Source organism: Mesorhizobium sp. M0768, from assembly GCF_040320195.1.
Taxonomy (GTDB): Bacteria; Pseudomonadota; Alphaproteobacteria; order Rhizobiales; family Rhizobiaceae; genus Mesorhizobium.
Genome location: NZ_JAMYPD010000013.1, coordinates 1 through 57,671 on the forward strand (window position 1 = coordinate 1; position 57,671 = coordinate 57,671).

At 59.9% G+C, this 57,671-nt stretch carries 45 protein-coding genes (1 of these 45 running past the window's edge); 24 read left to right on the forward strand and 21 right to left on the reverse strand.

The window, feature by feature from the left end:
- Positions 1-294: 294 nt before the first annotated feature.
- Entirely contained in the window at positions 295-1,395 is a 1,101-nt protein-coding gene (locus NKI08_RS17820; protein ID WP_352771194.1) for a calcium-binding protein, read from the reverse strand.
- A 954-nt stretch (positions 1,396-2,349) separates the two neighbouring features.
- On the opposite strand from NKI08_RS17820, the gene NKI08_RS17825 reads away from it, so the two are divergent.
- From NKI08_RS17825 to NKI08_RS17840, 4 genes are read left to right on the forward strand one after another with little or no spacing between them, the layout of a single operon-like run.
- Positions 2,350-3,570, forward strand: coding sequence for a glycosyltransferase (locus tag NKI08_RS17825; RefSeq protein WP_352472459.1), 1,221 nt, complete (start codon positions 2,350-2,352; stop codon positions 3,568-3,570).
- The gene (locus NKI08_RS17830) at positions 3,567-4,823 is read left to right on the forward strand and encodes an O-antigen ligase family protein (RefSeq protein WP_352771196.1); all 1,257 of its coding nucleotides are present in this window, start codon (positions 3,567-3,569) and stop codon (positions 4,821-4,823) included. Before NKI08_RS17825 ends, NKI08_RS17830 begins: the two co-directional genes overlap by 4 nt.
- 4 nt (positions 4,824-4,827) lie before the next feature.
- A complete protein-coding gene (asnB, locus tag NKI08_RS17835; protein WP_352771317.1) occupies positions 4,828-6,822 on the forward strand; it encodes an asparagine synthase (glutamine-hydrolyzing) in 1,995 nt (664 codons plus the stop codon).
- 1 nt (position 6,823) lies between these two features.
- Positions 6,824-9,040, forward strand: coding sequence for a GumC family protein (locus tag NKI08_RS17840; RefSeq protein ID WP_352771198.1), 2,217 nt, complete (start codon positions 6,824-6,826; stop codon positions 9,038-9,040).
- 295 nt (positions 9,041-9,335) lie between these two features.
- Here the strand turns inward: NKI08_RS17840 and NKI08_RS17845 are convergent, their stop codons facing one another.
- The 5 genes from NKI08_RS17845 to NKI08_RS17865 all read right to left on the reverse strand — a co-directional run bounded on the left by NKI08_RS17845 (position 9,336) and on the right by NKI08_RS17865 (position 15,335).
- Entirely contained in the window at positions 9,336-10,385 is a 1,050-nt protein-coding gene (locus tag NKI08_RS17845; RefSeq protein ID WP_352472463.1) for a class I SAM-dependent methyltransferase, read from the reverse strand.
- Between the two features lie 99 nt (positions 10,386-10,484).
- On the reverse strand, positions 10,485-11,534 hold the full coding sequence (locus NKI08_RS17850; RefSeq protein ID WP_352771201.1) for a glycosyltransferase family 2 protein: 1,050 nt from the start codon (positions 11,532-11,534) through the stop codon (positions 10,485-10,487).
- Positions 11,531-12,781 carry an oligosaccharide flippase family protein gene (locus NKI08_RS17855; protein ID WP_352472465.1) on the reverse strand — a complete coding sequence of 417 codons (1,251 nt, stop codon included), beginning with the start codon at positions 12,779-12,781 and terminating at the stop codon, positions 11,531-11,533. The genes NKI08_RS17850 and NKI08_RS17855 overlap by 4 nt, the downstream gene beginning before the upstream one ends.
- A 460-nt stretch (positions 12,782-13,241) precedes the next feature.
- Positions 13,242-14,345, reverse strand: coding sequence for an NAD-dependent epimerase (locus NKI08_RS17860; RefSeq protein WP_352541735.1), 1,104 nt, complete (start codon positions 14,343-14,345; stop codon positions 13,242-13,244).
- A 279-nt stretch (positions 14,346-14,624) separates the two neighbouring features.
- Positions 14,625-15,335, reverse strand: coding sequence for a helix-turn-helix transcriptional regulator (locus NKI08_RS17865; protein ID WP_352472466.1), 711 nt, complete (start codon positions 15,333-15,335; stop codon positions 14,625-14,627).
- 286 nt (positions 15,336-15,621) lie between these two features.
- Between NKI08_RS17865 and NKI08_RS17870 the strand changes: the two genes are divergently transcribed.
- A complete protein-coding gene (locus NKI08_RS17870) occupies positions 15,622-17,361 on the forward strand; it encodes a PAS domain S-box protein (RefSeq protein WP_352472467.1) in 1,740 nt (579 codons plus the stop codon).
- 183 nt (positions 17,362-17,544) lie between these two features.
- Here NKI08_RS17870 and NKI08_RS17875 read toward each other — a convergent pair whose 3' ends face one another.
- Positions 17,545-18,222 (reverse strand): LuxR C-terminal-related transcriptional regulator, encoded by a 678-nt coding sequence (locus NKI08_RS17875; RefSeq protein ID WP_023675618.1) that lies wholly within the window; start codon positions 18,220-18,222, stop codon positions 17,545-17,547.
- 511 nt (positions 18,223-18,733) lie between these two features.
- On the opposite strand from NKI08_RS17875, the gene NKI08_RS17880 reads away from it, so the two are divergent.
- The 6 genes from NKI08_RS17880 (at position 18,734) to NKI08_RS17905 (ending at position 24,913) form a co-directional block, all read left to right on the forward strand.
- Positions 18,734-19,456, forward strand: a complete 723-nt coding sequence (locus NKI08_RS17880) for a nucleotidyltransferase family protein (protein ID WP_023675619.1) — start codon at positions 18,734-18,736, stop codon at positions 19,454-19,456.
- Positions 19,457-19,509: 53 nt separating this feature from the next.
- Positions 19,510-20,646, forward strand: coding sequence for a DegT/DnrJ/EryC1/StrS family aminotransferase (locus tag NKI08_RS17885; RefSeq protein ID WP_352472522.1), 1,137 nt, complete (start codon positions 19,510-19,512; stop codon positions 20,644-20,646).
- Entirely contained in the window at positions 20,643-21,317 is a 675-nt protein-coding gene (locus NKI08_RS17890) for a sugar transferase (RefSeq protein WP_352472468.1), read from the forward strand. Before NKI08_RS17885 ends, NKI08_RS17890 begins: the two co-directional genes overlap by 4 nt.
- 74 nt (positions 21,318-21,391) lie before the next feature.
- Complete coding sequence (locus NKI08_RS17895; protein WP_352472469.1) at positions 21,392-22,396, forward strand: SDR family NAD(P)-dependent oxidoreductase; 1,005 nt, start codon at positions 21,392-21,394, stop codon at positions 22,394-22,396.
- The gene (locus NKI08_RS17900) at positions 22,393-23,664 is read left to right on the forward strand and encodes a hypothetical protein (protein WP_352771205.1); all 1,272 of its coding nucleotides are present in this window, start codon (positions 22,393-22,395) and stop codon (positions 23,662-23,664) included. Before NKI08_RS17895 ends, NKI08_RS17900 begins: the two co-directional genes overlap by 4 nt.
- Complete coding sequence (locus NKI08_RS17905; RefSeq protein WP_352541721.1) at positions 23,651-24,913, forward strand: polysaccharide biosynthesis/export family protein; 1,263 nt, start codon at positions 23,651-23,653, stop codon at positions 24,911-24,913. The genes NKI08_RS17900 and NKI08_RS17905 overlap by 14 nt, the downstream gene beginning before the upstream one ends.
- 58 nt (positions 24,914-24,971) lie before the next feature.
- Here the strand turns inward: NKI08_RS17905 and NKI08_RS17910 are convergent, their stop codons facing one another.
- Together NKI08_RS17910 and NKI08_RS17915 are read right to left on the reverse strand one after the other, a co-directional pair.
- Positions 24,972-26,270, reverse strand: a complete 1,299-nt coding sequence (locus tag NKI08_RS17910; RefSeq protein WP_352472472.1) for an HlyD family type I secretion periplasmic adaptor subunit — start codon at positions 26,268-26,270, stop codon at positions 24,972-24,974.
- A gap of 239 nt (positions 26,271-26,509) precedes the next feature.
- Complete coding sequence (locus NKI08_RS17915; protein ID WP_352472473.1) at positions 26,510-28,261, reverse strand: type I secretion system permease/ATPase; 1,752 nt, start codon at positions 28,259-28,261, stop codon at positions 26,510-26,512.
- Between the two features lie 399 nt (positions 28,262-28,660).
- On the opposite strand from NKI08_RS17915, the gene NKI08_RS17920 reads away from it, so the two are divergent.
- Positions 28,661-29,353 carry a N5-glutamine methyltransferase family protein gene (locus NKI08_RS17920; RefSeq protein WP_352771208.1) on the forward strand — a complete coding sequence of 231 codons (693 nt, stop codon included), beginning with the start codon at positions 28,661-28,663 and terminating at the stop codon, positions 29,351-29,353.
- 99 nt (positions 29,354-29,452) lie between these two features.
- Here the strand turns inward: NKI08_RS17920 and NKI08_RS17925 are convergent, their stop codons facing one another.
- The 8 genes from NKI08_RS17925 to NKI08_RS17960 all read right to left on the reverse strand — a co-directional run bounded on the left by NKI08_RS17925 (position 29,453) and on the right by NKI08_RS17960 (position 39,877).
- Entirely contained in the window at positions 29,453-29,719 is a 267-nt protein-coding gene (locus NKI08_RS17925; protein ID WP_023675628.1) for an acyl carrier protein, read from the reverse strand.
- A gap of 56 nt (positions 29,720-29,775) precedes the next feature.
- Positions 29,776-31,332, reverse strand: coding sequence for a class I adenylate-forming enzyme family protein (locus tag NKI08_RS17930; RefSeq protein ID WP_352771210.1), 1,557 nt, complete (start codon positions 31,330-31,332; stop codon positions 29,776-29,778).
- Entirely contained in the window at positions 31,329-33,350 is a 2,022-nt protein-coding gene (asnB, locus tag NKI08_RS17935; RefSeq protein WP_352541719.1) for an asparagine synthase (glutamine-hydrolyzing), read from the reverse strand. The genes NKI08_RS17930 and asnB (NKI08_RS17935) overlap by 4 nt, the downstream gene beginning before the upstream one ends.
- 4 nt (positions 33,351-33,354) lie before the next feature.
- Entirely contained in the window at positions 33,355-34,338 is a 984-nt protein-coding gene (nadE, locus tag NKI08_RS17940) for an NAD(+) synthase (protein WP_352541734.1), read from the reverse strand.
- Positions 34,335-37,073: an AMP-binding protein gene (locus tag NKI08_RS17945; protein ID WP_502899640.1), complete on the reverse strand. Its 2,739-nt coding sequence runs from the start codon at positions 37,071-37,073 to the stop codon at positions 34,335-34,337. Before NKI08_RS17945 ends, nadE begins: the two co-directional genes overlap by 4 nt.
- A gap of 252 nt (positions 37,074-37,325) precedes the next feature.
- On the reverse strand, positions 37,326-37,574 hold the full coding sequence (locus tag NKI08_RS17950) for a hypothetical protein (RefSeq protein WP_352501378.1): 249 nt from the start codon (positions 37,572-37,574) through the stop codon (positions 37,326-37,328).
- A 504-nt stretch (positions 37,575-38,078) separates the two neighbouring features.
- On the reverse strand, positions 38,079-38,978 hold the full coding sequence (locus tag NKI08_RS17955; protein WP_352771215.1) for a proline iminopeptidase-family hydrolase: 900 nt from the start codon (positions 38,976-38,978) through the stop codon (positions 38,079-38,081).
- Between the two features lie 173 nt (positions 38,979-39,151).
- Positions 39,152-39,877 (reverse strand): LuxR family transcriptional regulator, encoded by a 726-nt coding sequence (locus NKI08_RS17960; protein WP_245274646.1) that lies wholly within the window; start codon positions 39,875-39,877, stop codon positions 39,152-39,154.
- A 299-nt stretch (positions 39,878-40,176) separates the two neighbouring features.
- Between NKI08_RS17960 and NKI08_RS17965 the strand changes: the two genes are divergently transcribed.
- From NKI08_RS17965 to NKI08_RS18010, 10 genes are all read left to right on the forward strand, one after another.
- Positions 40,177-41,850: an ABC transporter substrate-binding protein gene (locus NKI08_RS17965; RefSeq protein WP_352771217.1), complete on the forward strand. Its 1,674-nt coding sequence runs from the start codon at positions 40,177-40,179 to the stop codon at positions 41,848-41,850.
- A 107-nt stretch (positions 41,851-41,957) separates the two neighbouring features.
- Positions 41,958-42,986, forward strand: a complete 1,029-nt coding sequence (locus NKI08_RS17970) for an ABC transporter permease (protein ID WP_352501374.1) — start codon at positions 41,958-41,960, stop codon at positions 42,984-42,986.
- On the forward strand, positions 42,986-43,960 hold the full coding sequence (locus NKI08_RS17975; protein WP_352771220.1) for an ABC transporter permease: 975 nt from the start codon (positions 42,986-42,988) through the stop codon (positions 43,958-43,960). The genes NKI08_RS17970 and NKI08_RS17975 overlap by 1 nt, the downstream gene beginning before the upstream one ends.
- On the forward strand, positions 43,950-44,975 hold the full coding sequence (locus NKI08_RS17980; RefSeq protein WP_352472482.1) for an ABC transporter ATP-binding protein: 1,026 nt from the start codon (positions 43,950-43,952) through the stop codon (positions 44,973-44,975). Before NKI08_RS17975 ends, NKI08_RS17980 begins: the two co-directional genes overlap by 11 nt.
- Complete coding sequence (locus NKI08_RS17985; RefSeq protein ID WP_352771222.1) at positions 44,972-45,964, forward strand: ABC transporter ATP-binding protein; 993 nt, start codon at positions 44,972-44,974, stop codon at positions 45,962-45,964. The genes NKI08_RS17980 and NKI08_RS17985 overlap by 4 nt, the downstream gene beginning before the upstream one ends.
- A gap of 312 nt (positions 45,965-46,276) precedes the next feature.
- Positions 46,277-47,485 (forward strand): ABC transporter substrate-binding protein, encoded by a 1,209-nt coding sequence (locus NKI08_RS17990; protein ID WP_352771224.1) that lies wholly within the window; start codon positions 46,277-46,279, stop codon positions 47,483-47,485.
- Positions 47,486-47,496: 11 nt separating this feature from the next.
- A complete protein-coding gene (locus NKI08_RS17995; protein ID WP_352501371.1) occupies positions 47,497-48,270 on the forward strand; it encodes an ABC transporter ATP-binding protein in 774 nt (257 codons plus the stop codon).
- Positions 48,263-48,973: an ABC transporter ATP-binding protein gene (locus NKI08_RS18000; RefSeq protein WP_352472486.1), complete on the forward strand. Its 711-nt coding sequence runs from the start codon at positions 48,263-48,265 to the stop codon at positions 48,971-48,973. The genes NKI08_RS17995 and NKI08_RS18000 overlap by 8 nt, the downstream gene beginning before the upstream one ends.
- 7 nt (positions 48,974-48,980) lie before the next feature.
- Entirely contained in the window at positions 48,981-49,868 is an 888-nt protein-coding gene (locus NKI08_RS18005; RefSeq protein WP_352472487.1) for a branched-chain amino acid ABC transporter permease, read from the forward strand.
- A gap of 1 nt (position 49,869) precedes the next feature.
- Entirely contained in the window at positions 49,870-50,847 is a 978-nt protein-coding gene (locus tag NKI08_RS18010) for a branched-chain amino acid ABC transporter permease (protein WP_352771227.1), read from the forward strand.
- Between the two features lie 19 nt (positions 50,848-50,866).
- Here the strand turns inward: NKI08_RS18010 and NKI08_RS18015 are convergent, their stop codons facing one another.
- From NKI08_RS18015 to NKI08_RS18030, 4 genes are read right to left on the reverse strand one after another with little or no spacing between them, the layout of a single operon-like run.
- Positions 50,867-52,042, reverse strand: coding sequence for an ABC transporter ATP-binding protein (locus tag NKI08_RS18015; RefSeq protein ID WP_352769403.1), 1,176 nt, complete (start codon positions 52,040-52,042; stop codon positions 50,867-50,869).
- Positions 52,035-53,177 carry an extracellular solute-binding protein gene (locus tag NKI08_RS18020; RefSeq protein ID WP_352501366.1) on the reverse strand — a complete coding sequence of 381 codons (1,143 nt, stop codon included), beginning with the start codon at positions 53,175-53,177 and terminating at the stop codon, positions 52,035-52,037. The genes NKI08_RS18015 and NKI08_RS18020 overlap by 8 nt, the downstream gene beginning before the upstream one ends.
- 22 nt (positions 53,178-53,199) lie before the next feature.
- The gene (locus tag NKI08_RS18025; protein WP_352472491.1) at positions 53,200-54,021 is read right to left on the reverse strand and encodes an ABC transporter permease; all 822 of its coding nucleotides are present in this window, start codon (positions 54,019-54,021) and stop codon (positions 53,200-53,202) included.
- Positions 54,018-54,896 (reverse strand): ABC transporter permease, encoded by an 879-nt coding sequence (locus NKI08_RS18030; protein ID WP_352472492.1) that lies wholly within the window; start codon positions 54,894-54,896, stop codon positions 54,018-54,020. Before NKI08_RS18030 ends, NKI08_RS18025 begins: the two co-directional genes overlap by 4 nt.
- Before the next feature lie 246 nt (positions 54,897-55,142).
- Between NKI08_RS18030 and NKI08_RS18035 the strand changes: the two genes are divergently transcribed.
- Positions 55,143-56,069: an ArsR/SmtB family transcription factor gene (locus NKI08_RS18035; protein ID WP_352472493.1), complete on the forward strand. Its 927-nt coding sequence runs from the start codon at positions 55,143-55,145 to the stop codon at positions 56,067-56,069.
- 184 nt (positions 56,070-56,253) lie between these two features.
- Positions 56,254-57,671 carry the 5' portion of an arabinosylfuranosidase ArfA gene (gene arfA, locus NKI08_RS18040; protein WP_352472494.1) on the forward strand. The gene runs 94 nt beyond the window's last position, so 1,418 of the gene's 1,512 nt are visible here — the first part of the coding sequence; its start codon is at positions 56,254-56,256; its stop codon lies off the right edge, out of view.

Consider the following 57,671-nt stretch of genomic DNA (forward strand, 5'->3'; position numbering starts at 1 on the left):
CTACCAGCGTTCTCATCTGCGCGAGCACAAGAAGGAGAGCCTGAGGGCCTTGGCCGCCTGAGCACCGTCATGTGTCCGCCGCTCCGCTAAACAGGGGGGCTGCGCGGCGGACACGCCGACGTCAACGCAATGCCACGCCATTTTGCTGAACTTGACGCACACAACTCGAACCCGCTGGGTGACGAAGGTTGAGCATCAGCCAGAAATGGGCATCCCGCTTTGGAAAAATCCGGTGCTTGAACAAAGACGGAGCGGCGGACCGTCTCGAATTGAAGGTCCGCCGTTCCGGGCCGTTCAGATCACAAGGAACGAACCTGCCGTAAGCGACAGACCTGGAGAGAGAGTGGCGAACTGTATTTGAGCTGCGCCGCCGATACCGTCGGTGTCGAAAGAGAGCGCTCCGGTTGAACTGTTGTAGATGATATGGTCGGAGCTATCATGCGCAGCCGTGCCAGCAAAGAAAGCATGGGATGAGAGGCCTCCAAGCTTAAGCCCGGCAAAAACGGCGTCGTCGAGCTGGATCTTGTCCTGGAGCTTGTTGAAGTCGGTGATCTTGTCGATATTGCCGGCTCCAAGAGCGCTGTTGAACACGAATGCATCATTGCCTCCGTTACCGGTCAAGATGTCAGCACCGCCGCCACCATTGATGACATTGGCGCCGGCATTGCCTTGGATGGTCTGGGCAAAGGCGTTGCCGGTCAGGTTGATTGCAGACGTACCGGACGCATTGGTGGTGGCGAGGAGCTCGATCTGCGAGCCGGCCAACAGGGCGTGGCTCACCGAGGCGAGCACTTTGTCGTTGCCGCCGCCCACCGCCTCGTAAACCCTGTCGCCGGCATTGTCGACATAGTAGGTGTCGTTGCCGCCATAGCCGGTCATCGTGTCGGCGCCACCGCCGCCGTTGATGATGTTGGCACCGGCATTGCCCTGGATGCTCTGGGCGAACTCGTTGCCGGTGAGGTTGATGGCCGTCGTGCCGGACGGGTTGCTGGTGGCGAGAAGCTCGATCTGCGAGCCGGCCAACAGGGCATGGCTTACCGAGGCGAGCACTTTGTCGTTGCCGCCGCCCACCGCCTCGTAAACCCTGTCGCCGGCATTGTCGACATAGTAGGTGTCGTTGCCGCCATAGCCGGTCATCGTGTCGGCGCCACCGCCGCCGTTGATGATGTTGGCACCGGCATTGCCCTGGATGCTCTGGGCGAACTCGTTGCCTGTAAGATTAATGGCCGTCGTGCCGGACGCGTTGGTGGTGGCGAGAAGCTCGATCTGCGAGCCGGCCAAGAGGGCATGGCTTACCGAGGCGAGCACTTTGTCGTTGCCGCCGCCCACCGCCTCGTAAACTCTGTCGCCGGCATTGTCGACATAGTAGGTGTCGTTGCCGCCATAGCCGGTCATCGTGTCGGCGCCGCCGCCAATCCCTCATTTTGATTCGATAGCGCCCCGCGGATGTCTGCCTACTAGAGGGTGTATATTAGCGCCAAATCACATACCTGCAGGCTCTGATAGAATGGTTGATCGCCAATAGGAATGCTGCACGGAAGGAGTAACTTCCATGGACATAATAAATAAGTAACAAGAATATGATCCCATCAAAGGGCCGTGTTTTATCCAGCCCATCTGGTTAGATTGAAAGACAGATAGTTAATATCTAGAGCGTATCTTGCAGATCGCTGAAATAAACTTGTGAATTATGTTTCTATCTAACTGTTCACCCGCGCATTGAGAGATCAGACAGACGTTCACCTAAGAGCCAGACCCCTCCACAGTCTCAATCCCGCAACCAATTAGTTGTGGATAATTCGTAGGTGTCCGCGCGTTCGTCGCGTGAAATCGGTCGGCAGATCAGGTCGCCGGCGTCGGAACGGTCCGAATCGGCTTATCCGCTGGTCGCAAGGAGGCAGGTTGCGCCAGGAGTTGTGGCTGAGGGGTCGACTATCATGCCTGGTAGCACAAGCGGGACAAGCTGAGGCGCGAACCCGGACCGGGAGCTTAGGAATCCGACGCGCCCAGCGTAGAGCAGCCGTACAACGCACGACTGTCGGAAGCGCTTTCTTCGGTTGCCTTATCAGTTGCAAGTCCGGCTTGGCCGAACCCCTAGAGTTCGAGGCGCAATTCATCACCGTACCCGTTCCTATGCACCACCAGATGCCGTCGAGGCGGTTCGCGATACCCGTAAGGCCGTGATCCCCATGCAGTTTGCCTCATTCAAACAGACGAGGACAGTATGCAAGCCTCCTCCTACCGTATCCTTTCACGCGCACAGAAGTAACGAAGCAAAACCATGAAAGCAGATGCGAAAGGCAGTTACTTCACGCGACCGGAACACGGCGCACGGACGGGAGCTTCGCGATGAATCCGCATCTCGTTTGTGTGGGAGGCGAAGATCACGCCCTGAGAATTCCGTTCCTAATGTCGCTGCGCGAAAGCGGCTTCCGGGTCACGGCAGTTTCAACCGGCGATGAGGCTGCGTTTTTGCGGCATGGCATTCCGCATCGCCGCTACGGTTTCGACCGATTTGCCAGCGGCACTGGCGAGTGGACCGCTGTAAGAGCGATTCGGAAATTGCTTGCGGAACTTCGGCCTGACATCGTCCAAAGCTTCGATACCAAGCCTAACCTGCTGACACCCATTTCGGTGCGCGGAACGGTCCCGGTCGTGCGCACGATCAACGGCCTGGGCTGGACATTCTCATCGTTGGAACCGCGTGCTCTGGCCTTACGTCCAATTTTTTGCGGACTACAATGGCTTGCCTCCTTCTGGACGGCAGCGACGGTATTTCAGAATCGGGACGATGAGGCTTTCTTCAAGCGCTTTCGATTGATTGAACCTGGCAGCGGAAGAGTGATCCGCAGTTCTGGCATCGATGTCGATGCGTTCGCTATGGCGAGGCATCTTGCTCCGCCGGCGGCGAAAATGCGCCAGGAACTCGGGCTCCAGTCAGCAGAGATCGTAATTTTTGTGGGCCGGCTAACCCGCCAGAAGGGCATCCCGACGCTGCTCCAAGCAGTCCCCCGCGTCCTTTCTAAAAGGCCTAATGCGCGTTTCGTGCTTGTCGGCCCTTGGGAGTCCGAAGGTCCATTTGCATTCGACAAGTCGGAAATCGATAGACACGCTCCTCATATCATCGCGCTAGGCCCACGACGCGATGTTCCAGCCCTTCTTGGCATGGCCGACGTGTTCGCCTTCCCCACACAATATCGAGAAGGAATCCCGCGCGTCCTGCTCGAGGCAGGGCTGGCGGGATTGCCCATGGTCGCCTCAAAGATGCCCGGCTGCAATGAGGTGGTCGAGGATGGATGGAACGGCTACCTAGTCCAACCCTACGACGCCGATGGCCTTGCATCTCGAATAGTCGACATCCTGTCCGACCGCAGTCACGGAAAAATCATGGGCGGTCGTTCTGTCGAACTCGTCCGTGAGCAGTTCGCGCTGCCGCGGGTGGTCGCTCAGTATTGCGATCTGTACGAAAATATCCTTGGCGCCAAATCCCACGGTGGCCTCGCCCGACCGGCGTATCCGGTCTTAATTAGAGACGATGCTGTCAGCGGTAGATTGGATGTGCGCCGATGATCCGGGACGCGATCCTGGCCTGCGGGCTCGCAACGACCTATGCGGAGCAACTCGACATTCCCGGGTCGCCCTTGGGGATTGGCGAACTGTTCCTCGTGCTTTGGATCATGCTGTCGATCGCGCGCGTCCTTGCCGGCGGTCGCCTGGAGACCAGGCCGGCGCTGACACTCCTTGCAAGTTACTGGACGATCATGGCGCTGGCTCTGGGGGTCGGCACCGTTGTCGGCTATCTGACCACAGTTCTATACCTGACGGGCCTGATGCACGATACGATGGCCTACCTGCTGTTGGTCAGCGTCACCTGCCTTGCCGCTGCAGAACCCGACGCCGACCGCCATCTCCGTCGTACTGGCTGGTGGGTCGTGGGTATCGCGAATATGGCCCTTGCCATTCAGCTGGGACAGGGCTGGGGCTGGATCCCCCGAGCTGGCGTCGATCCCTGGTACTGGGACCGCTTTCGCGGCTGGTCGCACAATCCAAATCAGCTCGCGCTCTACTGCGCAATCTTTGGCCTGCTAGCCTTGCATCTTGCGACCACCACCAGCAATCGATGGGGCAGGTTTCTTGGGATCGCCAGCTTGTTCCTAACCTTCTATGTCGGGAGGCTGACAAAGAGCGATACCTATTTGTATACCAGTATCCTGACCTGCCTGACGTTCCTCGGGCTGCGGATCAGGACATGGCTCAAGACCGGTGGCAACAGGGGCAGCTTTTCACGGCAAGCCGTCCTCCTGTTGCTCGTCGGTATCCTTCCGTTGGCGATCGCGATAACCCCCTACGCCGTGACGGAGGCGAGCGTCCTCGAAAACTTCGCCAAGGGCCTGACCAAGGACAAGGGCGGCGAGGCCACTGCCGAAACCGCCGCACTCCGCGTGCATCTCTGGGACGAAGCAATAGAGAAGGGCGCGGAATCCGGGTCGTTGGGCCTTGGTCCAGGTCCGCATCTCGAGCGCCCATCAGTGTTCGAATCGCAATTTCTGGAACGACCCTTCGAGGCTCACAACACGATCCTCGACCTGTACACTCAAGGTGGACTTACTGCGGTTCTGGCGCTGGTCTGGATCGTCAGCGCCGCCATCGTGTCGGTATGGCGTGCGAAGCTCGACGCGCTGTTAGCGCTCGTGGTGTCAATCGCTATTTTCGGAATGCCGCACCTGATCATCCGTCACCCGATCGTGTGGTTTGCGCTGACCATCTGCCTTGTCGCCGGTGCTCCGAAAGCAGTTTCTGCAATCTCCAACAATCCGGGTTAATGGCATGTGTGGTATTGCCGGAATTCTTCTTGCCCCCGATTCAGCCGACACGAAGCCGCTCAAGGCAATAGAGCAAATGACGGCCGCGCTTCGTCACCGCGGACCGGATGGCGAGGCATTCTGGATACATAGCGAAGCCGGGCTTGCCTTCGGTCACAGGCGTTTGGCCATTGTTGATCTGTCGGAGGCGGGCTGCCAGCCAATGCATTCCGAAAGCGGCAGATACGTCATTACGTTTAACGGCGAAATATACAATTTCCGCGATCTGCGCTGCGAGCTGGAAAGTACAGGTAGTCATTTCAGGGGCACCAGCGATACCGAGGTCATGCTTGCCGCCATTGAGAATTGGGGCCTCGAAAAAGCACTCACACGCTTCGCCGGAATGTTCGCGCTAGGACTATGGGATCTGAAGACGAGGACGCTCCATCTCGCCCGCGACCGAATGGGCAAAAAGCCGCTTTATGTCGCCTCAACACGTGATGCGCTTGTTTTTGCCTCTGAGTTGAAGGCGATCACCCGTTTTCCAGGTTTTTGTCAGGAGCTCGATATCAATGCGGCCGCGGCGATGCTTTCGAACGGATGGGTACCGGATGACAGCTGCATCTGGCGAGGCGTGTTCAAATTACCGCCGGGTTCGGTCCTGTCGGTGACGGCCGCTGACTTCGCCGCGTCGCGAAGTGCCGCCTCGCTAGCGCATCGTATTCGATACTGGTGGTCGCTAGCCGAAACCGCCGCCAAAGGGCGGGCGGAGCAGGTCGTCGGCAGTGACGAAGAACTTACCACTGAACTGGATGGCCTGCTTCGACTTGCCGTTCGGGAGCGCATGATCGCTGACGTTCCGCTCGGGGCCTTCCTGTCGGGCGGAATAGACAGCTCGACGGTTGTAGCCCTGATGCAGGCTCAATCGGACAAGCCGGTGCGCACGTTCACGATCGCTTTCGGAGAGGGCGGGTTCGATGAGGCTCCCCACGCGGCGGAAGTCGCGCGGCATCTGGGCACCGACCATACCGAACTCCACCTTTCGGCTGCCGTAGCGCGCGAAGTCATTCCAGAATTGCCGCAGATCTGGGACGAGCCTTTCGCTGACGAATCGCAGATACCAACTCTGCTGGTGGCGCGGCTCGCCCGCCGGCACGTTACGGTGGCTCTGTCGGGTGACGGTGGCGACGAATGCTTCGCCGGCTACGCCCGCCACTTCATGGCTGCCCGCCTGCGACGACAGCATACTCTGCCGTCGGCACTGCGTCGGGCGCTCGCGGCAGGCACTGGGTTACTGGCCCGTGCAGCCCGTCACGATCTCGTCGGGAAGCTGCCGCTTTCGGAGGGTGCACGGCATGCGCTGCGGGGCGACCGGCTGGATCGCCTCGCTCAGCTACTCGCTGCAGCCGATGAGGACGAGTTGTTTCGGCGACTGACGAGATCGTCGACCGAGAACCTCAGCCTGCACCAGCCCCCCTCATCAATCCACGTCGAGCACCGGCTTGATGGGCTGCTGTCCCGTCTTTTGTATGACGATATGGACGGCTACCTGCCCGGCGATATATTGGTGAAGCTGGACCGCGCCAGCATGGCCAACAGCCTCGAGGGGCGGTGCCCGCTACTCGATCATCGGGTTGTCGAATTCGCCTGGCGCCTGCCGACGAATACCAAGGTTCGTAATGGCAAAGGTAAGTGGATCCTTCGTCAGTTGTTGCGCCGGTACGTTCCGCAGCGACTGATCGAGCGGCCAAAGCAAGGTTTCGATGTTCCTATAGCAGTCTGGCTGAGGGGCCCGCTGCTCAGTTGGGCAAACGATCTTGTCGCCGATATGCGCATCTCCGGAGACGGAATTTTCGACCTTGCGAAGGTGGATGCGTGCTGGCGCGGTCACGTCGATGGCAGGCACGACCATTCTCGCGAATTGTGGCCGGCTTTGATGTTCCAGGCCTGGCACAACGAGGCAAGGCGGCCATCGCCGCTAGCAACGGGTTCTCGCGTGCCCGAACTTACAGGAGATTAAGATGGAAGGGTCCATAGTTAGCCGCATCCACCTTCCGCACGTTACCGAAATGCACTTGCCTGCGCGCGAAATCACTCCGCGCATGAAACGGCCGTTGCGTGAGCAGATGGACACGCAAACCCCGCTCCATCAGCTCCTCGTCACCCTCTCAAGAAAAAAGTGGTTCCTCCTGGCCATGGTCGTCGCAGGCGGTGTCTTGGCCGCGCTTGGAGGGCTTGCACGGCCTGCCCTATACGAGGCCACCACGCAGGTAATCGTCGACGCACCTAGTAGAGCAGCCCCTGCCGGCGGCTTGATCTCTGCTCAGGATCAGCTGGATTCCAGCATTGACGACCATATCACCATGCTCTCATCGCAAAGCCACCTGCGAAGCGTAGTGGCAGCGCTGCGCAAAACAGATGCTGCCAATGGGGCTAAACAGGCTGGTGCTCGAACCGGAAACCATCCTCCGAAGCCTGTTGGCGTCGAGCCGCTGAATTTGCGCTCGGTTCCAGCCGATTTGCTGGCCAAAATTTGGCCGCGAAGCACGCCGGCGGCGCCAGATGCGGCTGAACTCAAGGTGCTGCGTGAAGGTATGAGGATCGGCCAGGAGTTGCGATCGAGAGTTATCAGTGTCGGCTTCACCGATCACGATCCGGCGCGAGCCGCTCTGATCGCCAACACGTTCGTCGAAGTGTATATTGGCGATCTGGCAAGGAAAAGCCAAGCGTCGGACAGGCTGGAACTCGACTCGATAGTCTCCGGGCTGCCGACTATACAAAGCAGTCTGGCAGAAGCGACCGATCGTCTGGAGAGATATCGGTTGAGCCATGGCGCGGTCGATCAAGGTGCGGCGGACAATGCTGCCAAGGAGACAGCCGAACTCACTCAGCAAATTTCCTTGTCGAAAGCGGACCTCTCCGCAACGGAATCCCGACTCCAACAGATTCAGGACTTGCGAAAGGGGGGCGCGCCCGTTGCCTCGGTAGCCGAAGCCATCGGATCACCCTTGCTGGCCGATCTCTTGGCAGGCCAGGCCAACGGCACGGCAGATGAGAATGTCACAAATGCGATCGATCGTGAGATCGAACAAGAAATCGCCCGCGTCGCCGCTGAGGCAAACATCTATCGCTCCCAGATTGCGGCGCTGCAAAAGCGTAAGGATGTCCTAGATGCGGTTGTGGCCGATACAGCCGGCCGGCTTTCCGGACTGCGTGCTCTCGAGCCGCAGGTCAGCATCCTGACGCAGCGCTACAACGACCTTTTGACCCGGCAACAGGACTTGATGCGGCGTATTGCAAGTCCATCCCCCGGAGTCAGGCTTCTCTCAGCGGCGTGGCCCCCTACCAATCCAACGACTCTTTCACCAATTTTTCTTATTCCGCCTGGCATGGTCGTGTTTGGCCTGATTGGAGGGATTTTCATACTTGTCCGCCAACGCTTCGATCGCACATTGCGCGGAGAGGCCGAAGCTGAAGCAGCGCTCAAGGTTCCGTGCCTCGGGCTAATACCCCAGGCTCCCACAACGCACGCGAAGCGACTGCAGCAGCTGGTTTCAGGCCAGCAGGGGTGCAGATACAGCCGCGCCGTGACGTCCCTGCTTGTCGCCGCGGCGCCCCAACAGGCAAGGGATTACTCGAACATAATCTTGATAACATCCTGCGGTGAGGATGATGGCAAGACCGAGCTCGCATGGAGCATGGCCTTGGCGGCCACCAGACTTGGAGGGCGAGTACTCTTCATTGATCTGGACCGCACGGACCACCGCCTTACGGGCGAGTTTGTGAAGGAATTCAGCGCACGTAAGCCGCACAATTTTTTCGGAGACTATGTGAGTGACCGTTGTGCACTGCACGATGCGATAGCAGGAATGTCGGCGATCGGGATCGACTTCATGGCGCTCGCACCGTCGGAGGATCTGCTGCCCTTGCTGTCCAGTGTCGACGGCTCCCCTTTCAAAGATGAACTGCACTCGATCTATCGGGTCGTCATCATAAATGGACCGCTGGGGCTTGAGGGACCAGAGGCCAGGCTCCTGACAGGCTGGGGTGACGTGGTTCTTTTCGCCGTTCGCTGGGCGAAAACGCGACGCAGCATCGCGCGAGGCGTTCTGGACCTGCTTGCGGGCGATGCACCAGCTTCGGTCCCCGTCGCAAGCGTTCTCACGAAGGTTAATCTCAGGAAGCACGCTGGTTACCGGTTCGGGGACAGCGCTGACCTCTTGCTGGAGAGGACATGACGAGCGCGGCTCTTGTTGTTGCGCACTTCCCGCTTGGTTGAAAATCACCGCGCTAGGCGCTGCGCCGATCGGCTGCTGGGCGCGGGCCATCCGGCAGTAGCTGGGGTTGTCGCGGAGAGATCCATCCGGAGCGTGGGTCCGAAGTGTCACAACGGAACCTACGGCCAGGAGCCGCCGGACGGGCATTCATGAATTCCGGACCCCATCTGAGGCAACGCGCCTGACGCCGTCCTTCGTCTGCTTGGCGTTCACCGCGCGCCTAGTGGTGTCGAAATCACCCTTCACGCGGACCCGCTCATCGCTGCTTGGCTTGGCGATGAATCCGTAGCGCAGGTGACGAGACTTTGTCGATCTTTGCCCAGAGTGCGCTCCCCCCCATCGTCGATGCATTCCTGACCGCGTATGCCCATGCCGGCAACCGCGATGGTGAAATCGCAAGGGCAGTCAAACCTTGCGCAATCCGTTGCGCTTTGCTTCGCGGCAGGGCGCGCACGAACTCACTCACGCTACCTGGTTTCTCTCCCTTTCGGAAAAAGCTGTGGACGATGTCTTGTTTCAGGAATTTGGCGAGATTGAACGGCTCCCGCTCGCACTTGCTCAATTGCAAGCCGTGCCGCTGACATATGGCATCGAAGGCTTCTTTCGTCCATCGGCCGATGTGGTTTGGTGGCATGTCTATGAGCGAGCCATGGGACTCCATGTAGTAAGTTCTGTTTTCATTTGGCACGGCGATAAAGGCAGATCCTTGCGCCTTCAAAAGATATTTCAATCGAGCAAAAACGTCGTCCACTTGGTCCATATGCTCGAAGACTTGAAACATGAAAATAAAGTCGAAGGACTCTTTCATAGAATCGAAGCTGTCCATCCGAAAATCGCCTGAATAGGTCTTAAAGCCTTTCGACGCCAGTACAGACCTCGCCGTTTCGTTGTAGTCGACCGCAGAGATGTCGGAAACATGGAAGAATTTATTCTTGATGCGATCGAGAAAATATCCGAACCCAGACCCCACTTCGAGGGCAGTTTTTCCGCCAGTCTTCAGGCCCGCGAGCTCTTCGATAGTCCTTGAATATTCCCATTTCATGGTCGGATAGGAAGGGTACGCCCAGGCTAAGTTATAAAATTCAACGCCGCCAGCGACGAAGGGATCTGCAAAACCGAATCCGCAATCTGCGCATTTGCGGATATCGCATGTGTTGCTGCCCCAGAGATCCGACAGGTGGCTTGTTAATTTTCGAGAGCGATCGGGGTCCTGACGCGGATTGATGAAATGTCGAGAGGCCTCATCTGCTGTCACTTCGAACAATTTCGCGGTTGATACACTGGCACACGCCGGACAAATGGTCATCTCGCTTACCCCTAAAGGCCAGACCGAAGGAAAGCCGCCTTCGACGGTATATGATGCGCCCCAGCCCGCCCGCCGTCGCGCTCGACGATGCCGCCATGCTCAGAAGCTAAATCGTCTCAGGCTACGCGATCGACCCAGTCTCGGGCGGATCGCGAACACGTAAGTAAGAATGTGCTGGCTCGCTATTTTCATAACTGACGGGCGAAGAATTTGCATCGCATCTCGGATCGTCGCCCGCCAGGGTTGCTGGTGGAATCTGCTGGGAAGACGAGCAACCCGCAGCGCCCGTAACAGAGTCTCAGGGCAGGGAAGATGTTTACGATCCTCGATGAGGTTCCAGTTAAGCTCTTTGACGGCAAGCGTTACCTGATCGACCTCATCGAAACTCTTGGTTGTAGTGATGCTCGGGTGGTTCGTCGCGTCGTAGAAGATCAAGCCATCGTTTATCGCGACCATGTCTCCGTGGCAGGCCAGATCGACAAAGAACAGCTGGTCGACTCCAGCTGGGATTGAATTATGGGCGCGCATCAGGCAACCCGCGTGAATGACGTCGCGGTTGATCAAAAGCGTCGATGGGATGATCCCAAGGCTCCGCGTCGTGCGGACCAGATAGAGGTCCGTCAGGCATTGCTGGCTTGAGTAGACGGAAATTCGTTGCCGCCCCTGCGGTGGCAATCGGAATTTCATCCGATCGTCCTCAATTATATTGGCTGCACAGGTCATGAATGCAGCTGAGGGATGCTTGGTGGAAACCTCGGCAAAGGTCTTGAGTGCGCCCGGGGCGAGCCAGTCATCGTCATGGAGCAGCTTGATCCATTTTCCGGCGCAAGCGAGCATGGCATTGTTGGTATTCTCTACCTGACCGCGGCCCCGGCAGTTTTCGACAATTCGGATGCGAGGCTCGGTCCGCGCATACTCGGCCACGATTGCCCAGGTCGGTCCGTCCCGGCCCTCGTCGTCGCTGACGACCAACTCCCAACTGGAAAAATTCTGACTCAGAATGCTATCCATTGCCCGGCGGATCGTGTCCGGTCGGCGAAAGGTTGGGATTGCAACTGAAATGAAAGGGCGCAGTCGCGAAGCATCAGCGCGATGATGTTGGTCAACCACAGCGGTCGTTTGGAGCTGATCAAGCTGCGATTGTTTCATGGTGCTTTTCCCTCGAGATGATGACCTTGTTTTGGTATGGCAGCTCCCGCTGGTTTAATGGCATGGCTCAAAATATACAGAGAGGCCGCCGTTTTCAGTGCAAACCCGACGCCGCCGCCGGCCGCCATCAGATAAATGACCTTGAGTGGTTCCCAACCTGCCTCAGCACCGGCAAGAAGCGGACCAAACACCAGCGCCGTCCGCGCGCCGTCGACGAGAAGCCGTAGCTCCTGCCGGCGCAGGAGAGCTGGGACATCTTGAAGTGGCGTCGCCAACGCCTGCGCAGCCCCCATGAACGCCAGCGCGGTCATAATGTCTGCGGCGGGAACCCAGGGCGGGCCCAGCAGGGGGACGACAATATATGGCGCAGCCAAGCCAAGCGCCAATATTGGCAATGCAGTGAGGCAGGCTGAAAGCATCAAGAGGCCGCGTGCGGTGCCGAGCAGATGTCTGCGATCACTGTTTTTGTTCGCCTCGGAGACAAAAACATTGCTGAGCGGGGTGGCGATCAGCGTGACCGGCGCAGTCACCAGCCGCGCTGCCACTCCCAGGTAACCCGCAAAAGCGGCGCCAAACAGCGAACCAACAAGTATTGCGGGAAGATTGATAATGGCGAAACTCGCGAGAGCTGAGGGAATGTCAAATAACGGAAACTTGTATTCTCGCCTGGCGACGGCAAAGACGGTACGCCACGGCGCTCGGGCGACGCCGTGTAAGTCCTTCCAGCTCAGAATCCGAGAGCCGAGGAGTCCGATAAAAATGAATTGGCTCAGGATATGGGCATGTACCATCGACTCACCTCCGAAATGGGCGAGCCCAAAAATCAATTGCAGCAGGGCCATGGTCGCCGGCAAGATCAGCCGGCCGAGGGCGAAGTCTCGTAGCAGGCCTGCGCGCAGGCTCCAGCAGTTCATGGCTTCGACGAGACCTGCGCCCGCCATCCCAAGTGGAACGAGCCAGGCGAGGTGGCCGACCCGCGCTGGAGCGATGCTCGCCCACAGCAGTCCTGCCGCAAAGGCGAGGACACTCGTCACCGACACAGCCAGGAGAATGAGCTTAACAGTCACATACGCCCGCGCATTGTCCTTGACACCATAGAGAGAGGCCTCGAAACGCAGTGCTGCGATCGCGCCGAGGATGTTTACGATCGAAAGATAAATCGTGAAGATCCCGAAATCTGCCGGGGAATAGAGCCGGGCCAAAACGGGAATAGCGGCGACGAGAGTCAACTGACCGGCAATCGCCATGGCCGAAACGCCTCCTGCCGCGCGCAGAATACTGCCGATCGGGCTTGGAGGAACACGGGTGATTATTTTCTCGACCGTAGGAACCGTCCTGGATCTCAGAAAGTAGCTTTGGGACATGAGCTCGCGATTCCGAGGAGGCAAAATGCGGTTGACCGGAGCTTACGATGGGGCCTGAACGTCACCATCATCCATCTGAATGACATCGTTCGGCGGAGCGGCGATGTAGCGAATTCTTTGTGCTCCGGGCGGGGCACAACTGCAGCTCTGAAATTGAGACCGCTCGTTGGACTTGCCCGCGATGAACTGATTTCTGCGGGGATCGCGCGGGCATCGATGCTCGGGAATGTCGTCGTCACGTTATGCGGTACCAACTGGATCTTTTGACCAGACCAGCAGCCGCGACAAGGATGGCCGACGCGTGGATTCGTCGCTCCGACAAGGCGCGGATTACACGGTGGGCTTACACATGCATTAACGTTTGTTGCTGTGTGCTGGCTGCGATGTTCGTTCCATGAAAGTCCCGGTACCATTCGACAAAGCGTTGCACTCCGTCCTCGAGCGTTGTCGCCGGGGCGAAGCCGACAGCGTTACGAAGATCACTCACGTCGGCGCGAGTCTCCAGAACGTCGCCCGGTGGTAGAGGCACTTCCACGCGAATCGCCCGGCAGCCAAGGGCGGTCTCGATGAGCGAAATCAGCCGGTTAATCTCCTCCGGCCGGTCGTTGCCAATATTATAGACGCGGTACGGTGCAGAACTTGTGGCGGGATCTGCGGTAAGAAAATCCCAACCCGGGTCGGGTCGCGGCGGTGCAGCGAGTGCTCGAACCACCCCCTCAGCGACGTCGTCGATATAGGTGAAGTCTCGCCACACGCGGCCGGCATTGGCTACTTCGATTGGTTTCCCCTCGATAATCAAACGCGTGAACATGTAGACTGCCATGTCGGGCCTGCCCCAGGGGCCATAAACGGTGAAGAAGCGCAGTCCGGTCACGGGCAAGCAGAATAAATGACTGTATGAATGCGCCATGAATTCGTTTGAACGCTTGGTTGCGGCGTACAGACTGACAGGATGGTCTGCGCCGTGATGCTCAGAAAACGGTGTGGTTCGATTTGAGCCGTAGACGGAGCTCGACGAAGCGTAGACGAGATGACTAACGCCGAAGTGCCGGCAGCCCTCAAGGACGTTGAGAAACGCCACTATGTTCGATTGCACATAGCAATGCGGGTCAGCAAGTGAATGACGCACGCCGGCCTGAGCCGCGAGATGGACAAAGTGTGAGGGGCGAAATTCTGAGAACAGCAACTGAACGCGGGCGGCATCCGCCAGATCAATTCGCATCGAAGTGAAGCCCGGCTCGGCACAGAGACGTGCAAACCGCGCTTCCTTGAGTCGTGGATCGTAGTAGGGGGTGAAATTGTCGACGCCGATGACTTCGACACCCAGACGCAAAAGCCGCAAGGCGACGTGAAAACCAATGAAGCCTGCAGCACCGGTGACGACGATCGGTCCTATCGGGACGAGTTCCTTCACGGCGCGGTCTGACCGGGATCGGGCGGTTTCCATATTTTCCGCAGAAAGAACGGAACCACCGTTTAAATCATGATCCAATTTTTTGCCCCTTCGACGTCACTCGACAGTGTCGAATTGCCTATTCCGAGATCCCGGCCAATTGTGCCGGGATGTTATGTGCCGGGGCGTCGGCGTCGGCACAGGTGAGCAGGCGCCGGCCACGCGCTGCGCAACGTGACCTGCCAAGCTAGGTTGGAACGGCCTCCAGCACCGGTCGACCAAGCCCCGTCGCATGTGGATGCCGCCAACTAGACCCCAACAACTGCGCGGCCCTTACGGCAGGACCGAAATACGCCCAAGAAGGGCCACCAGTTCCGCCTGGCGTTTTGTTTCGGTCTTGGCGAACAGCGAGGCAAGCTGGGAACGGATCGTGGTGCGGCTGAGACGCCAGCTGCGAGCGATCTCCAAAGGTGCGTCGCCCTGGGCCAAGCGCAAGGCGAGGTGCGTTTCTGCGCTCGTCAAGCCAAACATTCTTTGCAGCGTCCGAGGATTTGGCCCCGACCTGTTGTCGCGATCCAGCAGCGCCACAATGCTTGTTCCGTCGGGAGCGATAACGCCGTTCTCGTTCAGTATCACCGGTCGGTCGCCCCTGCTGCGGATCACCACCCAAGACAATGAGCCCGGCAGGAATTGGCCCGGAACATTCGCGATCAGCCGCCTTAGGGCGGCCGTAAGTCCGCTCGCCGTGTCGGCCGCTTCGCCCTGGCGCTCAAGCGTGGTTTGGGCGGCTGCGTTCCACTCGACTACTTTTCTTTCGCGATTCAACACGAGATAGCCACAGCCAATGCGATCAAGCACGCCGGTTATGGATTCCAGACTGCGGCCTTTTGGTTCGCCGAACCTTGCGCCCAATGGATCCGATGCGCGATCGGGAAGGTGACCAGAAGAGGGCCGCGTATTCCGCGCTTCAAAATCATACTTGGTCCTCGTAACAATATACCGATTGTTCGAAGAAGCATCGACCTGTCTATCGATCAGATTCATTTTCTACCCCTAACCCAAAGTTTCACACGCCCGAAATAAGTATTCGGGATTCATGTAGTCTTCTATGTGTAGCTGGATTATAGTCTTCTATGCGCTGACGGATAATACGTTCATCATCACCTTGAAAACTTAATATGATCCGACAGTTCTAAGGCAGCTCTTAGGCCCCGCTGCGTCCGATAAAATGCGCGCTATGATAGTGGTATGGCAATCCGGCAGTGGTACTAAGCTGTACGTTTTTTGCTCTAGTCTCGACGGGCTAGTCAGAAGGTTGTAGTCTGTGTCCATGAGCTCGCAGTCGCGCAGGTCGAATTCGAACCCGTCGGGCAGATTGCTAACTCATATTGCGTCTGCATCGGTGTTAGCTGCCACACTGATATTTGAAATAAAATCGTCAGCCTATATTGGGCAAGGCGCAAGTTTTCTGGAATTTATTCCGGCTATTATTATTATCGCTTATCTCGAAGACCGCGTACCTGCGCTCGCTGCGACCATTCTGATGGTTGCTGTCGGGCTGTGGGCACGAGGACACGATCAGATTTCAAGTGGAGACTGGGCACGCGCAATCCTGCTTCTGGTTTCGGGTGGCGTGATTGCCATGACCTTCCATCGTCTGCGGCAGGACTTGCGTGAGTTGCTGGAAGTCGCGGAGGCCAGGCTCGCTGCCGTCGAGGCGACCGAAAGCCGCTATCGTTGGGCCTTCGAACGTGCTGCCATGGGATTCGCGAACACCAACAAGAAAGGTGAGTTGCTGCAGTCCAACAGACGCCTTTGTGAGATGACCGGGTACAGGGAGGAGGAGCTTGCCCAATTACAGCTTGATACGCTCGCCCATCCGAACGACCGGGATACCTTGGCGCAATTGCTGGCGAGGCTGGGCAATGACATTTCTTCGTTCGTTTCGGAGGTGCGTCTGTCACGAAAGGACGGTACGGCATTCTGGGCCAGGCTAACGCTTTCTTCGTCCGTGCCCGAGGGTGGCCTCTCGGAGAGCATCTTCGTGGTGGTCGACGATATTTCGGAACGACGCGCTGTTCACGAAGCGCTTCGGGCCCAGAAGGAATGGCTGGACCTCGCTCTGTCTGCTGGACGCTTGGCCACGTGGCGCATAGACCTTAAAGACGGGATAGTCACGGGCTCGGACACGTTCTGGGACATTCTCGGCCTGGCCCAGGCCAATAGCCGCAGTTTGGAGGAGCTGTCAGCTGTCGTTCATCCGGCGGACTGGCCGAAGCTGGCGGCATCGAGAAAGGCCGCACCATCGGTCACGAATTACGATGTCGAGATACGCGTCCGCCGACCGGACGGACATATCCGCTGGGTTGCGCTGCGCGGAAGGGAGGAAAGACATGATGATGGTGGACAGCGGCTTGGAGTGGCCGCCGACCTGAGCGAGAGACGACAAACCACGCTGCTGCGCGCCGCGGCAAAGAAGCGGGAGCGCATTATGCTCGAACAACGCCACAGGTTCGGCAACGTTTTCGCGGTGATCACTGCGCTCGTGAAAATGGTCGATGCTCCTGGAAACAATGTTGCCAAATACAAGGAAATGCTGATCGACCGGATACGCGCGCTTGAGGCAACCCATCTGCTTCTTTCACGCAACGGCAGCGTATCGGGGACGCTAAACGATCTCGTTGCTCAAGAATTGCAACCATATATGGGAACACGCGCCATATCGGTCGGCGGTCCTTCCGTGACGATGTCGGGAGGCGCCGCCGAGAGTTTTGCGATGATCGTTCACGAGCTTGCCACCAATTCCATGAAGTATGGAGCGCTTGGCGATCCAAAAGGCCGGATCGACGTAAGCTGGACGTTCGCACCTGAAGACACAGGCAGCGAGATCGGGTTCGAGTGGGTGGAATCGGGGCGGCGGCGGACCTCGAGCGTAGTCCGTCATGGCTTCGGTTCCATGATAATCGGAGTGGATGGAGCGCCGCTTGTCGGTCACTCTCCCAGGCTGGAAATATCGGACCAAGGGTTACGGTATTCGCTGCGGCTGTCACGCAAGGAAATCGGATTGTAGTGCAGTGCTCCAATCGGAAAGCAGATATCTAAAGGCGGGTCGCGCTGAGCGGCCTTTGAGATGCGCAGGGTTCCTTCCAAGAATGTCGTCGGCCCAAAGCTGCGCCGCGGCTTTGGGATATGCAGTAAAATGCATGAGGAGTCTTGCGACGCCGTTTGCACGTCCAAAAGGACGCGCGGCGCTCTAGCTGGCATGTCTCGAAAGCCAAGTCTTCAGCATAACGGCAGCCTCGGTCCGATTGCGTACCCCCAATTCACGCAGAACCGCAGCAGCGTGGATTTTCGTGGTCGCCTCCGCGATTTCCAGATCGCGCGCAATTTCCTTGTTTGAATAGCCTTCCGCCATCAGCTTGAGGACTTCCTTTTGCCTCGAAGTCAGCCTGCCAAGGTTGACGCCAGCGGTACGCCTCTGTGGGCCTTTGTCGTCGGAATGGGTATGCGCGTGGGTTGTTTGCGTCGCTCCCGGGCGTGACAGAAGTGCAGGAACATAGATGCGGCCGGAGAGGATTTCATTGACGGCCAAAACAACCTCTTCGTCCGTCTGCGATTTTACGATGTAGCCGTGAAGCCCGATCGACAGAGCTGTGAGTATTTCCGAGCGTGAATCGTTTCCGGAAACGATCGCAAATCGCGTGTCCGGATAGGCAGACAGGATCCCGCCGAGCACTTCTTGATTGAACAGGCCCGGCATATTCAGATCCAGGATCGCAAGATCCACGAACGACTGCTCTGCCAGCAAACTGAGCACCGCGTCGAAACAGGACGCTTCAAAGATCTCCACACCTGGAATGCCTGCGGTCAGTGCCAATCGCAAGCCGCGACGATACAAGCCGTGATCGTCGGCGATGACGATTCGATACATTGAATTACCCCAACGCCTATCTGAATGGATTGAACGGTAATGGCCTGAAAATCGTGGCCATCCACTCGTCGATTCATCCAGCCGACGCTGCGGCACCCCCAACACCGCAAACGCCAGATTTCTAATATAATCTTAAATGACGGGAAACGCTCCTCTTTTTTTGCCCCTTGTGAGCGAAACCCGCCGAACGTCGTCGAACATACGTTCTGACCTTTTGGACAGCTGACAGACCGGCCGGTCGTTCAGCAGTGCTATAGGCCTAAAGATATAGAACAGCAAAACGGCTGAATTGTTACCATTCGAATGCACGACGACATCCACCCTGACGGCCACATACCATCCAGATGCAATGTCCGGATCAGGGGACAGTGGAGTAATCTCACCGGTCTTCTACGGGAAATCTCACCGGTTCTTCTGAGGGGACAAGAACGCGTTTCCCGGGTGCTGACCAGGGCAGGATAGCCGGCCCGTGACGATGGCGTTCAGGCCGAATGAACAAGGGAGGACCAGGATGAAAGCGGTTATTCAATGTGGAGGAATGGGAACACGCCTCCGCCCCTTCACTTCGGTCTTGCCGAAGCCGCTCATGCCGATCGGCGCACGGCCGGTTCTCGAGATGCTTCTGAAATGGTTGCGACGCAACGGCATTCAGGAAGTTTATATTACAACCGGGTATCTCGGCCACTTGATCCGCACCGTGTGTGGAGATGGCTCGCAGTGGAACCTGAAAATTCGATATACGCAGGAGATGGAGCCGCTTGGCACCATCGGGCCACTGTCTTTGATCAGGGATGAACTGACGGAGCCATTCATCGTTCTCAATGGCGATGTCCTCACGGATCTAAGCCTCAGTCGATTTGTAGCAGCGCACCGTAAGCACACCGATCCAGTGACAATCGCAACAGCCTGTCGCCTGATCAAGATGGATTTCGGCGTCATCGACGAAGTCGACAATACCGTGCAGGTCTTTCGCGAGAAGCCGACGCTTTCGCATCTGGTCAGCATGGGAATTTACTGCATGAACCCGGATGTTCTGCAGTTTATCCCATCCGGCATACCCTTTGGGTTCGACGACCTGATGCTGCAGATGATGCAGAACGGCACAACCGTGCACGTGTACAAACATGAGGGTCTCTGGCTCGATATCGGGCGCGTCGACGATTTTCAGAACGCACAGACCATTTCCTGGGAAGACCAGTCGGCCTCGATCGAGGTCACCGCGACGGCTGCATGATGATGATGAAGTCACGAGCCCGGTTGCCACAGTTATCAGTCTAGGAGGTTGTGATGCTCTTGGTCAGTGCCCCGATCTTGGGTGTGCCGGAGAAGACTGCTTTGACCAGGGTCATCGACAGCGGCTGGCTGACCATGGGGGAGCAGGTACGAGCCTTCGAACAAGCTTTTGCCGACGTTCATGATGCGGAGGATTGCGTCGCGGTCAGTTCTTGCACCGCAGCGCTTCATCTCATTTTGCACGCACTTGGCATCGGACCGGGCGACGAGGTGCTGGTGCCATCCTTGACGTTCGTGGCGACCGCAAATGCGGTCCTCTATGTCGGTGCGACGCCGGTTTTCGTCGACATCGAGTCAGCCGACGTGCCGCTGATGTCGATCGTGGAAGCCGAAGCGAAATGCACGGCCCGCACCAAGGCAATCATTCTCGTTCATTTCGCCGGCTACCTCGCCGATCGGGAACAATGGCAGAGGTTCGCCCGTGCCCGGGGGCTGCACATCGTCGAGGACGCCGCGCATGCGCCGGGCTTGAAGGAGGTGGGGACATTTGGTGCCGCGGCCGCCTTCAGCTTCTACGGCAACAAGAACATGACCACGGCGGAAGGCGGGGCTGTGATCGCCAGGGATGCCGGTCTGCTCGAGACAATCCGCCAGGCGCGTGGACATGGGATGACCACCGGGACACGTCAAAGGCTGAACAGCCGCACCCCTCAGTATGATGTCACCATGCTCGGATTCAACTATCGCATGGATGAATTGCGGGCTGCGATCGGACTGGTCCAGCTGCAAAATCTGCAGGAGTGGAATGAGATCAGGCGTATCCTGGTCATGCTGTATCGCCGTCTCATAGCGAAGCATTGCCCAGCCGTGACCATCCCGTTCCACGAGCCGCGGACGTCGGCCTACCACATCATGCCTATCCTTTTGCCACGTTACGCCGACAGGCAAGACGTCATCGACGCACTGCGCGGGCAAGGGATACAAACCACTATCCACTACCCGCCGGTGCACCAGATGACGCTCTATCGTGAGCTCATTCCCGGTACTCACTTACCGCGCACTGAAGATTTCGCGCAGCGCGAACTGACTGTACCGCTGCATCCGCAGATCACCGCACCTTTGGTCGAAACGGTGGTGGTCGCTCTTGCCGCGGCGGTCAATAACTGCGCTCAGACAGGAACGGCCGCATGAATGCCCTGGACCTAGCCATTCACAGGCCTAACGGCTCGAGCGCCGCCCATGGGTCTGCGAGACGAGCAATCGATCTCGTCATTGCTGCAGCCGCGGCGATCGTCTTCGCCCCGCTGATGCTGCTGATTGCCGTGGCGCTGCTGCTGGAAGGCGGTCGGCCCATCTTCTTCACACAGACCCGCGTCGGGGCCGGTGCTCGCCCATTCCGCATGTACAAGTTTCGCAAGTTCAGCGTGCAATGTGATCCCGGTGGCTTGGCTCTGACCATGGCCGATGACAGCCGCATGACGCCGATAGGACGGTTCCTCGCGGTCACCAAGTTCGACGAACTGCCACAGCTTTGGAACGTCTTCAGAGGCGAGATGGCAATCATCGGGCCACGCCCGGAGAGCCTTGCCTTCGCCGATTGTTTTCGCGGGGGCTTCGAAGACATTTTACAATACAAGCCAGGCTTGCTGGGTCCAGCCCAGGTTCTCTTCCGGCATGAAGCCCGTTTCTATCCGCGATCGATGGACCCGCTACTGTTCTATCGCCAGGTTCTGTTTCCTGCCAAAGCCAGGCTCGACCTTTCCTATTATCCGCAGCGCACGATCGGCTCCGATGTTGTGTGGATGGTGCGCGGCTTGCTGGCGGTGCTTGGCGTGGTTTCGCCGTCGCCGATCGGAACTTGAGAGCAGGTGGAAAACCCGCGCTCTCGTGGATTTGCAAAGTCAGTGCCTCACGTCATAGGGGGAACGCTTGGGTCATGGCATACAAGGGCAGGAAAGTTCTGGTTACCGGTGCCGACGGATTCATCGGGTCGCATCTAACCGAAGCACTCGTCCGTAGCGGCGCGGACGTCACTGCGCTGGCTCTCTACAATTCCTTCGACAGCCACGGCTGGCTGGACGATTTGCCGGACACCATTCGAAGCCAGTTGAACCTCATCCGCGGCGATGTTCGTGACAGCGCCTTCCTTAACCGGATCGTGCGTGGCCAGGCGGTCGTGTTTCATCTCGCCGCACTGATAGCTATCCCATATTCGTACGCCGCGGCCCAGTCCTATGTAGAAACGAACATCCTGGGCACGGTCAACGTCCTCGAAGCGGCGCGCCAATGGGATACGGAGCGTGTGGTGCACACCTCGACAAGCGAGGTTTATGGCACCGCGCTGACAATGCCTATCAGCGAATCGCACCCGTTGCAGGGACAGTCACCATATTCGGCATCCAAGATCGGCGCGGACATGATGGCGGAGTCCTACGCCAGATCGTTCGACATCCCTGTGGTTATCATGCGGCCCTTCAATACGTACGGCCCGCGCCAGAGTGAGCGGGCCATAGTACCGACCATTATACGCCAGGCTCTCGACAAGAAATGCCCGGCGATCATGGTGGGAGACACAAGCCCGATCCGCGATCTTACTTTCGTGGAAGACACCGCGGCGGCGTTTTTGACCGCAGGTTCCGCCGAGCTCGAATTTGGCCATGCCTACAATGCCGGAAGCCAGCGCGCCGTGACGATCTCGGACATATTGGATCTGGTGATCGAGTTGAGTGGCTGCAAGAAACCAATCCACCGGGACGAGCGCCGCCTGCGGCCGCAGAATTCCGAGGTGCGTGCCTTGCTGGCCGATTCTTCGCTCCTCGAAAGCAAGACTGGATGGCGTGCCCAGACCAGCCTGCGCGAAGGCCTGGAGCGGACCATCGGATGGTGGCAAGGGCGCCTCAGCGAAGGCCGGGTGCGACACGAGATGGGCTACATGACATGAGCTTTCGCCCGGGAGGATTGGCTCTGTTGATTGCGGCTGCCTTGTCGTTGGATTTGACCGTGGCAGGCAGTCGGCAAAGCAGCGCGTCGAGACAATTTGTTGCGCCAGTGACGATGGACTTGCCCGATTATCTCCAACCCGCGACCGACCCAGCCTTCGGGACAATTTTCATGCGCATTACCAAGCCTGGGCCCCTTGGGAATGGAGTCGTATGCGAGAAAAAATTCTGCAGCCACCGTTATTCCAGCGCCCAGGCCTGGAATTCGGACCAGACTCTCCTCGTCATCACCAACGGCTGCAATGGCATGTGCTTTTTCGACGGGCAGACCTATGTCCCGCTCTTCCGTCGTGCTCGATCGGCTGAATGCGAATGGCATCCGCAAAATGCCGATCTGATGATCTGCGTTCAGGACCGGAAAATTTCGACCTGGGCGCCGCGGACCAATCGCGAAGACGTCCTGTTCGTTTCACCGAATTATCGTGATCTTCAGTTCGGGCCGTCCAAAGGCAATCCCAGCCGTGACGGCGATCGCATAGCAGTGCGCGCAATCCGTGGGGATGGCGCGATGGTTGTATTTGCCTATGATCTCAAGCAGCGCCGGAAATTTCCGGACATCGATCTTGCTCAGCTTGCCGGAACCGTCAGCGCCTGCTCGATCTCCCCGCTCGGTGCGAACATCCTGTGCTTTCAGAATGTGAACGAGGACACAGAGCAGCGGGCTATTTTCTCCGTCGACGGGACGTTGCGGCAGAGGTGGACTGACCATCATCGCCCCGGCCATGGCGATATGACGGTGGATAAAGATGGCAGCGAAGTTTTCGTGGGCATCAGCAAGTCCGACCCTGACAAATATCACGTCATCAAAAGGAGGCTGGCCGACGGAAAGGTCACCTCACTTATGAAGTTTGGCGAAGCCGAGCATGCATCCCTGCGGGCATTGGACAGGCGCGGTTGGGTGTTCGTAAGCTATGGCGGCAAGCCGGAAGAGATATCTGCCAATCCCGACTGGGCGCCATATGCGCGAGAGGTGATCGCGCTTCGCCTCGACGGCAGCGGGGAGGTTCGACGCGTCACGCAAACTCACAACGTCCCGTCCGATTACTGGAGCGAGACCCATGCCTCGCCATCCCCCGACGGCTCACAGGTAATCTGGTCGAGCAACTGGGGCGTGCCTGGCGGGCCGGTCTACGAATTCGTCACCCGTCTCGATTGGCCGGAAGAGCCGCGGTCGAACCAGAAGGAGATTGCCGCCAATGGTCCTCGTTGATCGAATGCTTCTTGTCGTGTTCGGTATGCTGGCTGCCATGAATACGGCTGCTGCAGCGGAACCGCGGGTCGCCTATCGACTTTCTGCCGGCGACACCGTCGAGATTGGAATTGCCTCCATCCCGGAGCGAACGCAACGTGCGGTGGTCCAGATGGACGGCACGATCGCGCTTCCCGAAGTCGGGATGGTTTCGGTGGGGGGCTTAACTCCGGCTGAACTGCAAACGCGCATGCAGACGATCTTGCCGACCAAGATATTCCACCAGCGTCTGCCTGATGGGCGGGAGCAAATGATCGTCATCAAGCCGACAGACGTGACCGCCGTGGTTGCGGAGTACAGGCCGATCTATGTGACCGGCGACGTGCTCACTCCCGGACAGCAGGCCTACCGCCCGCTGATGACCGTGCGGCAGGCGATTGCCGTGTCAGGCGGTTTCAGCCTTTTGCGGTCCCGGGCAAACCAGGTTGGCCCGGATCCGGTGGATCTGCGGCGCGATTACGAGTCGCTTTGGGGGGAATATACGAGAGATTATTTTCATAGCGCCCGCATCCGCGCCGAACTTCAGGACAAACCGACTTTCGACATGCAGCCACCACAAGGATCTCCCTTGCCGGCAAGTTTTGCGTCGGCGATCGCGCAGGCTGAAGCGGAAGGGCTGAAGCTCTCGTTGGACAACTTCCGGCAAGAGCAGGGCTTTCTCGAAAAAAGTGGCAAGGATGCTGCTGCACAAACCGAGACCCTGCTCAAGCGCGAGCAGGCCGAAGCGGATGGAGTGAAGGCGGACGAAGACGAGCTGGCGCGCGTAAGGAAAGCGTTTGAGTCCGGAAATCTAACCAATACCCGGCTTGCCGATGTCCGGCGCGCTTTGGTTCTTTCTTCCAGCCGGGCACTCGAAACGTCGGTTGAGCTTATGAGAGCACGACGTCAGCAGGACGATTTTACCAGACAGCACGAACGCAATGTCAACCAAAGAAGAATGGGTCTGCTGACTGAGTTGAAGGATACCAACGTGCGTCTTGCCGACGTTGGCGCAAGACTTCGCGCCGCCAGCCAGAAGTTGCAGCCCACGGGAGCGGCCGCTCTGCCGTTGCCGGTTGCCGGCGAAACGATCCAGGCCGAGGTCACGATCATTCGCAAGGTCGGCGAAGAATGGCGAAAACAGCTTGCCCAAGAAGACACCGAGGTCATGCCGGGAGACACGATCGAGGTCAGATTCAGCAGCGCTCTCGAAAATGCGGCGACCCGATAGATCGGCTGCGCCCCGATCCAATCGGCCGCCGCACTGTCGGTTGAGTGTGGCAACCGCTTTACTGCCTGAAAGCTCTGGAAAACTGGTCGGTGAGGGGCTTCATCAAGTAGGACCAGACACTGCGCTCGTCGGTTCTTATGTGGACTTCGGCGGGCATGCCCGGTTTGAGGATTTTCTCTCCTGTCAGGCACGTCGCTTCATTCTCGACGTCGATACGCGCCGAAAAAAAGGAAAGCTGGCGTTGCTGATCCTTGATCAGATCCGCTGAGACGCGCTTGACCGAGCCTTCGCAAGCAGGTGTGGTGCCGGCGTCGAACGCTGGAAAGCGGATCGACACCTGCTGTCCGGGATGAATCTCGTCGATACGCGACGGAGGAATGGAAGCGTCGACGACAAGGTTGTCGGAATCGGGCACAATCATCATGAGCACCTCTCCCGCGCCAATCACGCCTCCTACGGTATGGACCGAGGATTCTTGTACTGTGCCCGATTGCGGGGCACGAATGTCTGTCCTGCTGAGTTCGTCTTCGGCCACCACCTTGCGCTCACTGAGCTCGGTCTGCTTGGCTTCCGTTTCGCGAAGTTCGTTGGTCACGTCGCTCCGCATTTGTTCGTCGAGCTGAAGCACCTGCAGGTCCGTTTCACTGATGTGAGCTTGGACCTCTGCTATCGCTGCGACAAGGCGTCCCGATTCGCCGCGAGCCCGGGTCTTGTCCAGGCTGACATTGCTCAACCTCTCCTTGGACACCAACTTCTTTGCGTAGAGAGATTCGACATCCGCAAGGTTCTTGGTCAGCAGATCCAGAGACTCGTCCGTTGCAGACTGCTGCGATTTGAGGCCATCGATCTGACGTTCCAGCTGCTTCGCGCGGCTTTGTAATTGTGCCTTCTGGCCAGCCAGCGCCGCAGCACGGCTTTCAAACAAGGCACGCTCGCCACTGACAAGTGCCGCCACTTGCGGGTCGCCCATTTGAGCGCGAAGGTCGGGCGGGGTCTGCATTTCCGGCAGACCCTGGCGCTCGGCCTCCAGTCGGGCCAGACGAATGGTGGCGCGATTGAGGTCCTCGGTGACTATCTGCAGGTTTGCTCGGGTCAATGTGTTGTCCAGCCTGACCAACACATCGCCGGCCTTCACATGATCGCCGTCCTGCGCGAAGATTCCGCCGATGGTGCCGCCGGTTTGATGCTGGACTTTTTTAATGTTGCTTTCGACCACCACGGTTGCGGGCGCAATCACCGCGCCGGCAATCTTGGTCAATCCCAACCAGAGCCCTCCGCCAAAGATCAACAGCAAGCTGGTTGCCAGGCCCAAGAGCAGATTGGCCCGGATGCCATCCGGCTCTGGCTTCGTCTCCAACGAACGGCCTTCGCCACCGGCTGCGACGTATGACACGGCAACAGCAGAGCGATACCTCGCATATGCCCGGCTGCACCCTTGTGCGGCGGAACGACAATGTGCTGCTAGGCTCCGGACCAGAGTACCCCAGGGTAGATTGGCTCGAATCCCATCCGGCTGCGGCTTCTGCCCGGTCGGCGGGCCTTCGCCGCCAACCGCAGCATATGACGACATGGTCACGTTAGACACTAAGCAATACCTCACGCATGCCCGCTTGCACCGTGCTGCAGCGGAACGACAATGTTTGGCTTGTCCGGGCGCGGGAAGGGCCGGACCACATTTGCCAGAACGTCTTCGCGCGAGCCGAACGAATGGAGCATCCCGTTCGACAGGACGAGTACCTGATCGATGTTGACGAGAGCGGAGGGGCGATGCGCAACGACGATCACGATACCGCCGCGCCGACGCACTGCCAGGATTGCGCCGGCCAAAGCAGCATCACCGTCTGCATCCAGATTGGAATTTGGTTCGTCAAGAACGACGAGGAATGGATCGCCGTAAAGTGCCCTGGCAAGCCCGACGAGCTGCCTCTGCCCAGCCGAAAGGGCCGCGCCGCCTTCTCCGATGCGTGTTTGAAAACCCTGCGGAAGACGCATGATCATCTTGTCCACGCCCGCAGCCTTGGCAGCTGCCAGCACGCCTTTTGCGTCGCTTTTACCGCCGAACCTCGAAATGTTGTCGGCGATCGTCCCGTCGAACAGCTCAACGTCCTGCGGCAGGTAGCCAATATGAATGCCGAGCAGTTCTGAGTTCCACTGATCGAGCGAGGCGCCGTCCAATCTTACCGTGCCACGAAGCGGCTTCCATGCGCCGACCAAAGCGCGCACGAGCGTGGTCTTGCCGGAGCCGCTCGGGCCGACGACCGCCAACCCTGCGCCTCTCGCCAAGCGGAAGCTTACATTGAAGATGGTGGGCTTCTGCAGGCTTGGTGGCGCGACGGTCAATTCCTCGACCGCAAGCTCAGCCTTCGGGCCGGGCAGTTCCATTGGCTCTTGCTGGCTATCAAAAGCATCCAGGGCTGCCGCCAGCTCGGAATAGCTTTTGCGGGTTGCCAGAAACCCTCTCCAGTTTGCGATCGCCACATCGACCGGTGCCAGCGAGCGGCCCAGCAATATGGACGATGCAATGATCACGCCGGGCGAGGCCTCGCCGCCGATCACAAGGTAGGCACCAAGCCCCAGCACACATGATTGCAGGGCCATTCGGAGCGTCTTCGACAGTGAGCTTGCTGCGCCGACGACGTCGGAGAGCCGTTCCTGGTTCTTCAGATAAAGATGACTGACCTCGTTCCAGCGCCGGCTAAGCGGGGCGGAAAGGCCCATCGCCTGAACAACCTCTGCGTTGCGGCGGCCGGAGTCGGCCAGAAGCCGCTGCGCTACGAGTGTCTCAGATGCACGAGCCGCTGGTTTGCGGCCGATGATCTCGGCAACCACCGTCAAAAACACAACGGCACATGCGCCGAGCGTTGCCAGCACGCCAAGCGCGGGGTGCAGCAGATAGATGACCACCATATAAAATGGTATCCAGGGAGCGTCGAACAAGACTGTCGGCCCGAGCCCGGAAAGAAAGCCACGTAGCTGGTCCAGATCACGAAGCGGGTGTACCCGGTTCGCATCCGGCCCGGCGACGAGGGGCAGGGAAAGCGAGGCTGCGAACGCTTTTTGCTGCAGATTTCTATGCAGGCGGCTGCCGATGCGGACCAACAGGCGAAGCCTCACGAAATCGAGGAGCCCATAGGCCGCGTAAAGTCCCAGCATCCCGACGGTAAATCCGATAAGAGTCGGCACGCTCTGCGAAGGCAGCACGCGGTCATAGACCTGGAGCATGTAGACGGAGCCGGTCAAGGCGAGGATATTTATCAATGCCGAGAAAACGCCTACGCCGACGAGGCCGTGCACACAGCCGAACATTGCGGAGCGGAGATCGAGCGAGCGCCCTTTGGTCGACTTCATGATGTGCGCTCGTTGACGCGAAATTGCCGCGCAATCTCGTCGATTCTTTCGATGAGGGACAAACTTTAACCTTCCGGGAAGCAGCAGCCCCGCCCCGCTGCTGAACATTACGAATTGCTTACATACGTGCCTTCTTTGATTAAAATGTAGCAAAATCGTGACGCCAGGCTGAGAATTCGGCAACTGGCTCGCCAGGCTGGGGATAACCGGGTCAGGTAAGGAGATATTCCTAATCATGACACCCGGCAGAAGCTTATGATCATCTTTGTAGCATCAAGGCTTCAAAGCGTCTGGCGACGGATGGGTTTTGATTTTGTCGATCGAGAGTTAAACGGTTTTGAGATACACTTCATCGGTACGTCGGCCACCAACGCCGGCTAAATCGGGGAGGCGAGTGTCGTGAGCGAAGAGATCAATGTTGCCGATGCCTACGGCAGGGGGCGCAGCACCTTCATGGGATTGCAGTTGCTGGTCTCGCCCGGTGCGCTTGTTCCTCGGCCGGAAACGGAACTGCTCGGCAAGGCCGCTCTCGATGTCCTGAGCCAACTGAACCTGCCGGTGCCTCGCGTTGTCGACATGTGCTGTGGGGCGGGCAATCTGGCGTGCGCCATCGCGCACCACGCTCCCACCGCGCGCGTGTGGGCAAGCGATCTTACCGACGGATGCGTGGAGGTCGCGCGCCGCAACGTCACCCATCTTAAAATCGAGGACCGGGTAACGGTGCTTCAGGGCGACTTGTTCAGCGCCTTCTCAGGCTTGGAGCTCGACGGCACGATCGACGTGATCGTTTGCAACCCGCCCTACATTTCGGAAAAACGGCTCGAGGGCGACCGTTCGCATCTGGTCGAGCTCGAGCCGCGTGAAGCATTCGCAGCCGGCCCCTACGGCCTGAGCATCCACATGCGGGTGCTCAAGGAGGCGCCGCGCTATTTGCGGCGCGGAGGCATCCTGCTTTTCGAGGTGGGGCTTGGCCAGGATCGGCAGGTCATGAGTTTGCTCGAGCGTTCCAAGGCCTATGAGAGTATCCGGGCGGTCACCAACCAGGCCGGTGAGGGCAGGGTGGTTGTGGGACATACGAGGGCGCAGGCGTAAGCATCGCAGCCGCGGCAGGTAGACGCGCTGTCGCGGCTAGAAACGGCCGGGAAGTTGAAACAGAGTTGCGCGAGATTTCGGAAATCAGTTTCTCTTGCGTCAGTTTCTCTTGCGCATGACGTATTGCGCAATTCCCTCGATGGAATCGAGATTCTCCGGCAGCAGCTCGCTGTCTTCGACCGTGATGCCGAAGGTCTCCTCGATGAAGCCGATAACCTCGAGCACACCCGTCGAGTCCACGATGCCCTGGTCGAGGAGCGAGGTGTCGCTCTCCAGGCTCTCGGGATCGGCTATATAGAAATTCGAGGCCAGGAAAGCGCGAATTTGTTCGCTGCAGGTATCGGTTCTATCCTTGGTAGATAACATTTATTTCGCCTCCGGTACAAAAGATGAATGCTGATCAACTTCGCCCTGGTACCGACTCATGACAGGGCCGTTTTTTTGAGCTTACCCGTGTCGGTCATCGGCAGACTGGGTACGATGACGATGGACTTCGGAACCATGAAGTTTTCCAGCCGTCTCTGGCACTCTTTCTGCAACTGCTTTTCACCGAGCATGCTTCCCTGCTCCATCACGACAAATGCCTTCACTGCTTGCCCGAGCAGCTCGTCCGGAACGCCGATGACCGCGGCTTCCCGTACGCCCGCAATGTTCATCAACACGTTTTCCACCTCCTTCGGCGCTATCTTCTCTCCGCGCGATTTTATGATCTCGTCGCCGCGACCGACGAAGTAGAGGTAGCCCTCGGCGTCCATCCGGCAGTAGTCGCCAGTGTATAGGACCTGCTCACCCGGCAGCGGGCCGGGCTTGAGCTTCCTGGCCGTCGCCTCCGGCTTGCCCCAATAGCCCTTCATCACCGTCGCTCCGCGGATGACGAGCTGACCAACGATGCCGGGGCCGACCCGCCTGTCATGCTCGTCGACAATCCACATTTCCGTATTGGGGATGGCGATCCCGACGCTCGACGGCTTTCGCTCCAGATCCTCCGGCGGCAGGTAGGTGCAGCGCTTGCATTCGGTAAGGCCGTACATCGAATAGATGCGGGCGCCAGAAAACAGCTCTTGCAGCAGGAGAATGTGCTTAAGCGGCAGGGCGGCCGCAGTGTTCGTGACGTAGCGAATACTCGAAAAATCCTGATCCCTGAGAGACCTGAGCTCCCCGAGTGCGGCGAAGATGGTCGGTACGCCGGGAAAACCCGTCACCCTTTCTTGCTTGATCAGCCCAAGGATCTGCGCCGGGAAGGCGAATGAGCGCTCAAGCACCAGCCGGGCGCCCGCGCCGAATGCCATGATCATCTGGTAAAGACCGTAGTCGAAGGCGAGCGGCAGGACATTGAGGATCACCTCGTCTTCGGCAAGCGCCAGGTATGAGGAAATCGAGGCGCACGCGGCGATCATGTTTCGATGCGTCAGCATCACGCCCTTGGGCTCGCCCGTCGAGCCGGACGTATAAATGATCGCAGCGAGATCGATGTCGATGCAGCGGCGCCAGGGCGGCGTGCTGCGGGCTGCCGCGACCGCAGCGTCCCAGCGCACAGCATGCGGCAATTCTTGCAGGTCGCTGTGTTCGATCGGCCCGGAGACGATCATGCGGCGCAACGATGGGCAATTCCGCGCCGGCTCCCTGAAAATCGAGTGCAGGTGTTTGTCGGTGATCAGTGCCGTCGGGCGGCAATCGTTGAGCAGATAATCAAGCTTGTCGCTTTTGGTGAGCGGATTGACGATGCACACCACGGCGTTGGCCTTTAGCACCGCCCAGAACGCAATGACGGCCTCGACAGTGTTGTCGGCGAAGACCACCACGCGATCGCCACGCGCAATTCCGGCATCGGTCAAATGGTGCGCTATGGCGTTCGAACGCATATCGAGATCGCCATAAGTGACGCGTTGATTGCCGCACACCAGGGCCACCTTCTCGCCGAGCCGGCTGGCAGAGTGGGTGAGATAGTCGTGCAGGAGCGGTACGGCGCCATGCATCATGCGAGCACCTCTTCGCGGTGTTCGCGGTCGATATCGATGCTGAGCTTGAGCGTGCGGGCCCCACTTGGACGGCTCGCGATAAATTGCCGATGGAGAAGCTGCGTCGACAGCACTCCGACCAGCGCCATATTGTCGGAGTTGGACAGGTCGCCGCCGCCGGCGCTGGCCTGGCACTTGCTCAGGAGCCGGGTAACCGACTTGGGATCGAAGACGTTCGTTTCGCGCAGCGCCGCCTCCGAAAGTGCTTCGCGAATATAGGCCGGAGCGCCATCTGCGACAAAGCAAAGCGCGTTGGGAGCCCGGTAAGGCTGCTTCTTGCGGGTGACGATTTCCGACGGCACGATCGGTTGCGCTACGCGCTTCAGCACATGCTTTTCATCGAGCACGCGCAGCTTGTAGGCGGCCGGAAGCGAATTCGCGAGTCTCACGAGTTCATGATCGAGGAACGGGAAGCGCCCCTCGACGGAATGAGCCATCAGCATTCTGTCCCCTTGTGAGGAAAGCAGGTATCCCGACATCAGCGTCTGAATCTCTATGTACTGGTCCTGCGCAAGAGAGCCCCATCGCGAAAACTCCGGCGGCAGGCGGGCAAGCAGCTCGGACACGGCGTTGCGGCGCTCCGTTTGGGCGCGCATGTCTGCCGAAAACAGCCGCTTGATGGCGCTTGTGGTACGCCAGCGCGTGCCATGCGCAAAACCAGGCGCGTCACAGGCGTGAATGTCGCGCCCGAAGAACTGGCGTGCCATTGCCTGCTGCTGCACCGGCGAGCGGCTGAGATAGGGATAGAGGCGCTCCAGCAGCCGCGAGCGTCGCGTCGAGGCGGGCTGGCGTCCCCAGAAGCGGCGGACCTTGCCCTCGCGGAACAAATCGTAGCCGGCGAACATTTCGTCGGCCCCTTCGCCGGTAAGCACGACCTTGATGCCGTGCTGGCGCACCAGTCTCGAGAGCAGGAACAGCGGCGCCGGCGCGGTCCTGAGGATTGGCCGCTCGGTGTGGTAGATCACCTCAGGGAAGATGCCAGCGATATCGCTGCGCGAAACAACCACCTCATGATGGTCACTGCCGGCCACGCCGGCAACCAAGCGCTGGAAATGCGTCTCATCATACTCGGCGTCGGCAAAACGCAGCGAGAAAGTCTGGAAGCGCTCGCCCGCGAAGCGTCTCCCCAGCGTGGCGACCAGCGAGCTGTCGAGCCCGCCGGACAAATAGCAGCCGACCGGCACGTCGGCGCGTACTATCCTGAGCGCCGTCGCGGCTTCCAGGGCGCTGCGCACTTCCTCCACCGCGTCATCAAGCGAGCCGGTGAATTCATCATCGCCGGGTCCGTCAACCTCTGGATAGTCAGGCTTCCAAAAAGCCCGCTCCCGGACGACGCCGCTGTCATAAATGCGGACATGCCCCGGCGTGAGTTCGCTTACTCCTCCAAACACGCCTTGTGGCGGCGCGACAGTCCAGAGTGTGAAAGTCTGATCGATGCCGGCTGGATCGAAGGCGCGGGGTATATCCGCATCGGCCGCGAAAATGGCCTTCACCTCGCTGGCGAAGTAAAGCCGCCCGCCATGCTCGCAAAAGTGCAGCGGGCAGATGCCGAACCGATCCCGAGACAAGACGAGACGACCTGCCACGGAGTCCCAGATGGCGACTGCCCACTGCCCATTCATTCGCTCGAAGGCGGCCTCGCCCCAGGCATGATAGGCATGGACGATGACCTCGGTGTCGCTGCGTGTGCGGAAGCGATAACCGAGCGCGACCAGATCTTGTCGCAGCTCGACGTAATTGAAGATTTCGCCGTTGAAGACGATCCACATCGTGTCGCCCGCGCCGGCGAGTGGCTGCTGGCCGCTTGCGAGATCGATGACGGACAGGCGGGCATGCGCCAATCCCGCACGTCTGTCCCGGTAAAGGCCGCGCTCGTCCGGGCCGCGATGCGCCAGCGCGCCCGCCATACGTATCAGCGCATCCCGGGAAGGGGGCGCCGCTGCGGCGCTCAGCGACACAATTCCGGCGATGCCGCACATCGCCCTAGCCCTCGCCCATTGAAGAGGACACCAACGGCCGCGCGTGAAGATAACGTGCGACGCGCCGCTTGCTGTCGATATCCTTGAAAACCTTCTGGACCTGCATCACCGTGAGGCTGGTTGCCTCAGCGACGTCTTCGTCGGCGATCCCATGGTTCAAGCCGTAGAGGCACAGATCCATCAGATAATAAGGAAGCGCGAAGTAGAACTCCTCCTGACTCTGCGCCATCGAGAAGGTGTCCGTGGTGGGCGGTCTGCGCCGGACCTCTTCGTCCACCCCAAGATATTCGGCCAATTGGTAGACCTGGGTCTTGTAGAGGTGGACGATTGGCATCAGGTCGGCAATTCCGTCGCCCTGCTTGACGAAGAAGCCCTGGTCGTACTCCAGGCGGTTCGGCGTGCCCGCTACCGCGTAGTTGAGGCGGTCGGCATGGTAATATTCGGTCATCTTGCGCAGGCGCTGCTTGTAGTTGGTTGCAGCGACGATCTGCAGATAGGCTGCCGACGGCAGGCGCACTGTGTCGGTCCTGCCCTCGGGGTCCTGAACCGTGAGGCGCGTGATGTTGAGACCGTTGCTCTCGAGAACCGAGGCGAGCACCAGCTTGCATTTCCAGCCGTCCCCATATTCGGGAACGACGGTCTGGATTGCTTCGGTCTGTCGTCTGTAGGCGCCGATCGCTTCCAGGGCCGGCGTCATATCCTCCAGGATCGTTTCGATACCAAGGTGTGCGGCGACAATGCGGCCGAGCCTCAGTGAGTCGCCGGAGGAATGGCGCTCCGGCATGAATATCCCGAGGACCTTGCCTTTCCCAAAGGCGCGAACACACAACGCCGCAACGACGGAGCTGTCGATGCCGCCTGAGAGGCCGACCACCACGCCTCGACGTCGCAGCGTGCCAAGGACCTGCTGGCGCAAGATCTGGACGATGCGATCGACTTCCGCGCCAGCGTCGAGCACCAGGGCGTCTTTGCCGAATGATGAGATCAGGTCGATGGCTTGTACTCCAGTTTGCGAGACTCGATTGGCGAATAGGTTTTCGCCACCGCTTTCTCGATAAGGGGACGATTGGTGGTAAGGTGAGGCTCTACAACCAGATCGATGTGGCTGCCGACGATCGGAATCACGTCCAGATGGGCGAAGACGTTATCCCAGCCGATTGCCAGAGGCATTCCGGGTCGAGCACAGCGGAACAGGGTGCCTGTGATCGGCAGAGCCGGCTTTGGCTCTGCCACCCACTGGAAGAAAGCTCGCGCCCGCAAAACCTCTTGCAGTTCCAGTTTGGTTCTAAAGCTCGTCGCGTTGAACTGTCCTTGAGCGAAGCGGTCGAGAAACTGGACCAGTTGTGCCTCACGCTTCATTGCCACGGCAACTTTCGCGAGGGCGCGGCAAGCCATCCGGTAAGCGGACACGCGGTTGGTTCGGATTCGATTGACTGTGCGCGTAAACGTCTCCCAGCGGGCGCTTCGCTCCCCGACGAGGCTGGTGTCGAGGATGCCGAGGAACTTTACGGTTCGCCCCGCTGCCAGCAGCCGCGCCGCAACTTCGAAGGCAACAGCGCCGCCGAGCGAATGGCCGAGAAGTCGTACATGGCCCGAGGGTTGGGCGCGGCGGATCTGGTCGACGGCGGCGTCGGCCATATCGGCGAGGCTGTCTTGTCCGCGCAGTATCATAGCCAGGGCCGGATACCTGATCGGGGCAACACGGGTCACCTTGCCCATCGCTGCTGCAAAGGCAGCAAGGCTCGGGCCATAGCCGACGGACCCCGGGAACAGAAAAAGAACGGGAGGGTCGTGCTTCTGGGCGCGCGCGCTTTGATCGCCTGCCTGGGCGGACACGACCGCCTTGACCATTTGCTCCAGGCTCATCCCGACGGTGAAGGCCTCAAGGCCGAGTTCCTGCCCGATGGCGCTTTCGATTTCCATGACGCAGTGCAGCAGCTTTAGCGAATCTCCTCCGGCGTCATCCCAGCGTCCTGCCGCTACGCGCGTATTGAGAATGCTGGTCCATGCCCGCTGAACGACCTGCTGCGCAGTCAGCTTGCCTCGCGGCTCGAGCGGACGCGCGGTCGCCGCTGTCTCTCTGGCTGAAAGATCCATCTCTGCAAGTGTCGTGATGTCGACTTTGCCGCTCGGCAGACGCGGAATCTCGGCGATCGTGTGCAACCGCAAGGGACGCAGCGGCGGCGGCAGATTGGTCCTGACAAGCTGGCGAAGCTCGTCCGAAAAGGTCGCTTCGGCCGAGCGCCGAGGAACAGCAAAGGCGACAAGCTCATTCGCGGCCGTCACGATTGCCACGGCATCCGCGACAGAGGGTGCACAACGCAGCACCCGTTCGAGTTCGGCAGGCTCGACGCGTCGACCGTTGATTTTTACCTGGCGCCCCTTGCGACCGACGATGTGCAGTAGGCCTTGATCATCAAGTCGAACGAGGTCACCTGTCGCGAAAATCCGAAGGCCTGGATCGTGCGGGTCTGATGTTGCCGGCACAACCGCCCCGTCCTCCCAATGGCCAAGCAGGACATACGGGCTCCTGATCAGAAGCTCTCCGCTGCGGCCCGGTTGAACACGGCGGCCCGCTTCGTCGACAATTGCGAAGGTGATTCCAGGCAGCAGCCAGCCAACTGGAACCGAATCTCCATGCTCTGGCCAGTCTCGCGGCAGGAACCATTGCGAGCCGGTGGTCTCGGTTGACGAATAACCGATCTGGATAAGGCACGTATCGGAGACGGCCTTGCGCAGCAGGGCGATGTCGATCCAGGGCACCTTCTCGCCACCGATCCGGGCGACTCTGAGTGAATGGAACGCTTCTGCAGGTCCGTCTGCCATAAGCGCGCGAAGCAGTGCCGGCACCAGATAGGTGATTGTCACGTCTTCGGATCGCACCAGGCGTTGAACGGCGCGCAAGCCGACCGCTTCGACTTCGACCAGATGCAAGGTGGCGCCGGTGAGAAGAGCAGCAAGAATCTCCCGGCACCCGGCGATTGTGGCCGGTCCTGTCAATGGCAGGAAAACATCATCCGAGTTGATGTGGCACGCATCGACATATTGCTGGACCCGGCACAGCAAGCTGCGCTGGCTGTTAACGATGCCTTTGGGCCGGCCCGTACTCCCTGACGTATAAAGCACGATGGCGGGCGCATCGACCGAGACGGAATAAGAACGAGGCACTTGCCCAGCCTGCGAGGCCGCACTGGTCGACACATCGATCCAACTGACCCGGTGAGGCAAACCATCGGGTCGGACATTGCCCTCGCCCAGGACAGCTGAGAGCCGCGCCCCGGCCACGATTTCAAGGATACGCGAGCTAGGATCTCGCGCGTTGAGTGGCACCGAAGGCCGCCCAGCCGTCATGCTTGCCAGCATGGCAATGGGATACCAGGCCGAGTTGGCCTGAAGAATCCCTATCGCCTGTCCGTCTGGGACGGCCGCCGCGATCTGGTGGGACAGCGTCTCGACTGACCGGAGGAGCTGGGAATAGGTCAGACGATTGGCGCCGTCGCTGATTGCAAGCTTGTCGGGGTACTGGCGGACGACATTTCTCAGGTGATCGAAGGCCGCAATGTTGGTAAAATCGACGCCCAATCTTTGAAATGGACGCAGTACGGGACCACCCTGATCCAGTGCGTATTGTGGGACACTTGACCAATTATCGGAGGTCGTTGTCTGACAATCCACCGCTAGATCCTGATCCGCGACTTCTGATCCCAAATATGCCGAAGACATGAGTTGCCTACGCTAAGATTAGGGTCACTTATCGCCCCCCGCCCCAATCTTTTCATCGATCATTCTGATGATGCCCCGATCTTCCTCAAGGACGCTTGGTTAGTCACTTCGCCTGTTTCGCAAGCCACCGGCCGAACCAATCATGCCGGGCTCGCTGGCTGTTGTGGTGCGCATGACACGGACACATGCCAAGGCGGGCTCGAAGACCACGGTGGGGTCGAAGATGGAATTGCCGCTATTCAGGCATATTGCCTATTCGGTGGTTCTCCCGCGCGATACCGGCGATGCTTCGGTATCGGAATAGCTGCCGGGGACGAAACAATATGCATAGATCTGTCCCCGATTTTCGTCGGTCACGCGGATCCAATCCTTTTCCCACGTTCGGAAGGTAATACGCCCGTCCGTCATCATGGCTGCGGCTCTGAACGGACTCGGCGCGTTGACAACGCGCACCGAGATAACATCGTCGCCGTCCATACGCTCGACGAGATACGTCTGCATGAAAGCCTCCCCATGCCCCCGCTAGATCACCCGCACTTTAACGCCGGCTAATGAATTCGGTTGCAACTGCTTGGCGAAACTTTGGGTCCGATACTTTCCGTACCCACCGGCAACTTGGTCCTCCGTATCCGTCAGGTTTTTCAGCGACGGGATGCCAGTTCAGGGGAAGGCAGGCTGATTGCGGCCATGCCGGCGACATGCCAATCTGCGCCGCAACGTTTAGGCCTCCGCCTCCGCGGGCAATGGAAAAGGCGCTCGAATGGGCTCCTTTATGCTGTCCGTGTATGCTGTCCGTGATCTGGCATTCTGCCCGTGATTTGGCCTCATCGGACGACCCTGCAGGCCTTTGCGGGACATCCACATAGCGTGGCGTCGCCATCACCGAGGCATAACAATATGCGTCGGCGGAGAAATGGGACGACGGTTCGAGGTTTTCTGAATGTGCCTCACGACGACTGCGTCGTGTCGACGATCCGTTGGAACAGAAGGCCTGGTGCTGGAACGTCAATCGTATTTGGCCAGGAAGCGCCCGACGGCGCTGAGGCAGTCGTGCTTTTCCTCCACATGCGGCATGTGGCTGGAATTCGGGAAGACCAGGCCTTCAACGTACGGGATAAGATCCAGAAAGGGCTGGACGCAGGCCTCGGTCGCTTCGTCGTAGAAGCCGCGGAAAACCAGGGTCGGCGCCTCGATCCGATGCAGGCGGTCGACGATGGTCCAGTTCCGCATCGTGCCGATGACGTGGAACTCATTGGGACCGTTCATGGTGTGATAGACGGTCGGATCTTCCTCGATTGCCGCAAATGTCCGGGCGACCTCTGGCGGCATCGGAACGACGCGACAGACATGACGGTCGTAGAAAGCCTTCGTCGCCGCAACATATCCGGGGTGATCGGTGGTTCCCGCCGCTTCGTGCCGGTCGAGCGCACTTTGCACATCGGCTGGCAACTCGGCGCGCAATTGCCGGGCTCCTTCCACCCACAGCGCCATCGAGGCCAGCGAATTGGCCAGGATCAATGCCTTGAGCCCCTCAGGGCGGCGCACGGCGTGCTCGGTCGAGAGTATGCCGCCCCAGGACTGGCCGAGCAGTGCATAATGGCCGGCAATGCTGAGATGGGCGAGCAACGCATCGAGTTCGCCCAGGAAGAAATCGACGGTCCAGAAGTCGCCGCCCTTGTCCGGCAGATGGGTCGATTTGCCGTTGCCGATCTGATCGTAGTGGATGACGGCTCGCCCGGTTCCGGCAAGCTCCTTGAATGAGTCCACATAGTCGTGGGTGCAGCCCGGTCCACCATGAGCGACGACCAGGGGCAGCTTGCCCGACCCGATGTCCCCGGTCACACGGTACCAGGTGCGATAGCCCTTGTAGTCGCTAAATCCTTCGGTGATCGCATGTGCCGTCACAGTCCAAGCTCCGCATCATGGCGCGGCAGGAGCCACTTTGGTGCACCCCTCCCAAGCCTTGTTTGCGGCCGACGGTACTAAGCGGCCCAGCGCATTTACAGCTAGCACTATTTATAGGTTCGCCGGTTATGGGTTCGCCCGAGGCAAGGCCGATCGCCCGCAGGTCGCGAGCCTCAATGCTCCGGTTCGAGCAGCCGGTAATGGGCGGCGAGCGCGATGGCATGGAAGCGGTTGCGCGCGCCAAGCTTTCGCGTCGCCGCGTTGAGGTGCAGCGTTGCGGTAGGCACCGCGCGGCCAATCTCACGCGCAACCTGCTTGGCCGTCAGTCCGGCAGCGGCCAGGCGCAGGCACTGACGTTCGCGCGACGTCAGATGGACATGTTGGCAGGTGCGGATTCCGGCGTCGAAACCGGCGTAGGCGGAGTCATGCAGCAGATGACCCAGATCTCCGATCTCGGCGATCAAGGGTCTGGCTTCGAGCTCGAACCCGGCCTCCGGATCGGCACGGATCGCAGTGAAGGTGGCGAGATCGCCGCCGGCAAGGCGAATGGGTACGGTGACGCCGCAGGTCATCCTGGTGTCAAGCAAATAGCTGACCACAGGATCGTGCTTGGACTGGAGCACGCGCTGCATGACGGTGCTCTGAACGCCGCTGTGCGACCAGAGAAACGGTCTCGATACGGTGAGCGCGGCCTCCTGCACCGGGTCAAGCTGATAATATCCGCCCTTGCACCAGAGATCCTGCATGTCGCGCGGCACGTTGCGCAGAGCCATCAACGAGGGCGTGATAAGCTCGCCCTTGTGACTGACCGGCACGGGCGTATAGTCGTAGATGAATGCGGTGAAACCGATAGGCTCCAGCACCTCCGTTGCCACCGCCATGGCAGCGTCGATGCTCATTCCGGTTTGGAACCGGCTCTCTAGATCGCCTGGAAGGCTTTGCATCGGGCAAGCTTACCCGCTGATGATTGCTTGTCAAATAGCCATGTCGGCCGGCTGCTCAACAAATAGGCGGGGATAAGCCTGTCCGACCCTATCTATCTTAATAGCTATCCCGTCCGGCTTCGCTCGCCGTAGTCTTTTGCGATTGGGCCAAGTAGCGGACACCGTTCGCAAACCCAGACTGTTTCAGCCGCGCAATGGTCGATCGAGCGGGTTCAGCGCGGCAAAAGCCGAGACGCCTCCATGAGGGAACAAATATGCGACCCCAAAAAGCATTTGCAGCGTTGATGCCCTGCCTGGCTCTGCTCGGCGTGTCCATGATGTCGCCGGCAAACAGTGCCCTGGCCACCGAGGGCAAGCCAGGCGGCACACTCCGACTGCTGGCCAATGCCGCGGCAGGCACCGCCGATCCGCACATCAACTACACGCTGCAGTATTTCCAGATCAATTATGTCCTCTACGATGGCTTGGTGACCTACAAGAAGGCCGGGGACAAGACCGGCTTCGAAGTCGTCGCGGACCTGGCGGAAAGCCTCCCGCAGGTCGAGAACGGCGGCAAGACCTACGTCTTCAAGCTGCGCAAGGGCATCAAATTCGCGGATGGCTCGGATGTCACCACGAAGGACGTGGTGGCTTCGTTCCAACGCATCTTCAAGATCAGCGGGCCGACGGCCGGGACCTTCTACAAAGGCATCGTCGGCGCGGATGCGTGCTTGAAGACGCCTGCGACGTGTACCCTCGAAGGTGGCCTGTCAGTCGACGACGCCGCCGGAAACATTACCTTCAATCTGGTCCAGCCGGATGCCGAGTTCCTGCAGAAGCTGGCTGTTCCGCACGCGTCGATCCTGCCGGCGAGCGCGCCGCTGAAGGACGCCGGCACCGATCCGATCCCGGGCACCGGACCCTACATGATCGCCAGCTACGATCCCAACAAGCTGATGAAGATTGTGCGCAACCCTCATTTCAAGGAATGGAGCAAGGAAGCGCAGCCGGCCGGATATCCGGACGAGATCGACTACGAATTCGGCCTAACCGACGAGGCGGCGGTGACCGCTGTCGAGAACGGCCAGGCGGACTGGATGTTCGACCCGCCGCCGTCCGACCGTCTCGCCGAACTCGGCACCAAATATGCCAAGCAGGTCACGGTTCATCCGCTGACAGCGATGTGGTACGCGCCGATGAACACCAATCTGGCGCCGTTCAACGACATCCGCGTTCGCCAGGCAGTGAACTTCGCGATCGACCGCGCCGCGATCGTCAAGCTGTTCGGCGGCAGCAATCTGGCGCAGCCGGCCTGCCAGATCCTGCCACCGGGCTTCCCGTCATTTGCGGCCTATTGCCCGTTCACCGCCAATCCGGGCGAGAAGTGGTCAGCACCGGATATGGACACGGCCAAGCAATTGGTCGCTGAATCGGGAACCGCAGGTCAGGAGGTGACGATCATCACCGAGGACACCACGGTCTCCAAAGCGATCGGCGTCTACCTGCAGGATGTGCTCAACCAGCTTGGCTACAAGACGTCGGTCAAGCCGATCTCGCAGAACATACAGTTCACCTACATCCAGAACACCAATAACAAGGTGCAGATTTCGATCTCGCAATGGTTCCAGGATTACCCGGCGCCATCGAATTTCCTGCAGGTCTTGTTCAGCTGTGCCTCGTTTACGCCGGGCTCCGACGCCTCGGTCAATATTTCGGGGTTCTGCGACAAGTCGATCGACGCATCGATGGACGAGGCAGAGGCAGCCACCATCGCCGATCCGGCCAAGGGCGCGACACTCTGGACCGCCATCGACAAGGCTGTGACGGACAAGGCTCCGGTCGCTGTCCTGTTCACGCCAAAGCGCGTCGATGTGATCTCTTCCAGGCTGAAGAACTTCACCTTCAGCCCGCAATTCTACTGGATTGTCAGCCAGTCCTGGGTGGAATAGCCGACCGGAGCCAATGCGACGGAGTGCCGCTGGCTCTCCGTCGCATTTCCTTTTCCGGCGGATCAGCGCATCTTCCAGGCCGCGATTTTTCCCAGGCAATCCTGTTCATGGTCAATGTCATTGCGGACCAGCCTGCCATCCCGGTTCGCCGGGCCACCGATGGCCCGTGGCGCACCGCTTGGCGCAAGCTGAAAGGCGATCGTTCGGCAATATCTGCCTTCGCCGTGCTCGTCGTCATCGTGATCGCCTCGCTCGCGGCGCCGCTTTATGCGCGGTACGTCTCCGGCACCGATCCATTTGTGACCAATCTCAATGGCGAGATCGTCGTCGATGGGGTGACCCAGCCGGTGCTGCAGCCCTCCACCGAAGGCCTTGGCCTCGGCATGACGCCGGTCGGGCCGACCTGGCGCATCGGACCCTATATGCTGGGTGCCGACAACCAGGGCCGTGACGTCGCGGCGCGGCTGCTTTACGGCGGACGGGATTCGCTGTTGATCTCGGGTGCTGCAGCCGTGCTGTGCCTTGTCCTCGCGACATTCCTTGGGGTCGTTTCCGGCTTCTTCGGCGGCATCGTCGACATCGGCCTGTCGCGCATTCTCGACGTGCTCTGGGCTTTTCCGATTTTCCTGTTGGCAATTTCATTGTCGATCGTGCTGATTGCGCAGAGTATCCAGATCGGTCCGTTCGAAATCCGCTCCGGCAGCCTGTGGCTACCGGTCTTCATCATCGGCATCGTCTATGTGCCCTATGTGGCGCGGCCGATCCGCGGCCATGTCCTGACCTTGTTGCATGCCGAATTCGTGACCGCGGCGATCGGCCTTGGTGCGTCGCCCTGGCGCATCCTTTTGCGCGACATCATGCCCAATGTGGTGACCCGCATCATCGTTTTCGTGCCGTTGATCCTGGCGCTCAACATGATGACGGAATCCTCGCTGTCGTTCCTGTCGATCGGCGTGCAGCCGCCGGATGCCAGCTGGGGCACGATCATCCAGGACGGCCAGGGCCTGCTCTATTCGCGGCCGGTCGTGGCACTGGCGCCGGGGTTAGCCATTGTGATCACGGTGCTGGCCCTAAACATTCTGGGCGACGGCGTGCGCGACGCGCTCGATCCGAAATCCTCGCCGAGGGGCGTCTAGTGGTTGCCGCGCTCGGCTTCCGGCTTGGCCAGATGGTGCTGGTTATGTTCGGTATCAGCGTCGTCGCTTTCCTGATCTTCTTTGCGACGCCTGGCGCTGATCCATCGGCGCGCATTGCCGGCCGCAATGCTTCGCAAGAGACGCTGATCCAGGTGCGCCACGATTTCGGTCTCGACCGGCCATTGCCGGTGCAATATGGGGTGATGATGAACCGGCTTTTCGTCAGCCGCGATCTCACCTCCTTCGTCAATCGCGGGCAGCGTGTCATTCCGACCGTGATAAGCGCCATTCCCGTGACGCTGTCGCTGGTCGGCGGCGCGGCAGTGCTGTGGGTGCTCGGCGGATTGATCGTCGGTGTGATCGCAGGCGCGACGCGCGGTACATTCATTGATCGCGCGCTGATGATCCTGAGCTTGGTAGGTGTGTCGATCCCGGTCTTCTGGCTGGGCGAGGTCGCCAACCTGCTGACGCAAAGCCGCTGGCACGACAACTGGCTGTTTTCCTGGGTTCCTCCGCTCGGCTACATCCCCCTGACCGAGAATCCCTGGGGCTGGTTCAAGGCGCTCGTCATTCCGTGGTTCACGCTGGCAACCCTTTATGTCGGCCTCTACGGCCGGGTGCTGCGGGCAAGCCTGATCGAAATGATGCAGGAGGATTTCATCCGCACCGCCCGGGCCAAGGGGATCGGCGAACGCCGGGTGCTGCTGCATCATGGCCTCATGACCTCTTTGGTCGCATTCGTCACCATGTTCGGCCTCGATTTCGGTGCCTTGGTCGGCGGCGGCGCGCTGTTGACCGAAGTGGTCTTCGGATTGCAGGGTGTCGGAAAACTGACGTATGAGGCGCTGCAGACCCTCGATCTGCCGATGATCCTGGCCACGGTGATTTACGCCGCCTTCTTCGTGGTGATGGCAAACTTCGTCGTCGACGTCGTCTTCGTCATAATCGACCCGAGGGCGCGCAATGTCGGCTGATGCTCCCCTTCTGGTGGTCAAGGACCTCACTGTCTCCTTCCGCAGCGACGAAGGCCTGGTGCGGGCGGTGGGAGGTGTTTCGTTCTCCGTCGAGCAGCGCGAGATCGTCGGTGTGGTCGGCGAATCCGGTTCGGGCAAAAGCCAGACCTTGCTCGCCATTATGGGGTTGATCGACAGCCCCAACGCTATCGTCTCCGGTTCCATCCGTTTCATGGGACAGGAGCTGATCGGGCTCAAGCGGCGTGCGCTCGATGCCATCCGCGGCCGCCAAATCGCGATGATCTTCCAGGATCCGATGTCTGCGCTCACCCCGGTGCATACGATCGGCAACCAGATCGGCGAGCAGGTCCGCGCGCATGAAAAGGTGTCGGCGAAAGCGGCACGGGCGAGGGCCGTGCAATTGCTGGATGCGGTCGGCATCGCAAATCCGGATCGGGTCATCGACAGCTACCCGCACCAGCTTTCCGGCGGTATGCGCCAGCGCGCGGTGATTGCCATGGCGCTCTCGTGCAACCCGGCGCTGCTCGTCGCGGATGAACCGACTACAGCCCTCGATGTTACCGTGCAGGCGCAGATCCTCGAACTGATCGGACGATTGCGCGACCAGTTCGGTTCCGCTGTGATCCTGGTCACGCATGATCTTGGCGTCGTCGCCGAAGTCGCGGACCGGGTACTGGTTATGTATGGCGGACGCTTTGTCGAGGAGGGCGGCAAGAGCAGCGTGTTCCGGGCGCCGCTGCATCCCTACACATGGGGCTTGTTCGGCTCGATCCCGCCGATGGAGGGACCACGTCCAGCCCGGCTCGCTGCCATTCCGGGAATTCCGCCGTCGCTCTCCAACCTGCCGAAAGGCTGCGCCTTCAGCCCCCGCTGCGCCTTTCGCCACGACGCCTGTCTGGTTCAACTGCCGATCATGCAAGGCGAGAGCCATCGCGCCGCGTGCCTGTTGCCGGAGCCTACGCGCAGACAATTCGCTGCCCAGAGGCCTGGCGGCGTGGTGGAGATGCAACGATGAATGCCAGGCCACTCGAACGTCCGCTGCTTCGTGCCGGCGACCTGTCGAAGCGCTATAGCGTCGGCCGCTCGATCTTCCCGGCGCAGCGCCGGACCGTGCATGCGGTTGATAGGGTGTCGCTCGACATCTGGCCCGGGGAGACCCTCGGCATCGTCGGCGAGTCCGGTTGCGGCAAATCCACGCTTGGCCGGTGTCTGGTGCGTCTGACCGAAATCAGCTCGGGGTCGCTGGAATTCGAGGGCCGCGACATCAGCGACGCCTCCCAGCGCCAGCTTCGTCCGTTGCGGCGGCAGATGCAGATGGTCTTTCAGGATCCCAGCGCTTCGCTCAATCCGCGCCGGCGGGTCGGCGATCTGCTGGCCGATCCGTTCCGCATCCATGAACGCCTCTCGGCATCGGAAATGGCGGACCGCGTGGCCGAGCTCCTGCGCCGGGTCGACTTGTCGCCCCAGCACGCATCGCGCTACCCGCACGAATTCTCCGGCGGCCAGCGCCAGCGTATCGGCATCGCCCGCGCGCTGGCGCTGCGGCCACGGCTGATCGTGGCCGACGAGCCGGTCTCGGCGCTCGACGTGTCGATCCAGGCGCAGATCGTCAATCTGCTCGCCGACCTGCGCGAGGAGTTCAACTTGACCTATGTGTTCATCGCCCACGATCTTTCCGTGGTGCGTCAAATCTCGAGCCGTGTGGCGGTGATGTATCTGGGGTCAATCGTGGAGAGCGGGCCGACCGACGAGGTCTTTGTGGCGCCCAGACACCATTACACCGCGGCGCTGCGTTCCGCCGTGCCGATACCCAGCATTGACCGGGCGCGGCGCGGCCGGCTGGTGCTCAAGGGTGATCTGCCCAGCCCGATGAACCCACCCTCGGGGTGCCGGTTCCACACCCGTTGCCCAGCTGCCACCCCGATCTGCCGCAGCGAGTGCCCGCTTCTCCAAAGCATTGGCGAGGGCCGCCTGGTCGCGTGCCATCATCCAGCCGACGGTTGACTACGGGAATTCTCGTTCAACGATATCCGGACCGTCAGCCGTAATCATTGCTTCGGCGAGAATAGAGGCCGATCTGGACGCCGCACGATCCGGCGCTATGTTGCGCTTCGGCGGCCGGGCATCGCGGATGCCTAATACTAAAGTAACTGTTCTCGCGTTGCCGAGCGATGCTACGATTTGAAGGACGGCGGCCGTACAGCGCTGCGTGATTTTGCGCCGGCGAGGACGGAATGTGGGAGGCCACTCTTCGTGCTGCAGCAGGCTGCCGCCGACATGTTGCTCGGTTGTCGACCATAAGGGAGGAAGTCACCAATGAAGATATCGTACCTGGTCTCAGCCGCGCTTCTTGCAGCGACCGCGATGCCTGCCGCAGCCGCCGAGATTTCCGACGGCAAGATCAAGATCGGCATTCTCAACGACCAGTCGGGCGTCTATGCCGATTTCGGCGGCAAGTGGTCGGTTGAGGCCGCCAAGATGGCGGTCGAGGATTTCGGCGGCAAGGTACAAGGCTCGCCGATCGAGATCGTCAGCGCCGACCACCAGAACAAGCCGGACACCGCCTCCAACATTGCGCGGCAGTGGTATGACACCGAACAGGTCGATTCCATCATGGAACTGACCACCTCCTCGGTGGCGCTCGCCGTCCAGGGAATTTCCAAGGAGAAGAAGAAAATTGACATCGTCACCGGCGCCGCGACCACCGAACTCACCGGTAAACAGTGCTCGCCCTATGGCTTCCACTGGGCCTACGACACGCATTCGCAGGCAGTGGGGACTGGTGGCGCTCTCGTTCAGCAAGGCGGCGACAGCTGGTTCTTCGTCACAGTCGATTATGCATTCGGCTATTCGCTGAAGGAGCAGACCGCAAAGTTCGTCGAGAGCCATGGCGGCAAGGTGGCTGGCGAGGTGCGTTACCCGCTCGGCTCGACCGACTATTCATCCTTCCTGCTGCAGGCGCAATCGTCGGGCGCCAAGGTTATCGGCCTGGCGAATGCCGGCCTCGACACCTCCAACTCGATCAAGCAAGCGGCCGAATTCGGTATCGTGCAGGGCGGTCAGCGGCTTGCAGCACTTCTGTTCACGCTGGCCGAGGTGCATGGGCTCGGTCTCGAGGCGGCGCAAGGCGTGGTGCTGACCGAAGGTTTCTACTGGGATCGCGACGACAAGAGTCGCGAGTTCGCCCAGCGCTTCTTCAAGCGCACCAACCGCATGCCGAATATGATCCAGGCCGCCACCTATTCAGCGGTGACCCAGTATTTGAAGGCGATCGACAAAGCCGGCACCGATGGAACCGAGGCGGTCGCCAAGGAATTGCATGCGATGCCGGTGAACGATGTCTTTACGGCGAACGGCAAAGTGCAGGCCGACGGCAACATGGTTCACGACATGTATCTTTATCAGGTCAAGTCGCCGAGCGAGAGCACCAAGGAGTGGGACTATTACAAACCGCTCGCCACGATCCCCGGTAACGAGGCGTTTCTGAGCCCCAAGGAGAGCGGCTGTCCCACGGCAGGCGAGTGATTGGCGGACCGATGGCGCCGCCTGGACCGGATGGGCCGCGGGTAGTGCTTTCCGCCCGCGGTTTGCGGCGTGACTTCGCCGGCTTTGTTGCGGTCAGGAATGTCGATCTCGACCTCTACCACGGCAATATCCACGCGCTGATCGGACCCAACGGCGCTGGCAAGACCACCGTCTTCAACCTGCTCACCAAGTTCCTGCCGCCGACCAGCGGCAGGATCGAACTGCTCGGCCACGACATCACCCGCACCTCGCCGGCCAAGGTCGCGCGGATGGGCCTGGTGCGCTCGTTCCAGATCTCGGCGGTGTTTCCGCATCTCAGCGTGCTCGACAATGTGCGCGTTGCATTGCAGCGACCGGCCGGACTCAGCGTTCAGTTCTGGCGCTCGCTGTCTGTGCTCGATCGGTTGACGCCGCGCGCCGAGGAGCTTTTACGGTCTGTCGGCCTCGACGATGCCAAGAACAGGCCCGCCGCCGATCTCTCCTATGGCAGGAAACGCGTGCTCGAGATCGCCACGACGCTGGCGCTCGACCCGAAAGTGCTGCTGCTCGACGAGCCGATGGCCGGCATGGGGCATGAGGATGTGCGCACGGTTTCCGACATCATCCGCTCGGTCGCCAGGGAGCGTGCGGTGCTGATGGTCGAGCACAATCTGACTGTTGTAGCCGATCTTTGCGACTGGATAACCGTCATGCAGCGCGGCGAAATCCTTGCCGCCGGCGACTACTCCACGGTCAGCCGCGACGAGCGGGTGAGGATCGCCTATATGGGCACCGCCGATGAGTGACGCCGCGCCGCTTCTCGCAGTCCGCGGCCTCAACGCCTGGTATGGCGAGAGCCATGCGCTGCACGGCGTCGATCTTGAGGTCTTTCCAGGTGAAACTGTGACGTTGCTGGGCCGCAACGGCGTCGGCAAGACCACGACATTGCGCGCCATTATCGGGCTGATCCGCCAGCGGACCGGCCAGATTTTTTTCGACGGCAAGGATCTGATGCGCCTGCCATTGCACCGGACCGCGCATCAAGGCATCGGCCTGGTGCCGGAGGAACGCGGCATCTTTGCGACGCTGACCGTGGACGAGAATCTGGTTCTGCCGCCGATCGTCGCCGAGGGCGGCATGAGCGTGCAGGAAATATTCGATCTTTTCCCCAATCTGAAGGAGCGCCGCAACAGCCCGGGCACCAGGCTGTCGGGCGGCGAGCAGCAGATGCTGGCGATCGCGCGCATGCTCAGAACCGGCGTGAAAATGCTGCTTCTCGATGAGCCGACCGAGGGCCTGGCTCCGGTCATTGTGCAGCGCATCGGCGATCTGCTGGCGACGATGAAAAAGCGCGGCATGACGATCCTGCTGGTCGAGCAGAATTTCCGCTTTGCCAGCCGCGTCACCGACCGTTTCTACCTGATGGAGCACGGCAAGGTCGTGGCGGGCTTTCCGGTCGGCGAACTGCCGGATCGCATGACGCTGCTGCATGAAGTGCTGGGTGTATGATGGCGCCATGACGATGATCTTCGGGATACCCGTTCAGGCATTCCTCGGCCAATTGCTGGTCGGCCTCATCAACGGCTCGTTCTACGCAATGTTGAGCCTGGGCCTGGCTGTCATATTCGGCCTGTTGCGCGTCATCAATTTTGCCCACGGCGCGCTCTATATGCTCGGCGCCTTCGTCGGGTACCTGCTTCTCACCCGCTTCGGCATCGGCTACTGGCCGGCTCTGATCCTGTCGCCGCTGATCGTCGGCGGCTTCGGCGTCGTGGTCGAGCGCCTGGCGCTGTCGAGGCTTTACGGCATCGACCCGCTTTACGGGCTGCTTTTCACCTTTGGCCTCGCGCTCGTGCTCGAAGGGGTGTTCCGTTACTACTATGGCGTATCGGGAAGTCCTTATTCCGTGCCGCCGCTGCTCTCCGGGGGAACCAATCTCGGCTTCATGTTCCTGCCCAATTATCGCGGCTGGGTGGTGGTCGCCTCGATGGTCGTCTGTTTCGGCACCTGGGCGCTGATCGAGAAGACCAGGCTGGGCTCCTATCTGCGCGCGGCGACGGAGAACCCCGGCCTGGTGCAGGCTTTCGGCGTCAACGTGCCGTTGCTGCTGACCCTCACCTACGGCCTCGGCGCCGCTCTTGCCGGACTTGCAGGGGTTCTCGCCGCGCCGATCTATCAGGTGAGCCCGCTGATGGGATCTGACCTCATCATCGTCGTCTTCGCCGTCGTCGTGGTCGGCGGCATGGGATCGATCCTCGGGGCGATCGTCACCGGTTACATGCTTGGCCTCGCCGAAGGCCTGACCAAGGTCTTCTATCCCGAAGCCTCCAATCTGGTGGTCTTCGTCATCATGGCAATCGTGCTTCTGGTCCGGCCAGCCGGCCTGTTCGGAAGGGATGCCTGAGATGGCCGAACTGACACTTCGCGAGACGCGTGCCAAGAATTCGGCACGGCTTGAATGGGCGCTGATCGGGCTCGGCATCCTGGCGCTGCTGGTGGCGCCTTTCTTCGTCTATCCGATCTTCCTGATGAAGATGCTGTGCTTTGCGCTGTTTGCCTGCGCGTTCAACCTTCTGCTCGGCTACACCGGGCTGTTGTCCTTCGGCCATGCGACATTCTTCGGCGGGGCGGCCTATTTCACCGCATACGCGGTCAAGGTCTGGGGCTGGCCACCGGAAGCGGGCATCCTGCTCGGTGTCCTAGGTGCCGCGCTGCTCGGCCTTGTGATGGGCTTCTTTGCCATCCGCCGGCAAGGCATCTATTTCGCCATGATCACGCTGGCGCTGTCGCAGATGTTCTTCTTCTTCTGCGTGCAGGCGCCGTTCACCGGAGGTGAGGACGGCATCCAGGGCGTGCCGCGCGGCAGGCTGCTTGGAATGCTCGACCTGAACGTCTCGATGAACATCTATTATTTCGTGCTGGCGGTCTTCCTGATCGGCGTGTTCGCCATCTGGCGCATCATCAACTCGCCTTTCGGCATGATCCTGCGTTCTATCCGGGAAAACGAGAGCCGGGCCATTTCGCTGGGCTATTCCGTCGCCAACTACAAGCTGGCGGCTTTCGTCATGTCGGCAACATTGGCCGGGCTGGCCGGCGCGCTCAAGGCGATCGTTTTTCAGTTTGCCACGCTCACCGACGTCACCTGGCAGATGTCGGGCGAGGTGATCCTGATGACGCTCCTCGGCGGCATCGGCACCATGGCCGGGCCGATCATCGGCGCCAGTCTGGTCGTCGGCTTGGAAAACATGCTCGCCACCTCGAACTTTCCGGTGACCATCGCCACCGGCCTGACCTTCATGGTCTGCGTGCTGGTTTTCCGGCGCGGTATTGTCGGTGAGGTCTATGCGCGGTTTCTCGGGCCAAAGGGTGACGCGAAAGACTGAACGGCTCAGTTCCGCCTCGCTAGGCGATGCGTAAGCCTTGCGCGTCGAGAAGCACGCAGCCCAGCGGGTCGAAGCAGACATCGACCGCTTCGCCTTCACGCAGCGGCTGGCCGTCGATCAACGTGTTGGCGCGCACCAGCGTGCCGGCGCCGATGTCGATCTCGTAGACCGCATTGCCGCCGAGATAGGAGGTCGAGGCGATCCGTCCCGCCAGCCTGTTGGCAGCACCGGCGGTACCGACGGTAAGCTTCTGCGGGCGAACGACGACGGTGACCACGCTGCCGGTCGCGAGCGCCTTCGGCGCGGCCGCCTTTACGATATGGCCGGTGGCCAGCGCGATCGTCGCCATCTTGCCGTCCATCACGGTCACGCTGCCGGGCAGCATGTTGGCCTTGCCCAGGAAATTGGCGACGAATGCGGTGGCCGGCTGGTCATAGACCTGCGCGGGGGAGCCGATCTGCTCGATCAGGCCGGCGTTCATCACGACGATGTGGTCGGACATCGACAAGGCTTCTTCCTGGTCGTGCGTCACGAAGATAGCAGTGATGCCCGTCTCCCTCTGGATTTTCTTGATCTCGACGCGCATGTCCTCGCGCATATTGGCGTCGAGCGCCGACAAGGGCTCGTCCAGCAGCAGCACTTCCGGCTCGAAGACGATGGCGCGGGCCAGTGCGATGCGTTGCTGCTGGCCGCCCGAGAGCTGTGACGGCAGCTTTGTCTCACTGCCGGGCAGCCGCACCATATCCAGCGCCTTCTTGACCCGGCGCACGATTTCCGGTTTCGGCACGTTTCGGTATTTCAGGCCGAATGCGACGTTGTCGAAGACGTTCTTGTGCGGAAAGAGCGCGTAGTTCTGGAACACCAGACCAATGTTGCGCTTATAGATCGGGATGTCGTCGACCCGCTTTCCGCCGATCGAGATCTGGCCACTGGAGATGTCGACCAGGCCCGCGATCGAGCGCAGGATCGTCGTTTTGCCGCACCCGGACGGCCCCAGCAAGGTGACGAAACTACCTTTGCGGATTGCCAGTGAAAAATCGCGCACAGCGGCGAACTTGCCGTAGAAAATATCGATGTCGCGAAACTCGACCGCAGGCTTTCCTATCGGCTGCCGCTCGCTCTGGGCGAGCGGGTCGCCATCAGCCCCGGCCGAAGCCGGCCGGGGCTGCTGGTCGTGGCTGTTGTCGTCATGCACCTTTCGACACCCTGTCCCATTGCTTGGTCCAGGCGTCTTCGTTCTTCGCCCAGTAGAGCGGATCGGCGAAGGTCAGCGATTTCATCGATCCAGTCGGGTCGAAGGCCGGAAGCGCCGCGATCTTGTCGGTCAGCTTCACCTTGGTGGGGTCAAGCGATGGCGGATAGTTCTGGCCCTCGGCGACGGCGATCGAGGTGGCAGGATCCAGCATGAAGTTGATCAGTTCCTCGCATTCGGCCATCGGCGAACCCTTGAGCACCAGCATGTCCTCCATCCACGCGTATGAGCCGGCAGGGTCGAGATAGCCGATCGGCTGGCCCTGCTGCTGCAGGGCGGCGACACGTCCTGACCAGGCGTCGGTGACGACGATCTCGTTGCGCGACAGGAGGTCCATCAGTTCCGCGCCGGAACTCCAGAATTTCTTGGCCAGATCGCGGGTCTCGCGAACCTTGGCCCAGACGACGTCCATGTCCTGGATGTTGTTGGGGTCCTGTTTCGTCTGCAGCGCCGCATACCAGACGCGCGTCGTCATATCGGCGTAGCCGCCGATCTTGCCGGCATATTTCTTGTCGGTAAGCAGGTTGGCGCCCTTTTCCTTGGCTTCCTCCGGCGAGATGACCTTGTTGTTGTAGGCGATGCCGGTGGTGCCGTAATCATATGGCACTGCCGACAGCTTCGGCGTGATCTTGCGGAACGGCTCGATCATGGCGGTCAGGACATTCGCCATGTTCGGAATGTTTGCCTCGTTGATCTCCGAATTGAAACCGCCATTGACGTATTTGATGTAGTAGTTGACGCCGGAAGAATGGACGATCTGGAAGTCGCCTGGTTTCGACGTCTTGATCTTGGTGATGATCTCGTTCTCGTCGCCAAAGGTGCCCTGGACGACCTTGACCTTGGACTTGGCGGTATAAGGCTGGAACGCGTACTTATCGATCGCCTCCTGCACCACGCCGCCCCATCCGTCGAAGCGCACTTCCGAAACCGCGGCCAGCGCCCGTCCCATCCAAGGCATGGAAAGCCCGGTGGCGGCGGCAGCGGCGGCCGTCAGCGTCAGGAATGATCGCCGGCTGATGTCGCCATTGGCATAGCGTTCGTTGAGCCGTTCCAGTCGTTTGGCGGTTGTCAGTTTCATTTCCATTCTCCCATTTTCATCTTCACTTGCTTGCCTTGAACCAGGTGAGGCTTTGCAGGATGAGCCCGCCTGCCAAGGGAATGCCGACCGTCAAAAGGATCATGACGGTTCCGAGCGCGTTCACCTCAGGGCTGATCGAGATCTTCAGCATCGAAAGGATTTGCGTCGGCATGGTCTCGACGCCCGCCGGCCGCCAGAACAGGCTGGCCGAGGTGTTGTCGAACGAAATGGTGAAAGCGAGCAGAACACTGGCAAGCACTGCGGGAATGAGCAGCGGCAGCGTGATTTCGCGGAATGTCGACACGCGCGGCGCCCCGAGCGAAAGCGCCGCCTCCTCATAGGAACGTTTTATGCCGACCATGCGCGCCTGGACGATCAGCACCACGTAGGGGAGCGTGAGCAGAATGTGGCCGAGCACCAGCAGCGTCATGCTGCGCGGCTGGTCGACGGCTTTGATCATGACCAGCAGGCCGACGCCGAGTATCGTTTCGGGGACCAGCGCGGGAAGAATGACAAGCGTGTTGATCGCCTGCTTGCCACGGAACTCGAAGCGCACCAGCGCCAATGCCGCCATGATGCCGAGCAGCGTCGTCACCGTTGCCGTCACCAGGGCAATCCACATCGATGTCCGGAAGGCGTCGAGAACCGGCTCGTTGGTGAGCAGCTTTTCGTACCATCGCAGGCTGAAGCCGGTGAGGGGAAAGCCGCCGAACATCGACGCATTGAAGGAAAGCACGACCGTGGCGAGGATCGGCGCAAACATGAAGACGTAAACGCACACCGTGATCGCGCCGGTCAGCCGCCACACCCATCTGCCTTCGCGATCGGGATGATCCGCTCTCATGCACTGAGGCCCTTCATGATCTGCGATAGGCCCATATAGCGGCTATAGGCGGCCGCGGCCGCGCCGAGCAGGACGAACAGGACGATGGAAAGCGTGGCGCCCATCGGCCAATTGAGCTGCCCCATGATGGTGTCGTAGATCAAGTTGCCGAACAGCGCATCGCGGCTGCCACCGAGCAGCTGCGGCGTCACATAGGAGCCGGCCGCCAGCACGAAGCAGAGCAGCAGGCCGGCGCCCAGCCCCGGCATCGATAGCGGCAGGGTCACTTCGCGAAACGCCTGTGCGCTGGTACAGCCCATCGAGCGGGCGGCGGCGATCAGCGTGCGGTCGATGCTTTCCAGGCTGACATAGACGTTCAGGATCATATAGGGCAGCAGAAAATGCAGCAGCCCCATGATGACGGCGCCCTCGGTGTAGAGCATCGGCAACGGCTCGTTGACAATCCCCAGCCTGATGAGCACGACGTTGATCAGCCCCTGTTCGCCGAGAATATGGATCCACGAGAATGTCCGGATGGTGAAGCTGATCCAGAACGGCACGATGAGCAGCAGCAACAACAGCCATTTGTGCCTGAAGGTCGTGGCCCAGATGAAATAGGCGGGGAAATAGCCAAGGATCGCGCAGATCACAGCGGTGATGGCGCCGACGCGAACGGTCTTCCAAAGAAAACCGTGATAGTAGCTGTCGGTGAGGAATTCCTTCCAGTTGTCGAAGGTCAGCACCGCCGACTCCACCCCCGCGGTGACGAAGGTGAAAAACGTGTAGACCGTCATCATCGCGATCGGCAGCAGCAGAAGCAGGGTAAGCAGTAAAAGCACAGGCGCGACGAGGACCCAGGCCAGTCGCTGATCGTATAATTTCCACCCTTTGGTCACGACCCGTCCAACCGCTTTATGTGCAAGCCGCCATCACCGGGCTCGGCTCCGGACTAGATTGGGCGATCGGCGTTCAGGTGTCCACTCTACATATGGCTCCTGCACAAATTCTGTGCAGGGCCCCGCGCGACCCTCGCCCTGCCGGATTCAACAAATTGCCCGGCGTTCCGCCTGCATTGATTAAATCAGATATCCCGATATACAGGGTAATTTCGGATATGGATTTTACATGGGCCGGGCAATTTCATGAGTCGCAATTTTCTGGTGATTGAACCTGAGGAAGGCATTGCCGTGCTCAAGGGGCTTGCCTCCTCGGCGCGGATCTCGATGCTGAAATTGCTGCATGAGAAGGGGCCGATGAATGTCAACGAAATCGCCGCCGTGCTGTCGCTTCCGCAGTCGACCGTCTCGACCAACATCCAGGTGCTGGAGGATGCGGGGCTGATCCGCACCGAGAACCTGAAAGCGAAGAAAGGCAGTCAGAAAATCTGTTATCCGACGGCGGAAGAAGTGCTCGTAGTGTTCAAGAGCGAATATCGTGCGGTCAAGAACGACGCGATCGAAGTGTCGATGCCGATCGGGCTTTATACCGGCTTCGAGGTTACCGCGCCCTGCGGCCTTTGTTCGCCGGACGGCATCATCGGTCTGCTCGATGTGCCGAACACTTTCCTCGATCCGGACCGCATGAAGGCCGGTCTGCTATGGTTCACGCGCGGTTTTGTCGAATACCAGTTCCCCAACAATGCCAAGCTCGCCAATGCCGAGATCACCGGACTCGAAGTTGCGATAGAGCTGTCTTCGGAAGTGCCGGGCACCAGCGCCGATTGGCCCTCGGACATCACGCTGACGATCAATGGCGTCGATGTCGGCACCTGGACGTCGCCGGGGGATTTCGGCGACAAGCGCGGCGTCTTCACGCCCTCCTGGTGGAAGCTCAAGGGCTCGCAATACGGTAAGCTGAAGAACTGGCGAATTGCCAATGACGGCACCCATGTCGACGGCCTCAGGATTTCCGAAACCGGCCTCGCTGCACTCGATCTGAAGAGCCATCATTCAATCCGCGTCCGTATCGGCGTCAAGGACGACGCCAAGCGCCCCGGCGGGATCAATATTTTCGGCAAGGGCTTTGGAAATTACGATCAGGACATCCTGCTCAGGATCAAAACTGGTTGATATCATGAAACCGGGTTCTGAAGATAACGCAGCAATTTCAACTGTCTGGCTTTCTGCTGTGCCAAAGCGTTCGTCTAATTGTCCTACATTTGGGTATTTTGGCTTGACGAAGGGCTGCCAATTCCTCTTTGATATCGGGCAAGATGATTTAAATCATCGTTTGTGATATCGATGGGAGGAATGCATGAAGGCAGCCGTTACGGCTCATCCGCATTATGTCGTCTCGGAAATCGATCCGAGGCTCTACGGATCCTTCATCGAGCATCTGGGGCGGGCAGTTTACACCGGCATCTATGAGCCCGGCCATCCGACAGCGGATGCCAACGGCATGCGTCAGGACGTCATCGATCTCGTCAGGGAACTCAATGTTCCGATCGTCCGCTACCCCGGCGGCAATTTCGTCTCGGCCTACAATTGGGAAGACGGCATTGGCCCCAAGGAACAGCGTCCAGTGCGCCTCGACCTCGCGTGGCACACGTCGGAAAGCAACGAAGTCGGCCTGCATGAATTTGCCGATTGGTGCACCTCCGCCAACACCGAGATGATGCTTGCCGTCAATCTCGGCTCGCGCGGCCTCGATGAAGCCCGCAACCTGCTGGAGTACGCCAACCATCCCGGCGGCAGCAAATGGAGCGACAAGCGCATCGCCAACGGCCGCAAGGAGCCGTTCGACGTCAAGCTCTGGTGCCTCGGCAATGAAATGGATGGCCCCTGGCAGATCGGCCACAAGACCGCGGACGAGTATGGCCGGCTGGCGCATGAGACGGCCAAGGCCATGCGTGCCTTCTCCAAGTCACTCGAGCTGGTGGTCTGCGGCTCTTCGAATGCCAAGATGCCGACCTACCCTGAATGGGAAGCGACGGTTCTCGACCATACCTACAACGAGGTCGACTACATCTCGCTGCACATGTATTTCGACAACGAAGCCAACGACGCTCCGAACTATCTCGCCATGAGCGAAAAGCTCGACGACTACATTGTCTCGGTCGCCGGCGCCATCGAGTATATCAAGGCCAAGAAGCGCTCCAACAAGCAGGTCTACATCTCGTTCGACGAATGGAACGTCTGGTACCATTCCAAGGAGCAGGACAGGAAGATACTCGGCGGCAGCAACGGCTGGCCGTTCGCCCCGCCGTTGCTCGAAGACATCTATAATTTCGAGGATGTGCTGCAGGTCGGCCTGATCCTCAACACCTTCATCCGCCGTTCCGATGTCGTCAAGATCGCCTGCCTGGCACAACTGGTCAATGTCATTGCGCCGATCATGACCGTTCCGAATGGCCCGGCATGGCGGCAGACGATCTTTTATCCCTATCTGTTTGCTTCTAGCTATGGTCGCGGCAATGCGCTGGATCTCAAGGTGGAAAGCCCGACCTACAAATCCAGCGTTGCGGGCGACGTCGCTTATGTCGATGTTGCCGGCGTGCACGACAGGCAAACCGGCCACGTCACCTTCTTCGCGGTCAACCGCCATTCGAGCGAGGCAATCGAAACAGTGGTCGACCTCACCGGCTTCGGCGCGGCGGAGATCGTCGATCACCAGGTGATGGCACACGCCGATCTGAAAGCCGTCAATTCGGCCGAAAACCCTGGCAATGTCGG

Bases quoted from the DNA above. Each gene is read 5' to 3' on its own strand.
- NKI08_RS17875 (WP_023675618.1), bottom strand. From the start codon at position 18,222: ATGTATCGAATCGTCATCGCCGACGATCACGGCTTGTATCGTCGCGGC.
- NKI08_RS17990 (WP_352771224.1), top strand. From the start codon at position 46,277: ATGAAGATATCGTACCTGGTCTCAGCCGCGCTTCTTGCAGCGACCGCG.
- NKI08_RS17860 (WP_352541735.1), bottom strand. From the start codon at position 14,345: ATGGAAACCGCCCGATCCCGGTCAGACCGCGCCGTGAAGGAACTCGTC.
- NKI08_RS18010 (WP_352771227.1), top strand. From the start codon at position 49,870: ATGGCCGAACTGACACTTCGCGAGACGCGTGCCAAGAATTCGGCACGG.
- NKI08_RS17960 (WP_245274646.1), bottom strand. From the start codon at position 39,877: ATGAGCATCGACGCTGCCATGGCGGTGGCAACGGAGGTGCTGGAGCCT.
- NKI08_RS17945 (WP_502899640.1), bottom strand. From the start codon at position 37,073: ATGTCTTCGGCATATTTGGGATCAGAAGTCGCGGATCAGGATCTAGCG.
- NKI08_RS17890 (WP_352472468.1), top strand. From the start codon at position 20,643: ATGAATGCCCTGGACCTAGCCATTCACAGGCCTAACGGCTCGAGCGCC.
- NKI08_RS17825 (WP_352472459.1), top strand. From the start codon at position 2,350: ATGAATCCGCATCTCGTTTGTGTGGGAGGCGAAGATCACGCCCTGAGA.
- NKI08_RS18005 (WP_352472487.1), top strand. From the start codon at position 48,981: ATGACGATGATCTTCGGGATACCCGTTCAGGCATTCCTCGGCCAATTG.
- NKI08_RS17870 (WP_352472467.1), top strand. From the start codon at position 15,622: ATGAGCTCGCAGTCGCGCAGGTCGAATTCGAACCCGTCGGGCAGATTG.
- NKI08_RS17970 (WP_352501374.1), top strand. From the start codon at position 41,958: ATGGTCAATGTCATTGCGGACCAGCCTGCCATCCCGGTTCGCCGGGCC.
- NKI08_RS17820 (WP_352771194.1), bottom strand. From the start codon at position 1,395: ATGACCGGCTATGGCGGCAACGACACCTACTATGTCGACAATGCCGGC.
- NKI08_RS18025 (WP_352472491.1), bottom strand. From the start codon at position 54,021: ATGAGAGCGGATCATCCCGATCGCGAAGGCAGATGGGTGTGGCGGCTG.
- NKI08_RS17915 (WP_352472473.1), bottom strand. From the start codon at position 28,261: ATGAAGTCGACCAAAGGGCGCTCGCTCGATCTCCGCTCCGCAATGTTC.
- NKI08_RS17905 (WP_352541721.1), top strand. From the start codon at position 23,651: ATGGTCCTCGTTGATCGAATGCTTCTTGTCGTGTTCGGTATGCTGGCT.
- NKI08_RS17840 (WP_352771198.1), top strand. From the start codon at position 6,824: ATGGAAGGGTCCATAGTTAGCCGCATCCACCTTCCGCACGTTACCGAA.
- asnB (WP_352541719.1), bottom strand. From the start codon at position 33,350: ATGTGCGGCATCGCCGGAATTGTGTCGCTGAGCGCCGCAGCGGCGCCC.
- NKI08_RS17885 (WP_352472522.1), top strand. From the start codon at position 19,510: ATGCTCTTGGTCAGTGCCCCGATCTTGGGTGTGCCGGAGAAGACTGCT.
- NKI08_RS17855 (WP_352472465.1), bottom strand. From the start codon at position 12,781: ATGGCGATTGCCGGTCAGTTGACTCTCGTCGCCGCTATTCCCGTTTTG.
- NKI08_RS17995 (WP_352501371.1), top strand. From the start codon at position 47,497: ATGGCGCCGCCTGGACCGGATGGGCCGCGGGTAGTGCTTTCCGCCCGC.
- NKI08_RS17850 (WP_352771201.1), bottom strand. From the start codon at position 11,534: ATGAAACAATCGCAGCTTGATCAGCTCCAAACGACCGCTGTGGTTGAC.
- NKI08_RS17865 (WP_352472466.1), bottom strand. From the start codon at position 15,335: ATGAATCTGATCGATAGACAGGTCGATGCTTCTTCGAACAATCGGTAT.
- NKI08_RS18000 (WP_352472486.1), top strand. From the start codon at position 48,263: ATGAGTGACGCCGCGCCGCTTCTCGCAGTCCGCGGCCTCAACGCCTGG.
- NKI08_RS17965 (WP_352771217.1), top strand. From the start codon at position 40,177: ATGCGACCCCAAAAAGCATTTGCAGCGTTGATGCCCTGCCTGGCTCTG.
- NKI08_RS17895 (WP_352472469.1), top strand. From the start codon at position 21,392: ATGGCATACAAGGGCAGGAAAGTTCTGGTTACCGGTGCCGACGGATTC.
- NKI08_RS17900 (WP_352771205.1), top strand. From the start codon at position 22,393: ATGAGCTTTCGCCCGGGAGGATTGGCTCTGTTGATTGCGGCTGCCTTG.
- NKI08_RS17880 (WP_023675619.1), top strand. From the start codon at position 18,734: ATGAAAGCGGTTATTCAATGTGGAGGAATGGGAACACGCCTCCGCCCC.
- NKI08_RS18020 (WP_352501366.1), bottom strand. From the start codon at position 53,177: ATGAAACTGACAACCGCCAAACGACTGGAACGGCTCAACGAACGCTAT.
- asnB (WP_352771317.1), top strand. From the start codon at position 4,828: ATGTGTGGTATTGCCGGAATTCTTCTTGCCCCCGATTCAGCCGACACG.
- NKI08_RS17830 (WP_352771196.1), top strand. From the start codon at position 3,567: ATGATCCGGGACGCGATCCTGGCCTGCGGGCTCGCAACGACCTATGCG.
- NKI08_RS17980 (WP_352472482.1), top strand. From the start codon at position 43,950: ATGTCGGCTGATGCTCCCCTTCTGGTGGTCAAGGACCTCACTGTCTCC.
- NKI08_RS18035 (WP_352472493.1), top strand. From the start codon at position 55,143: ATGAGTCGCAATTTTCTGGTGATTGAACCTGAGGAAGGCATTGCCGTG.
- NKI08_RS17845 (WP_352472463.1), bottom strand. From the start codon at position 10,385: ATGACCATTTGTCCGGCGTGTGCCAGTGTATCAACCGCGAAATTGTTC.
- NKI08_RS17950 (WP_352501378.1), bottom strand. From the start codon at position 37,574: ATGCAGACGTATCTCGTCGAGCGTATGGACGGCGACGATGTTATCTCG.
- NKI08_RS17925 (WP_023675628.1), bottom strand. From the start codon at position 29,719: ATGTTATCTACCAAGGATAGAACCGATACCTGCAGCGAACAAATTCGC.
- NKI08_RS17985 (WP_352771222.1), top strand. From the start codon at position 44,972: ATGAATGCCAGGCCACTCGAACGTCCGCTGCTTCGTGCCGGCGACCTG.
- NKI08_RS17930 (WP_352771210.1), bottom strand. From the start codon at position 31,332: ATGATGCATGGCGCCGTACCGCTCCTGCACGACTATCTCACCCACTCT.